Here is a 57671-nt window from a genome sequence, read left to right as displayed (position 1 = left end):
AGCGCAGCCCGGGCCCCTCGGTGATCGACAGGTCGATGTCCCGGACCGTCGCCTCGCCGCTCGCGACCATGTGCAGCGCCTCGCGCCACAGGGCCTCCTGGAGGCGGTTCGCGATGAAGCCCGGCACCTCGTTGTCCATCGTGATGACGGACTTGCCCGCGGCCTCGTAGAAGCGGGCGGCCCAGGCGACCGCCTGCGCGTCGGTGCGCTCGCCGCCGACGACCTCGACGAGCGGGATGAGGTAGGGCGGGTTGAAGGGGTGGCCGACGACCAGGCGCGAGGGGTCCGCGGCCGTCGTCTGCATGTCGGTCATCGGATAGCCGGAGGTGGAGGAGGCGATGACGACGCCGGGCGGTGTCGCCGCGTCCAGCCGGGCCAGCAGATCGCGCTTGAGGTCGAGCTTCTCGGGCGCGCTCTCCTGGACGAACTCGGCGTCGACCACGGCCTGTTCGAGGGTGTCGGTCACGGTGAGCCGGTCGGCCGACGCGCCCTCGGCGAGGCCGAGCGAGGTGAGTGCGGGCCAGGCCGCGTCGACCAGGCGGCGCAGCTTCTGCCCGGCGTCGGGCGCGGGGTCCCAGGCGGTCACGTCGTAGCCGCGTGCCAGGAAGTGGGCGACCCAGCCGCCGCCGATGACTCCGGCGCCGACACAGGCGACACGGCGGACGTTCTCGGGTGAGGTCATGAGGGGGTTCCTTCGTCGTCGCGGCGGGTTACTTGCGCGGCTTGAGACCGAGAGTGGCGCGGGCCTCGTCCGGTGTCGCGACGCGTGCGCCGATCGACTCGGTCAGGGTCACGGCCCGCTCGACGAGCTGGGCGTTGGTCGCCTTGTTGCCCTTGCCGAGGTACAGGTTGTCCTCCAGGCCCACCCGCACGTGGCCGCCGAGCAGGATCGACTGCGCGACCCACGGCATCTGCATCCGGCCGAGCGCGAAGCTCGCCCAACGCGCGCCCTCGGGGAGCATGTTGACCATCGACTGGAGCACTCCCGGGTCCGCGGGCGCGCCCCACGGGATGCCCATGCACAGCTGGAACACCGTCGGGTCGTCGAGCAGGCCCTCCGCGAGCAACTGCTTGGCGAACCAGAGCTGGCCCGTGTCGAAGATCTCCAGCTCGGGCCGCACACCCAGTTCCTGAATGCGCCGCGCGCCCGCACGCAGCATGTCGGGCGTCGAGACGTAGAGGTTCGAGCCGTCGCCGAAATTGAGCGAGCCGCAGTCCAGTGTGCAGATGTCGGGAAGCAGGTCCTCGACGTGCGGAAGCCGCTCCAGACCGCTGACGAGGTCGGTGCCGGGGAGGTGGGTGAGCGGGTCGTCCGGGTCGATGACCAGATCGCCGCCCATGCCGGCGGTGAGGTTGATGACGACGTCGGTGCCGGTCTCCTTGATGCGCTCGACGACCTCCCGGTACAGCTTCGGGTCGCGGGACGGATCGCCGGTCTCCGGGTCGCGTACGTGGATGTGGACGACGGCCGCTCCGGCGGCGGCCGCCTCGACGGCGTTCCTGGCTATCTGCTCCGGGGTGACGGGGACATGGGGGCTCTTGCGGACGGTGTCGCCGGCGCCTGTGAGCGCGCAGGTGATGATGACGTTCTCGGTCATGGGCATGCGGGAACTCCCGGGATCGGGGCTTCGGGCTTCGGGGCTTCGGGCTTTGGGGCTTCGGGCTTTGGTGGCTTCTGGCTTCTGGCTTCTGGCTTCTGGCTACGGAGCCAGGATCGTGTCGGTGACGTGGGTGGTCAGTGCCGCGTGCATCGCGTCCGCGGCCGCGGCGGACGACGGCCCGCTCACCGAGAGGACGTGCGTCGCCAGGCCGTCGATCAGGGCGGTGAGCGTCAGTGCCGCCGCCTGCGGATCGAGCCCGGCGCGGAACACGCCCTGTCCGACACCTCGCCGTACGACGTCGGCGACGGTCTCCCGCCACTGCCGGTAGTACTCGGAGTGCAGTCGGCCCACCGCAGTGGAGCGCGCGGCCTCCGCCCACAGGTCGAGCCACACCGCCCACTGGCGGCGCTGCTGCGCGGTGCGCGGCGTCTGCAGCGCGATGAGCTGGCGCAGCTCCGCCGCCGCGTCGTCCGCTTCGGCGAGACGGGTGGCACGGCGCGCGGTGTCCTCGTCCATGCACCAGCGCACGGCCGCCTCCAGAAGGTCGGCACGGCCGGGGAAGTGGTAGTGGATCGCGGCGCTGCTGGTGGCGCAGGCGCGCGCGATGTCGGCGACCCGCACCGCGTGGAAGCCGTGCTCGGCGATCAGCCGGACCGTCTCGCGGACGATCTGCAGCGGTCGTCCGCCCTCGACCTCGGCCGCCGGCGCCGGGGCCTTCTCGCGGGACCGGGTGCCGAGCAGCCAGCCCGCGTCCACCCGCCCCTCGTCGGCGATCCGCGCCAGCTCCGCGGCCGTGAAGCGGCGGGTGCCGCTCAGCGAACGCGAGAGCTTGGACGGATCCATGACGACACGGCGCGCGAACTCGCGCTGGCTGACACCCGCGGCCGCGATGACCTCGCGGACGCGGGCGGCGGTGTCGGCGGTCGGTGTGCCGTCGAGGACGTCGTCGGTTTCCACGGCCCCGACCCTAGGCAAGCGTTGCGGAAAACTCAACACAGGATCGCGAGAAAAATGCTCTTACGCAGCTTATTGAGCTCCTGACTGGTGTGCCAGTCAGGAACGCAACAACCTGAGGGTCCGATGCGGAGGCAGCCGCCGGCCTGTTCCGTCACGGTTGAGTACCGAGGCCGGAACTATGGCTTCCATCACAGCTGACGTGATCATGGCCTGATGAGATCGCCGGATGCTCGGTTTCCTCGTCCGTCTCCTGCCCTTCTGGGTCCGCGAACCCCTCCTCGTCGTGGTCGGGTCCGTCGTCGGCGTACGCCTCGTGTATCTCGCCCTCCACGACGGCGAGTGGGCCCCGGCCGGGATCGGCGCGGTGTTCCTGGTGTTCACCGCGGTACGCGTCCACACGGTGGTGCAGGCCCTGCGCGCCCGCCGGAACCCGGGCCCGGCAGCCTCCACGGACGGGACGGCGCCCGACGCCGCCGTTCAGCCGCAGCCACAGCCGCAGCCGCAGCCGCAGGCTCAAGCTCCGGCGCGGCAGCGCCCCGCCCCGGCCGTTGCGGAGAAGGAACCCAACGCGTGGGGCCAGGCGTTCGCGGCCGTCGCCGTGTTCGCGGCACTCGGGGCCGCGGCGTGGCTGGGACCGGAGCTGCTGCCCTCCGAGGCCCACGGCACGCCGCAGGCCGTGTCCTGTCCGGGCGGGCAGGAAACGGAGCTGCCGAGCGCCTACAAGACGTCCCGGACGGTGACCGGCGCCGAGCTGTGCGAGGCGCTCGACACGCCCGATCTGGCCCGGCTCCTCGGAACGCCGGCGGAGACCGCGACCGGGGCGTCCGCCTCCAACGACACCGCCCCCCTGACCGACGGAAAGGTCGCCCAGCCGGAGGCCGAGGTCCGGTTCGACACCTACACCGTGCACGTCTCGGCCACCTACAACCACCTGTCGATCGCCCAGTACGTGAAACTGATGGAGTTCGGGGACGAGATCGACGTCAAGAAGCTCCAGGTCCTCGGCCGGCCCGCGGTCTTCTCCTCCGACCACACCATGCAGTTCGAGATCGATCTCGGCAGCGGCGGATCCGGCGGACCCGTCGAGCAGGGCCCCCTGGCCAGAACGCTGGCCGTGGCCCTCGACGCGAAGGACCACGGTGGCTACTACGAGATCACCGTGTGGAGCACGTCCGGAGCCTTCCCGGACGACGCCGCCCTCCTCGACATCACTGAGAAGGTCCTCCCGGCCGTCCCCGAGCGGACTGTGTGACAAGACGCTCGCCGGTACGCCCTCGCGGTCGTTCGGCGTGTCCCGGAACCCGTAAGGGGCACTGGGGGAACGATGCATGTTCCCGGGCAGTGCGGAGCCGGGCCGGAGCGGAGGACACACGTGGAGCAGCGGGGCGCGGCCGAGCGGTACGGCGAGAGCGTGGCGGGGGATGCGAACGGCGCCGTCGGGTCCGCCGAACAGGCGCACGCCGTGCCGGACGCACGCCGGCGTGTCCCACGCACCGACGCACTGCTGCGCGACCCCCGCCTCCTGGACGCGGCGGACCGGCTCGGTCCGGAACGGGTCAAGTCGGCGGTCCGCCGCGCACAGCAGCAGGCGAGGGAGGGCGCCGTACCGCCGGACGGGGTGGCGGACGCGGCGGTCGCCCTCCTGCCGCGCACGGCGTGCGGACTCCGGCCGGTGATCAACGCGACGGGGGTGCTGCTCCACACGAATCTCGGCAGGGCGCCGCTGTCCGCCGCCGCCCGGCAGGCGGTACAGGACGCCGCCGGACCCACCGACGTCGAACTGGACCTGGAGACCGGCGTACGAGCCCGACGTGGCCGTACCGCACTGGCCGCTCTGCGGGCCCGGGTGCCGTCCGCCGCCGCGGTGCACGTCGTCAACAACGGAGCCGCCGCCCTGGTACTCGCCGCCACCGCGCTGGCCGCCGGCAAGGAGATCGTGGTCAGCCGCGGGGAGATGGTGGAGATCGGGGACGGCTTCCGGCTGCCGGACCTGCTGGTGTCCACCGGGGCCCGGCTGCGCGAGGTGGGCACGACCAATCGCACGACCGCGCAGGACTACGCCAGGGCGATCGGCCCCGAGACGGCCTTCGTCCTGAAGGTGCACCCCTCGAACTTCCGCATCACCGGATTCACCCGCGCCGCCGACATCTGCGAACTGGCGCCCCTCGGTGCCCCGGTGGTCGCCGACATCGGGTCGGGTCTGCCGGCCCCGCATCCGCGCCTGCCGGAGGAACCGGACGCCCGGAGCCAACTGGAGGCCGGAGCCGCCCTCGTCACCGCCAGCGGGGACAAACTGCTGGGCGGGCCCCAGTGCGGACTGGTCCTCGGACGGGAGGACCTGGTCCGCACCATGGCCCGGCATCCGCTCGCCCGGGCGCTGCGGGTCGACAAACTGACCCTCGCCGCGCTGGAGGCCACGTTGACCGGCCCGCGGACGCCCACCGAACAGGCGCTGGGCGCCGATCCCGAGCAGCTGTTCCGCCGTGCCGAGCGGCTGGCCACCGCGTTGCGGACGGACGGCGTCGACGCGCGGGCGGTCGGCAGCCTGGCCACCGTGGGCGGCGGCGGGGCGCCCGGCGTCACGCTGCCGAGCGCCGCGCTGTCCCTGCCCGAGCCGTACGCCACCGCTCTGCGCGTGGGACGCGTTCCCGTGGTCGGGCGCCTTGACGCAGGACGGTGCCTGCTGGACCTGGGGGCGGTGCCGGCCGAGGACGACCAGCGGCTGGCCGAGGCCGTGCGCTGCGCACGGGCGGCGGGGGAGAGGTAGGGGACATGCGGGTACTGGCCACCGCCGGGCACGTCGACCACGGCAAGTCCGCCCTGGTACGGGCGCTGACGGGTATGGAACCCGACCGTTACGAGGAGGAGCGGCGCCGCGGCCTGACGCTCGACCTCGGATTCGTCTGGACCCGGCTGGGGCCGGACTCACCGGGCGGTGCCGCCGGCGAGCACCTCGCCTTCGTCGACGTACCGGGCCACGAGCGGTTCGTCTCCACCATGCTGGCGGGCGTCGGCCCGGTGCCCGGCGTGCTCTTCGTGGTCGCCGCCGACCAGGGGTGGCAGCAGCAGTCCCAGGAGCACCTGGAGATCCTGGACGCGCTCGGCGTCCGGCACGCCGTGCTCGCCGTGACCCGCAGCGACCTGGCCGACCCCGGGCCGGTACGGGCGGACGCCGTCGAACGGCTGGCCGCCACCTCGCTGGGCACCGTACCGTCCGTCGCGGTCAGCGCGGTGACGGGCACGGGACTGGACGAACTGCGCGGCGAACTGGCCCGGCTGAGTGCCGCGTTGCCCGACTCGCCGGCCGACGCCGACGTACGGCTGTGGCTGGACCGCGCCTTCACCGTGCGCGGCCACGGCACGATCGTCACCGGCACCCTGGGGGCGGGCACCCTGCGCGTCGGCGACCGGCTCGTGACGGGTGACGGCACGAGCGCGCTGCGGGTGCGCGGACTGCAGTGCCTGCACGAGGAGCGGACGTCGGTCGGCGGCGTGGCACGGGTGGCCGTCAACGTCCACGGCGGCACCGAAGCCTCGCTCGGCCGGGGCGAGGTGCTGCTCACCCCCGACCGCTGGCTGCTCACCGCCGTGACCGACGTCCGGGTGCACGGAACGCCGGTGTCGGAGCTCCCGCGGACGGTCACCCTGCACATCGGGACCGCAGCGGTACCGGTCACCGTCCGGCCGCTGGGCGAGGACACCGCCAGGCTGACCCTGACCCGTGGGCTCCCGCTGCGGGTCGGCGACCGGGCCGTTCTGCGGGAACCGGGTGGACGGCGCGCCCCGTGCGGCCTGACCGTGCTGGACGTGTCACCGCCGCGGCTGACACGGCGCGGAGCGGCCCGGACCAGGGCGGCCGAGTTGACGGTCATGACCGGCCGCCCGGACGGTGCCGCCGAACTGCGGCGACGCCGGCTCGTCCGCCGGCCGGACCTGGAAGCCATGGGGATCGCCGCTCCCGGCCCGCCCGTCACCGGCGACTGGCTGGCCGACCCCGCGCACTGGGCCGCACTGCGCGACCGCCTGGCAGCGGAGGTGGCGCGACACGCCGACCGGCACCCGCTGGACCCCGGGCTGCCCACCGAGGCGGCCAGGCGCCTGCTCGGCCTGCCGGACCGCGCCCTCGTCCAGGCTCTCGTCGACACACCCGGCGGGGACGTACTGAACCACCGTCAGGGCCGCCTCCACGGGCCCGGCGACGCCCGTCCGTCGCTGCCGCCGTCGGTCCGCAGGGCCGTCGACGCCCTGGGGGAGGACCTGCGCCGGTCGCCGTTCCGCGCTCCCGAGGCCGGCCGGCTGGCCGAACTGGGGCTGGACCACAAGACCCTGGCAGCCGCCGTCGCGGCCGGCGCGCTGCTCCGGGTCGCCGAGGGCGTCGTGCTGCTGCCAGGTGCGGACGCGGACGCCGCCGCCGTACTGCGGTCGCTCCCCAGGCCGTTCACGCTGAGCGAGGCGCGCCGCGCCCTCGACACCACGCGCCGGGTGGCCGTGCCCCTGCTGGAGTTGCTGGACCGGCAGGGACACACCGAGCGCGTGGACGACCAGCACCGGCGCTGCCGGGAGGCCGCGGGGAGCGGAGGCGGACGGGAATCGAACCCGCCTGCCCGAGATCCTCGGACACCTCGGTTTTGAAGACCGGGAGGGCCACCAGGCACCCACACGCCTCCACCGCCCGCTCAGGCTACAGGAGCGCCGTATCCCCGCGACGACGACCGACCCACCGGAAGGACCAGGCATGACGACCATCCGCGAGACACCCGTACGGCTCACGCAGTTCGCCCACGGCGGCGGCTGCGCCTGCAAGATCCCGCCGGGTGAACTGGAGGACGTGCTCGGCGGCCTCACGTCCGCCGGGACGGCCCCGGCCGACACGTCCCTGCTCGTCGGGCTGGCCACCGGCGACGACGCCGCGGTGGTCACCCTGCCCGCGCCGGGCGGCGCCCCGGCCCAGGCGGTGGTCTCCACGGCGGACTTCTTCACGCCGGTCGTCGACGACGCCTACGACTGGGGCCGCATCGCCGCGGCCAACGCCCTGTCGGACGTCTACGCGATGGGCGGCCGGCCGCTCGTCGCCGTCAACCTGCTGGCCTGGCCCCGCGACGTGCTGCCGTTCGACCTCGCGCGCGAGGTGCTGCGCGGCGGGCTGGACATCGCCACCGAGGCCGGCTGCCACGTGGGCGGCGGACACAGCGTCGACGACCCGGAACCCAAGTACGGCATGGCCGTCACCGGCATCGCGGACCCGGAGCGGCTGCTGCGCAACGACACGGGCCGCCCCGGACTGCCGCTGTCGCTCACCAAGCCCCTCGGCCTCGGCGTCCTCAACAACCGGCACAAGGCCACCGGCGAGCGGTTCGAACAGGCCGTGGCGACCATGGTGGCGCTGAACCGGGACGCGTCCGCGGCGGCCCTGGAGGCCGGGGCGACCTGCGCCACCGACGTCACCGGCTTCGGTCTGCTGGGCCACCTGCACAAGCTCGCCCGTGCCTCGGAGGTCACCGCCGTGCTCGACACCGCCGCCGTGCCCTACCTCGACGGAGCCCGGGAGGCCGTCCGGGACGGGTACGTCAGCGGCGGCACCCGGCGCAACCTGGAGTGGGTGGACCCGTTCACCGACTTCGGCCATGCCGACGCCGACACCCGGCTGCTGCTGGCCGACGCGCAGACCTCCGGCGGGCTGCTGGTGGTGGGTGAGGTGCCGGGCGCTCCCGTCATCGGGGAACTGGTGCCGAAGGGGGCCCACTCCGTCGTCCTCAGGTGACCGGAAGAACCCGCGGCCGTCCTCGGGCGGCCGAAAGGTGACCGGAAGGCTCACGGTTCGGTGCCGGTGTCCTCGTCGATGCCGGCCCGTGCCCGGTAGCCCCGTACCAGCTCCAGTGCGGCCGGCCCCCTGGGGCGGCGGCCCGCCCTGATGTCGACGGCGAACGCCTTGGTCTCCTGGATGTGGCTGTTCGGGTCCAGGGACAGGTGCAGCAGTTCGTTCGCGGCGTCGCCGGTCGCGTAGCCGTTGGGACCCCAGTGGTAGGGCAGGCCGACCTGGTGCAGCCGTCGGCCCTGCACGGTGAGCGGTGCCATGCGGTCGGTGACCAGCACCCGCGCCTCGACCACGCCGCGGGCGCTGACGATCGTCGCCCAGCCGGTGTGCTCCAGCCCGCGCGAGGCGGCCAGTTCGGGGGAGACCTCGCAGAAGAACTCCGGCTGCAGCTCGGCGAGATAGGGCTGCCAGCGGGACATGCCGCCCGCGGTGTGGTGCTCGGTGAGCCGGTAGGTGGTGGCGACGTACGGGAACACCTCGGAACCGGGCTCGGTGCCGCTGGGCTGGTAGCGGTTGTCCGGGTGCGGCTTCAACAAGTGGCGCACCGGGTTGCGCTGTTGCGTGTACAGCAGGTTCGGGAACGGCGAGTCCTGCGGTTCGTAGTGCGTGGGCAGCGGGCCGTCGGTGAGACCGGACGGGACGTACAGCCACGCCTTGCCGTCCGCCTGCATGATGAACGGGTCGTTGCCGGCGAGTGCCGCCGGCCCCTTGGCGTCCGGCGGCGGCACGTGGTCGGGGGCCTTGTCGGGCTTGAAGTCGGGGACGTCGTGCCCGGTCCAGGAGCCCTCGTCCGCGTCCCACCACACCAGGGCCTTGCGCTCGCTCCACGGCCGGCCGTCCGGGTCCGCCGAGGCGCGGTTGTAGAGGATGCGGCGGTTGGCGGGCCAGGCCCAGCCCCACTCGCCGGCCACCCAGTCCTGCTCCTCGCCCGGCTTGCGGCGGGCCGCCTGGTTGACACCGTCCTTGTAGACCCCGCAGTAGATCCAGCAACCGCAGGCCGTCGACCCGTCGTCGTTCAACTCCTCGTACGAGGACAGGGGGTTGCCGTCGGCGTCGTACCCGTTGATCTCGGCGAGGACGGCCTCCGCCTCCGGCTCGGCGTACTCGCCCCTCGTGGGGTAGTCCCAGGTCAGGTCGAGCAGTGGCCGGTCCATCTCGTCGGTGGACGCGGCGAGTTTCTCCCGGATGATCCGGCCGAGGTGGTAGGTGAACCAGAGGTCGCTGCGGGCCTCGCCGGGCGGTTCGACGGCCTGGTGGTGCCATTGCAGCAGCCGCTGGGTGTTGGTGAAGCTGCCGTCCTTCTCGGTGTGGGCGGCGGCGGGCAGGAAGAACACCTCGGTGCCGATGTCCTCGGTGCGCATCTCGCCCGTCTCGATCTCCGGGCCGTCCTTCCACCAGCTGGCCGACTCGATGAGGGAGAAGTCCCGGACGACCAGCCAGTCCAGGTTGGCCATGCCGAGGCGCTGCATCTTGGCGTTGGCGGAGCCGACGGCGGGGTTCTCGCCCATGAGGAAGTAGCCCTTGCAGACGCCGTCCAGCTGGGCCATGACCGTCTCGTAGGTGGAGTGCGAGCCGGTCAGCCGCGGGAGGTAGTCGAAGCAGAAGTCGTTGTCGTCGGTGGCGGCCGGGCCCCAGTACGCCTTGAGGAGGCTGACGAGGTAGGAGCGCATGTTGCCCCAGTAGCCCTTGCGAGCCGCCTCGGCGCCGACGAAGGTGTCGAGGTTCTGCTGCTGGTGGGCGTGGGGCATGGGGATGTAGCCCGGCAGCAGGTTGAACAGGGTCGGGATGTCCGTGGAGCCCTGGATGGAGGCGTGGCCGCGCAGGGCGAGGATGCCGCCGCCCGGCCGGCCGATGTTGCCCAGCAGGCTCTGCAGGACGGAGGCGGCGCGGATGTACTGCACGCCGACCGTGTGCTGCGTCCAGCCGACCGCGTAGGCGAACGCCGTCGTCCGGTCCCGCCCCGAGTTCTCCGCCACCAGCTCGCACACCTGGCGGAAGAGGTCCTGCGGCACGCCGCAGACCTGCTCGACCACCTCGGGCGTGTAGCGGGCATAGTGCCGTTTGAGGACCTGGAAGACGCAGCGCGGGTGGGTCAGGGTCTCGTCCCGTTCCGGTTCGCCCTCACCGATGTCGGCGCCGCCCGAGCCGTGCGCCTCGCCGCGGGCGGCCTCCGTCACACTGCTGCCGCCCTTGGTCCGCTTGTCGTACTCCTGGTCACGCTCGCCCGACGCCGCCTGCATTTCCGTGCCCTCGTACTGCCAGCTGCCGTTGTCGTAGCTGCGGCTGTCGGGGTCGAGACCGGAGAAGACGCCGTCCAGGTCCTCCGTGTCGCGGAAGTCCTCCCGCAGGACGACCGGCCCGTTGGTGTAGGCGACCACGTAGTCACGGAAGTAGCCCTCGGTCCGCAGGACGTGGTTGATGATCCCGCCGAGGAAGGCGATGTCCGATCCGGCGCGCAGCGGCACGTGGACGTCGGCCAGGGCGCTGGTGCGGGTGAAACGCGNAGTTCGGGCGCGAAGGCCGGGTCGCGGACGACGGTGCGGTGGAAGGGGATGGCGGTGGCCATGCCCTCGACCTGGAATTCGTCCAGGGCGCGGGCGGCGCGCTGGAGTGCCTCGGCGCGGGTGCGGCCGGTGACGATCAGCTTGGCCAGCAGGGAGTCCCAGGCGGGGCCGATCACCGATCCGGATTCGACGCCGGCGTCCAGGCGGACGCCGGGGCCGGTGGGCGCGTCGAAGCGGGTGACGGTGCCGGGGGCGGGCAGGAAGCCGCGGCCGGGGTCCTCGCCGTTGATGCGGAACTCGAAGGAGTGCCCGCGCAGGACCGGGTCGTCGTAGCCGAGTTCCTCACCGTCGGCGATGCGGAACATCTCGCGGACCAGGTCGATGCCGGCGACTTCCTCGGTGACCGGGTGCTCGACCTGCAGGCGGGTGTTGACCTCCAGGAAGGAGATCGTGCCGTCCATGCCGACGAGGAACTCCACCGATGCGGAACATCTCGCGGACCAGGTCGATGCCGGCGACTTCCTCGGTGACCGGGTGCTCGACCTGCAGGCGGGTGTTGACCTCCAGGAAGGAGATCGTGCCGTCCATGCCGACGAGGAACTCCACCGTGCCGGCGCCGACGTAGCCGGCCTCCTTCAGGATCGCCTTGGAGGACGAGTACAGCTCGGCCAGCTGCGCGTCGGACAGGAAGGGGGCCGGGGCCTCCTCGACCAGCTTCTGGTGGCGGCGCTGCAGCGAGCAGTCGCGGGTGGAGACGACGACCACGTTGCCGTGCTGGTCGGCCAGGCACTGGGTCTCCACGTGGCGGGGCTTGTCGAGGTAGCGCTCGACGAAGCACTCCCCGCGGCCGAACGCGGCCACGGCCTCGCGGACGGCGGAGTCGTACAGCTCGGGGACCTCTTCGAGGGTGCGGGCGACCTTCAGGCCGCGGCCGCCGCCGCCGAAGGCGGCCTTGATCGCGATCGGCAGGCCGTGCTCCTTCGCGAAGGCGACGACCTCGTCCGCGCCGGAGACCGGGTCGGGCGTCCNTCGAGGGTGCGGGCGACCTTCAGGCCGCGGCCGCCGCCGCCGAAGGCGGCCTTGATCGCGATCGGCAGGCCGTGCTCCTTCGCGAAGGCGACGACCTCGTCCGCGCCGGAGACCGGGTCGGGCGTCCCGGCGACCAGCGGGGCGCCGGCGCGCTGGGCGATGTGGCGGGCGGCGACCTTGTCGCCCAGGTCGCGGATGGCGTGCGGGGGCGGGCCGATCCAGATCAGCCCGGCGTCCAGGACCGCCTGCGCGAACTCGGCGTTCTCCGAGAGGAATCCGTAGCCGGGGTGGATGGCGTCCGCGCCCGACTCACGCGCGGCTTTGAGGACCTTGGCGATGTCCAGATAGCTGGTCGCGGGGGTGTCACCACCCAGGGCGAACGCCTCATCAGCGGCGCGGACATGCAATGCGTCCCGGTCCGGGTCCGCGTAGACGGCCACGCTCGCGATCCCGGCGTCCCGGCAGGCCCGGGCCACGCGGACAGCGATTTCGCCACGATTGGCGATGAGCACCTTCGATGCGGAACATCTCGCGGACCAGGTCGATGCCGGCGACTTCCTCGGTGACCGGGTGCTCGACCTGCAGGCGGGTGTTGACCTCCAGGAAGGAGATCGTGCCGTCCATGCCGACGAGGAACTCCACGGTGCCGGCGCCGACGTAGCCGGCCTCCTTCAGGATCGCCTTGGAGGAGGAGTACAGCTCGGCCAGCTGGGCGTCGGAGAGGAAGGGCGCGGGGGCCTCTTCGACCAGTTTCTGGTGGCGGCGCTGCAGCGAGCAGTCGCGGGTGGAGACGACGACCACGTTGCCGTGGGTGTCGGCCAGGCACTGGGTCTCCACGTGGCGGGGCTTGTCGAGGTAGCGCTCGACGAAGCACTCCCCGCGGCCGAAGGCGGCCACGGCCTCGCGGACGGCGGAGTCGTACAGCTCGGGGACCTCGTCGAGGGTGCGGGCGACCTTCAGGCCGCGGCCGCCGCCGCCGAAGGCGGCCTTGATCGCGATCGGCAGGCCGTGCTCCTTCGCGAAGGCGACGACCTCGTCCGCGCCGGAGACCGGGTCGGGCGTCCNGCGGCTTGCGCTGCTCGATGAAGGCCACGTGCCGCCAGGTGTCCGCGCCGAGCCCCTGGGTGTTGTCGTAGGACATGCCGGTCAGCTCCAGGCCGTCCTCGGGGATCGCGTTCCACTCCTTGCACGCGACCTCGCACGCCTTGCAGCCGATGCACACGGACGTGTCCGTGAAGAAGCCCATACGCGGCGGGGCATCGGGGTAGCCGGCGGCGCGCGCCACCTCCGGCTGCGGTCCGGACAGCTGGTTCACACCCGGTCCGGTGGCCGGGGTCTCGGTGTCCTCCGTCATGTCCGGGCCTCCTCGCCCATGCGTCGCCCTCCTGCCGCCCGGCCTTGCCGACCGCCCGCCGTCTCCGTCCGCCGACTCGTCGAGGGCGTGGCATGGGTGCCCCTGGGGCGCCCGGTCCAAACGGCCATGGATGCCACCGCGAGGGGCGTCGCCTTCGTTTCGGCTCCACAGGGCAGGTAACTCCGATCAGAGGCCGGGACCCCAGGACTGGACGAACTCGTTGTCGGCAAGCCACGGAGGGAGCATCCGATGAAGGCCGTTGTCTGGAAGGGACTCGGAAACATCGATCTCGAGGATGTGCCCGAGCCACAGATCAAAGACCGGTACGACGCGATCGTGCGCATCACGACCTCCGCCATCTGCGGTACCGACCTTCATTTCGTCCGCGGCACCATGCCCGGCATGCAGGAGGGCCGCATCCTCGGCCACGAGGCGGTCGGCGTGGTGGAGGAGGTGGGGCCCGGGGTGCGCAACCTGCGCCCCGGCGACCGCGTGGTGGTGCCCTCCACCGTCGCGTGCGGTGTGTGCAGCTACTGCCGTGCGGGCTACTACGCCCAGTGCGACAACGCCAATCCGGGGGGACGGCTGGCGGGCACCGTCTTCTTCGGCGGGCCGCAGGCCGCGGGCGGGCTGGACGGACTGCAGGCCGAGTACGCCCGGGTGCCCTTCGCCCACGTCGGGCTGGTGCCGCTGCCGGACACCGTGGACGACACGCAGGCGATCCTGCTGTCGGACATCTACCCCACCTCCTGGTTCGGAGCCAGGCTGGCCGAGGTCGGCGACGGCGACACCGTCGCGATCGTCGGGGCCGGCCCCGTCGGGCAGGCCGCCATCGCCTGCGCCCGCCTCCAGGGGGCCGGGCGGATCATCGTCGTCGACGGCGTCGGCGACCGGCTGGACATGGCCCGTAGCCAGCATGCGGAAACCGTCGACTTCAACTCCGAGGACCCGGTCGAGGCGGTCCGTGAACTGACCGGCGGCATCGGCGTGGACCGGGTGATCGAGGCCGTGGGCGTGGACGCCCAGAAGCCGTCCCACGGGCCCGCCGCGGACGCCGCCGACCAGCAGGCCGAGGAGTTCGGCCACGAGCGGTCCGAGGCCGCGCCGGAGCAGAACCCGGACGGCGAGACGTGGGTGCCGGGTGACGCCCCGACGCTGGCGGCGCGCTGGGCGGTGCAGATGGTGGCGAAGGCCGGCACGGTCGGCACCATCGGTGTGTATCCGCCACAGGTGCAGCACTATCCCTTCGGTGAGGCGTTCATGAAGAACCTGACGCTGAAGATGGGCAACTGCAACCACCGGCGCTACGTACCCCGTCTGGTCTCGCTGGTCGCCTCGGGAAGCCTCGACCCGACCCCGCTGGTCACCCGCTGGGGCGGCACGGAGAACGCCGTCGAGGCCTACCGCCGCTTCGACCGGCGGGAGGCGGGCTGGACCAAGGTGGTCCTCGGCGTCTCGGACGACGGAACGGTCGCTCCGGGCCTCGGCGAAGCGGCGGGCACCGGCGCCGCCACCACGGCCGGCTCGCCGGGGCCCACGGCGGCCGAGGCGACACAGGAAGCCGGAAAGTGAGGCGGAGCCCCGCCCCACCGTGGAGCCAGGCCCCGAAGTGATGACAGGTCTCGGAGGGTGATAGCCCTTCAGGGCCTGTAAGGAGGAGAGGCGTCATGCGATTCCACAATCGCCGGACAGCGGGCCAGGAGCTCGGTCTGCGGCTCATGGAGTGGGCATCCGACGGCGAGCTGCCCCACCCCGTCGTCCTCGCGCTGCCCCGCGGCGGCGTGCCGGTGGCCGCCGAAGTCGCCCAGGCCCTCAGCGCGCCTCTGGACGTGCTGGTGGCACGGAAGGTCGGTCTTCCCGGCCGGCCGGAGACAGGCATCGGCGCGGTCGTGGACGACGACCCGCCTTTGTTCGACCAACGGGCCCTCGAGATGGCCGGTCTGAGTGAAGACCGGCTCGTCCAGGACGTGGCCCGGGAACGTGAGGAACTGAAACGCCGAGCCATGCTCTACCGGGGTGACCGTTCCGCACCTGACGTCAAGAACCGCACCGTTGTCCTCGTCGACGACGGCCTGGCCACCGGCGCCACCGCACGCGCCGCCCTCCGTCGTCTTCGGCGGTTGGAGCCCGCCCGGCTGATCCTCGCCGTTCCCGTCGGCGCTCCTGAGACCGTCGCCGAGATGCGCTCGGAAGCGGACGCCGTCGTGTGCCTCCAGCAGCCGCCGGACTTTCGGGCGGTCGGCCTCTGGTACGACGACTTCGACCAGGTCGGCGACGACCAAGTCATCGAGATCCTGAACGGTTACCGGACCCCGCGTTCCACGGCCTGAGGCGCCCGCCGATCGGCAGGGATCCCGTACTGGACGGACGCGGCGTCGGCGGTCTTTCCGGTGTCCCTGCGCGTGGTGCGGCGCGTGTCCCTGCGCGTGTCGCTGCGCGTGGTGCGGCGCGCCGTGGGCTCACATCCTTTCCTTCCAGCCGATCCGCACCAGCCAGGCGTTGACCGGCCAGGCGGTGAAGAAGCCGAGAACCATGGACAGTTGCATCATCATCCAGTAGGCAGCGCTCGTCTTCGGCAGGCCGGGGGAGAAGATGACCTCCTGATAGAGCCACATGCCGATGAAGAGGCCGATCTGGAAGGCGATGATGGACAGGGTGTCGGCCTTCACGGCTGCCCAGACGCCCTTGAGCCGGCCGATGTTGCGCATGGGGACGATGGTGAAGTACTGGAAGACGACGCCCAGGACCCAGGCGAAGGCGAAGTCCAGGGCGAAGTCGGCGTAGAGGGCCTTGCCGGCGAGCGTGAGTGAGGCCGCGTACACGAGCCACTCGGCGCCGATGTCTCCGAGGGTGCACCCGGCCCCGCAGTGGCTGATCGCCTTCGACTGCACGTCCCACTCGGGCAGCTGGTCGGAGTCGGGCATGCCCTGTTCCTCGATCACCGGCTTCGAGTTGCGCCGGCCGCGCGTGAAGTAGAACCACAGGGCGACCGGCCCCCAGTACAGGGCGGTGACCGGATACACCAGATTCATGATCCACATCTTCTGGCGACGGCCGGCGAGAACGATGTCGGCCAGGATGACGAGCGCGCCGGCGAAGGCCACAGCCAGACTGAACCAGCCCACCGCCTCGATCCAGCCGGCCGGCTGCGCGTGCCTCTCCATACGTTCACCTGCCTGCTCGTCCAGGTAGCCGATGATCCAGGTAGCCGATGATCAGGTGGACAAGTACCCCGGAGCGGGCCGGTCAGCGCACAGACGCTCGCTCGGTTCCCCCCGCCGGCTCGCCGCCTGTGTCAGCCTCCAGTTCCGTGTCCGACAGCCGGTGCAGAGTGCTCAGGAGATGGCGCGGGGCGGCCTCGTCGAGGGTGGTGCGTGCCGACCGGGCCCCCGACTCCTGGGACGCGGCGATCACGGCGATCATCGCGCTTCGGCTGACGGACGACTCCGCACCGGCTACGCGGAGTCCGGCCAGGCGGATGGCCCCGTCGACGCGTTCGCGAAGGTGGCGCTCGTTTCCGACGCCTCGATCGCGCCTCAGAACCGGTCGGCCAAGTCCTCGTCGAGGGCGTGCACCGCCGCCTCCAGTGTGGCGACCAGCGACTGCAGACGCTTCGGGTCGTAGCGCACGCTGGGCATCGACACCGACAGGCCGGCCAGCGCGGTGCCGTCCCGGTCACGCACCGGGACGCCGACGGCGATCAGACCCCGCTCGGAGCGTTCCTTGTTGACGGCGAACCCGTTGCGCCGCAGCCGCCGCAGCTCGGTCCGCAGCCGGGCGAGATCCGGCCGCTCGGCCGGACGGTCGCGGTAGCGCTCCGGCGCGTACACCTCGTCCAGCTCCTCGTCGGTGAGGTCCGCGAGCAGCAGCAGCCCCGCCGTCGTGCGGTGGGCCGGGAACACCATGCCCTCACGGGAACCGACTCTGAGCGCCTGCCGGCACTCGACGCTGGCGATGAACCGGGCGGTGTCCCCGGTACGCACGATCAGGTTCGTCGTCTCGTCCAGGAGGTCCACGACCCGGTGCAGATGCGGCAGTGCCGCCACGCGCAGCCGCGACACCAGGGACTGGGAGTGCGCGGCCAGCTCCAGCACCGGCCCGGCACGGTAGACGCGGTCCTCGCCCTGCACGGCGAAATCCCGGTACACGAGCATCGCCAGCACCCGGTGGGCGGTCGACCTGGCGACGCCGAGGCGCTCGGCGATCTGCGACACAGTCGCGCCGCCCTCCATCTGCAGCATGGTCGCCGCCCGCAGCGCGTGGTCCACGCTCGCGATCGGGTAGGGCGGCGGCGTCTTGAGCGGCTTGTCCATGGCGGCCTCCGGATTCTGTCCTCCAGAATCTACCTGTTCTTCCACCAGACGCGATGCATGCTGTGGCCGTGACTGAGTCCTCCATTGCCCACGACACCGCTCCGGGTTCCCCCGTCCGGCTCCAGGCCGTCTCCGCGGAGGGACAGCCGGAGGTCACCCCGGCCCTCGAACAGCTCTACCGAGGTTTCGAACAGGAACTCCTCGTCCCACTGTGGACCGAGATCGGCGACCTCATGCCCGCCCACCCGCGCTCCCGCGCCGTGCCGCACCTGTGGCGCTGGGAGCGGCTGCGCGAGCTGGCCGCGCAGGCCGGCGACATCGTGCCCGTCGGCCGCGGCGGCGAACGCCGGGCCATCGCCCTGGCCAACCCCTCCCTCGGCGGACGGCCCTTCGCCACCCCGACCCTGTGGGCGGCCATCCAGTACCTGATGCCCGGCGAGGACGCCCCCGAGCACCGCCACACCCAGCACGCCTTCCGCTTCGTCGTCGAGGGCTCGGGCGTGTGGACGGTCGTCGGCGGCGACCCCGTGCCGATGAACCGCGGCGACTTCCTCCCGCAGGCCGGCTGGAACTGGCACGCCCACCACAACGCCACCTCCGAGCCGATGGCCTGGATCGACGGCCTGGACATCCCCTTCCAGTACGTCACCGAGGCCCAGTTCTTCGAGTTCGGCCGCGACGAGATCAGCGACGCCGAGCGGATCACCCCCGAGCGCTCGCGCTCCGAGCGCCTGTGGGCCCACCCCGGCCTGCGCCCGCTGTCGGCCGCGCCCGCCACACCGGGCAGCCCGCTGCTGGCCTACAAGTGGGAGTACACCAACGCCGCCCTCAGCGACCAGCTGCTGCTGGAGAAGGAGGGGTACGGCGGCACCGTCGAGCCCGGCCACGCCGCGGTCCGCTACTCCAACCCGCACGACGGCTCCGACGTCCTGCCGACCGTCCGCGCCGAGTTCCACCGCATCGCCCGCGGCGCCGAGACCGCGCCCGTGCGCGAGACCGGCTCCTCCGTCTACCAGGTCTTCGACGGCTCCGGCGTGGTGAGCGTCGGCGACAGGTCCTGGACGGTCAGCCGCGGCGACCTGTTCGTCGTCCCGTCCTGGGAGCCGTTCTCCGCCCGCTCGGAGGCCGGCGCCACCGACTCCGACGAGGGTGCCCTCGACCTGTTCCGCTTCAGTGACGCGCCCGTCTTCGAGGCGCTCAAGCTCGACCGCACCCAGAAGGACGCCTGACATGAAGCTCGCCACCCTCCGCACCACCGACGGCACCCGCGCGGTCCGCCTCGACGGCGACGTCCTCGTCGACCTCGGACACGCCGACCTGGGCGAGCTGTTCGCCGAGGACGGCTGGCGCGAACGGGCCGCCGCCGCGACCGGCACCACGTACCCCCTCGACGGCGCCGACTTCGCGCCGGTCGTCCCGAACCCCTCCAAGGTCGTCTGCGTCGGCCACAACTACACCAACCACATCAAGGAGATGGGCCGGGACCTGCCGAACCACCCGACCCTCTTCCCGAAGTTCGCCGACACCCTGATCGGCGCGCACGACGACATCGTCAGGCCCGCCGAGACCGAGGCGTTCGACTGGGAGGTCGAACTGGCCGTCGTCATCGGCAAGCGGGTGCGGCGCGCCGACGAACGGCAGGCCGCCGAGGCCATCGCCGGCTTCACCGTCATGAACGACATCTCCGTGCGCGACTGGCAGTTCCGCACCATCGAGTGGACCCAGGGCAAGATCTGGGAGGCGACCACCCCCGTCGGCCCCTACGTCGTCACCCCCGACGAGGTGGGCGGCGTCCGCCCCGCGCTCGAAGTGAAGACGACCGTCGACGGCGAGGTCATGCAGCGCGACGACACCGGCACGCTGCTGTTCGACCCGGTCTTCCTCGTCCGGTACATCTCCACCGTCATCACCCTGCGCCCCGGCGACATCATCGCCACCGGTACCCCGGCCGGCGTGGGCAACGCACGCGACCCCAAGGTCTTCCTGGTCCCCGGCCAGACCGTGGTCACCGAGATCACCGGCCTGGGCGCCTGCGTCAACAAGGTGGTCGGGGCGTGAGCGGCGGCACGCGGACGCCCGCCGACGCCCGCGCCTGGGCCGACATCGGCACCCGACTGCTGCTCGACGCCGTCGCCGACCTGGACGAGGCCGCCTTCGCCGCCCCCAGCGCGCTGCCGGACTGGACCCGCAAGCACCTCGTCGCGCACGTCGCCGCCAACGCCGACGCGCTCGGCAACCTGGTGCACTGGGCGGCCACCGGCGAACCCACGCCGATGTACGCCTCGCCCGGGGAACGCGCCGCCGGCATCGCCAGGGGCCCCTCCCTGTCGGCCGGCGAGCTGCGCTCCTGGTTGACCGGCTCCGCCGAGCAGCTCGCCGCGGCCCTGGGCCGGCTCACCGGCGAGCAGTGGCAGCACGAGGTCGTCACCGCCCAGGGCCGCACCGTCCCCGCCACCGAACTGGCCTGGATGCGCGCCCGCGAGGTCTGCGTGCACGCCGTCGACCTCTCCACCGGCCTCACCTTCGCCGACCTGCCGGACGGCTTCCTCGCCGCCCTGGCCGACGAGATCCGCGACCGGCGCCGACTGACCGAGCTGCCCGACGGACCCCTGCCCGAGGTCACCGCCTGGCTGGCCGGCCGCCCCCACTCGCTCGCCGACGCCCCCCGGCTCGGCCCGTGGCTCTGAGGAGTGCCGCATGTCCCACCCTGATGTGATCGTCGTCGGCGGCGGCATCGGCGGCCTCGGCGCGGCGTACTCGCTGACCCGCCAGGGCCTGAGCGTCCGCCTGCTGGAACGCGCCCCCGCCTTCGGCGAGGTCGGCGCCGGCATCCAGCTCGCCCCCAACTGCACCCGCATCCTCGACCACTACGGCCTGCTGGAGGAGGCCAAGAGCCTCGGCGTGGTCCCCGACGCGATGGTCATGCGCGACGCCGTCGACGGCGACGAGCTCACCCGGCTCGACCTGCGCGACCTGGAGAAGCGCTACGGCTACCCGTACCTGGTCATCCACCGCAGCGACCTGCACGGCCTGCTGCTGCGCGCCTGCGAGCGCGTCGGCGTCGAGCTGATCACCGACGCCCAGGTGGACGCGTACGAGAACACCGGGGGCGGCGCCCGCGTGACCCTCGCGTCCGGCGCCACCCACGAGGCCGGGCTCGTGATCGCGGCCGACGGCCTGCACTCCGCCGCCCGCAAGCTGCTCGTCGACGACGAACCGGTCTCCTCCGCGTACGTCGCCTACCGCGGCACCGTCCCCGCCGAGTCACCCCGCGTGGCCTCCGTCGACCTCGGCGAGGTCGCCGTGTACGTCGGCCCCGGCTGCCACTTCGTCCACTACGGCCTGCGCGGCGGGAAACTGCTCAACCAGGTCGCGGTCTTCGAGTCCCCCAAGGCCCTGGCCGGACAGGAGGACTGGGGCACGCCCGACGAGCTCGACGCCGCCTTCGCCGGGACCTGCGACTTCGTCCGGGACGGGCTGCCGTTCATGTGGCGGGACAAGTGGTGGCGGATGTTCGACCGCGACCCGATCATGACCTGGGTCGACGACCGGATCGTGCTCCTCGGCGACTCCGCGCACCCGCCGCTGCAGTACATCGCCCAGGGCGCGATCATGGCCATCGAGGACGGCTGGGTGCTGGGCGAGCACGTCGCCCGCCACCGCGCCGGGGACGGCACGGTCGACTGGAGCGGTGCCCTCGCCGCCTACGAGGCCGTCCGCCCCGAGCACTGCCGGCGCGTGCTGACCACGTCCCGCAAGTGGGGCGAGCTGTGGCACCTCGACGGTCTCGCCCGAGAGCAGCGCAACGCCTTGCTGCGCGTCCGCGACACCTACGACTACGCGTTCGTGGACTGGCTGTACGGCCCGACCGCCCTGACGCCGGACCAGGAACCGGAGATGTTCACGCCGGTCCCGCTCTCCTCGGCGGCCGTCGGGGAAGCGGAGCTCACGGGCGGCTCGGCATGAGCAACGCCTGCCCCTAGCGGCGGCCCGCACCCCGTTCGGCCGGTCCGGGCGGGGTGCGGGCCGACGTAATCGCCGCCCGCGCCGCCCGCGCCGCCCGCGCCGCCCGCGTCGTCCTCGGCCTCACGGCGCACGCCCTGCGGGCTGCGGCGACCCCTACCGCGCCGCCATCACGGTCGCCGGCAAAAGACGCGGGTCGGAGGCGACGAGGTGACTGAGAACGAGCCGCTCCGCATCGGCCGATTCGGGCATGTGGTTGCGCAGGGCGGGTGGGAGGTCGGCCCGTCCGCGTCGACAACGGACGGGTCGCGACCGACGAGTCTCTCCTCGAGGCCGCCAGTGCTTGTGACCGCCTGCCCGCCGAAAGCCGGTGCCCGGCCGGACTGTGGTCCGGCCGGGCATGGATCGTTCACGTCGCTTCGGGGCCTCGTGGGAGCCGCAGCGGCATCAGTAGTACGTGATGTCCCAGTGGTTCGCCCAGCGCTCGTCGGCGTAGTCGACGACCGTCTTGCCGCCGGACGTCACGCGCCACACCCAGGCTCCGTCGCCGCGCTTGTGGTGCTTCTTGGCGTGGCCCTGGATGTAGTTGGTGACGCACGAGGTCCGGCTGATGTCGACCTTGTAGCCGTTCCAGTGGCTGTACGTACCTCCGGAGTGGCCGGTTTCCGTGCCGCCGGTGACGGTGACCTTGCAGCCGCTCTTCTTCTTCAGGGAGATGACGCCGTTGACGGTACCGACACGGATGCCCTGCAGGCTGGTGCAGTTCTTGCGGTTGCGGTCGGTGCAGTTCCCGCTGGAGACGCGGCTGATACCGGCTGCCTTCAGCTTGGCCGTCGCCTGGGCGTCGCTGAGCTTTCCACCGCCTCCGGGCTTGCCGCCCCCGCCACCGCTGCTCCCACCGCGGACCAGGGCGGCCCAGGTGTTGGGGCCGGCGATGCCGTCCGCGGTGAGGCGGTGTGTCTTCTGGAAGGCCTTGACCTTGGTGGTGGTCGCGGGGCCGTAGACGCCGTCGGTGTTGACGGTGTGGCCGTTGGTGGTGAGCTGGTGTTGGAGGGCCTTGACGGCGGTGCCCTTGGCGCCGGCCTTGAGGGTGGTGACGAGTCGGGTCCAGGTGGCGCGGCCGACGATGCCGTCGGCGGTCAGGTGCTGTGTCTTCTGAAAGGCTTTGACCTTCGCCGTGGTGTCGGATCCGAAGACGCCGTCCGCCTTGGTCGCGTGGCCGCGGGCGGTGAGCAGGAGCTGAACGGTGGTCACGTCGACACCGCGCTGGCCCGGCTTCACCGTGGGCCAGGAGGCCTGAGCAGCGGCTGCGGGCGCCGCTGCCGCCGCGGACATGGCTACTGGAGCGGGAGCCGGCGCGTGGGGCGCGGCCGTCGCCGCGGCACCGGTCGAGAGGGCGGTGGCGAGCATGGCCGCGGAGGCGACGAGACGGAGCCTGTGTGCTGCGGTACGCATGGTGCGGTTCCTTACGTTGTGGATGAGGTTGTTCCGGGCACTTGCGGGCGAGGGGTTCATCGGGACACCAGGGCGGCCCAGGTGTTGGGGCCGGCGATGCCGTCGGCGGTGAGGCGGTGTGTCTTCTGGAAGGCCTTGACCTTGGTGGTGGTCGCGGGGCCGTAGACGCCGTCGGCGTTGACGGTGTGGCCGTTGGTGGTGAGCTGGTGTTGGAGGGCCTTGACGGCGGTGCCCTTGGCGCCGGCCTTGAGGGTGGTGACGAGACGGGTCCAGGTGGCGCGGCCGACGATGCCGTCGGCGGTCAGGTGCTGTGCCTTCTGAAAGGCTTTGACCTTCGCCGTGGTGTCGGATCCGAAGACGCCGTCCGCCTTGGTCGCGTGGCCGCGGGCGGTGAGCAGGAGCTGAACGGTGGTCACGTCGACACCGCGCTGGCCCGGCTTCACCGTCGGCCAGGACGCCCCGGGCCGAGGGGGAGTCGGCGTGCCGCCGAGGTTGGCCATGGCACGCAGCTCGGCGAGGGTGCCGCGGTAGACGTTCCGGTCGGCGGTGCCGACGGTGTTCTTGGCGCCGGGCACGCCGGGGACGCGCTCGCTCTCGGTGTACTGCCAGAACGTCCAGGGACCGGCACCCGGAACGGACTGCGGTTCACGGGAGCCGCTGCCGTAGCGGGCGAGCCACAGCGGATAGTCCTTGAAGACCTGTCCCTTGCCTGCCATGCAGTCGTTCACGAAGGAGGCGCGGGTGTAGACGATGGGCGTCACCTTGAACGCCGCCTTCACCCGCTTCAGGAAGATGTCGAGCTGGCCGGCGCGCAGGGCCTTGGGGCACACCTCCTTCCCGTTCACCCACACGCTCTCGACGTCGAGCACCGGGGGCAGCTCTCCCGGCTTCGTCCCGCTGTATCCGGCAGCGCGCGCGGTGCGGATGAAGTGGTCGGCCTGGGCGGCACCGTCCCGGGTGCTCTTCGGGTCGAAGAAGTGGTAGGGGGCCCTCAGCAGCGACGTCGCCGAGGCGGCCTTGAAGTCGCGTGCGAACCAGGGGTCCTCGTAGCGGGAGCCCTGCGTCGCCTTCAGGAAGGTGAATGCGTTCTTCTGAGCGACACGTTTCCAGTCAATGGGCCGGCCGGTCGCGTCATGGTTGTGGTGGCTGGTGTCGACACCCTTGACGGTGTACGAACTCGGCGGCGCGGCGGCGCTCTGGGGCGCGGTGGCCAGCAGTGCACCGCCCGTGAGCGAGGCGGTGGCGACACCGAGCGCTGCCAGGCGCAGGGTGTGCGAGCGGCGCATGGACATGACGGATCTCCTTCGAAAGGGCCATGGAGGCGTGGAAAGAAGCGGTCGAGCGACCGAGTGGGGGGATGGCTCAACCCTGCCCCGACTTCCGGGGTGGCTCCTACACTTCCGGCGGGTCGGCTGATTCATTCACGGGTGACGCCCTATGCACGCCGCTGACCTGCGGCTATGCACGGGCAGGTAAGGGATGGTGCATCAATGGGCGTTGAGCGTGACCAGCAGGCGAACGCGGCGCGGCACGAACTCGCCCACCTGTTGCGAACGTGGTGGAAGGACGACCCGAAGAAGATCACGCAGGAGTCGCTGGCCCGTCAGATCACCGAGCGCGGCGTGAAGATCAGCCAGGAGATGCTGTCGCGCTATCTGAAGCAGTCCCGGCCCGCGCTCGCCCGACCCGACGTGATCACGGCGATGCACCAGGTACTGGGCCGCCCGCCGGAGGAACTCACCGCCGCGCTGGGTCTGCACGCGCGGGCGAACGCGCGAGCGGTGCTCCCGGCGGAGTCCTCTCCGGAGGGGCCGCCGTCCCCGAAGGACGCGCCGGCAGCAGCGCAGGCCACCTCCTTGACGGACCGGCCACGGCTCACGACGGACACCGCGGCCCCCGCCCAGGGCGCGGCCCCCGCCCAGGGCGGGGCCCCCGTGCCGGGCGGGGCACCCGTGCAGGAGCCGGTGAACGCACCGGTGAACGCACCGGTGGAGGCACCAGCGGACAGGCGCAGGAGATGGCCCTGGGCGGCCGCCGCGCTCGCCGCCGTCGTCGCCGGGATCGTCGTACTCACCGCCGCCATGACGGACCGGGACGACGACGCCTCGGCCAAGGGCGGGCCTCCCTCGCCCACGGCCTCCCCGTTCTTCCCCGGCCCTCCCTCGCCCTCGCCCTCGACGGTGAAGTGCTGGAAGAAGTCCTGCTACGGCGTCGACCCCAAGTACGCCACCTGCCGCGAGGACGCCGCCACGTACTACACCGGCAACGGACACGGAGTCCTCGTCGAACTGCGGTTCAGCCCGTCGTGCCAGGCGGCCTGGGCGAAGATGACCGGCACCACGCAGGGAGACGTCGTCCGGATCACCAACAACGCCGGGGACACCCGTCACTACACCCAGCAGTGGGGCCACGACGCCCACTCCTCGATGGTCGAGGCGCTCAACCCCGACACCGCCAAGGCCTGCGCCAGCACCTCCCGCGGCCGAGTCTGCGCCACTACACCGGCCGACCCCACTCCCACACCCACTCCCGCCCCCAGCGGCAGCTGAACCAGGGCGCCTCCGCTTCCGCGAGGAGAAGGGGAAGCCACGGAAGTCGGGGCCTGCTTCGTCGCCCGTGGGCGACCTCGAGCCGTGTTCCCTTCTCTCTCTTCCGGTCCGTGTGGTTCTGCGCTCCGCCGGTCATCCACAGGTCGCGGCCGTCGTTGAGCCGAAGTGGGACCCTCGCGGAAAGCCGCAGCCGCCGCACCGGCAGAGCTGCGGCGAGGCCGGCAGGAGGAACACAACGATGACGCAGCCAACCATCACCGGCCTTGCCGCAGCTCTGGACGACGCCGGCCGGGTCGAGGTCGTGCTCGGCGCCGCCTGGGACGCCTTCGACGTCGTTGGCCGGTTGGCGGACGCGCTCGCCCTCGACGAGGGCGGTGACGAGAGGCAGGCCATGCTGGTCGGCATCAAGTGTGCCGACGGCCGCCGCATGCTGCCTCCGCCCGAGCACGGTCGGCCGTTGGAAACGGGGTCCCGGGCCCCGGCAGAGCCGGACTCGAGCCGTACGCGGCGCTGCTGCGTCACGTCGACGTGGCAGCGCGCCGACTGGCCTCCGCACCGGAATGCGCGGACGACGCCGAGCAGCTCGTCCTCGTGGCCGGCCACGCGGCAGCCGCAGCGGATCTCCTCATGACCGTACGGCAGGACGGCGGCCGGGCCTCATGACCGTCACGCTCGGCGAGCTTTACGACATCGTCCATGACCGCCTCGAACGGGCCGCGTCCGTGAGCCTGCCCGGAGACGATCCCTTCGCACACGCCCTCGCGCTCGCTCAGGCCGGCACTCTGGTCGGGCACGTGCACCTCCTGCTCGGCCGGCCGGGGGAGCGGGTCGACTCCGCGGCCGGCGACACCCTCCGCCACCTCCACCACGCCCGCGCCCACATTCCGGGGACCGCAGTGACCACGAGCGGGGCGGGGCCGATCACGGTGAGGTCGTCGCGCTCCGCGCGACCTGGCGCGGGCCATTACCAGGGTCAGGCAGGGCGCAAGGACGACCGTGTGCCGGCCACTGCCGCAGTCCCCGCTGACGGCCGGCCTTCCTGCCACCCACGTCCTCGTACGCGCCTACGGGTACACACTGCCTCACGGTGGACGCCACGCGCGAGGTCTGCTCCCCACACCCGCGGGGATGGTCCCGTCACCGACTTCACGTACACCTAGTGCTGTGACCGTACGTTCACCGGGTTGGGGATCCGCGACGCCAGGAGCTGAGGTGCTGTCGGAGAGGGCTTGTACTCTGCACTCATTCAACGATCGGACGATCAGGGAACCCGGGCGTGCAGGCACGGGGCGGGCGTCCAGGGGCGGGAGCGCGGGGATTTCGATGAGTGACGCACATCCGATACGAAGCCGCAGACCGGGCCTCTCGGTCGGTGCGCTGATCATCGCCGGGGCCGTCCTCGCCGCGATCGGGGTCGTCGGCGCCTGGCACCAGCACGACGCTCCGGGCCGGAGTGCGGAGCCGCGTACGGAATTCACCGCGAACAACCCGCCCGCCGGTCTGCCCACCGCGCTCACCACCGGCCAGCACCTCCACTGGTCCCGCTGCACCTCGCCGTCCACCGCGCGCACGGGCTACGACTGCGCCACCATGAAAACCCCCCTCGACTACCGGAAACCAGACGGCAGGACGATCGACGTCGCCCTGATCCGCCGCAAGGCCACCGGCCCGAACGCCCGGCGCATCGGCTCGCTCGTCCTCAACTTCGGCGGCCCCGGCGTGTCCGGCGTGAGCGGACTGCCCGAATATGTCAACCAGTACAAGCCGCTCCTCGACCGCTACGACCTGGTCTCCTTCGACCCGCGCGGCGTTGGCGCGACCATCCCCGTGCGCTGCGGGAAGACCGCGGACGACACCGGTTACGACGGGGACGACGCCTGCGCCGAGCACTCCGGGGCGCTCCTCCCGTACATCGGCACCTCGCACACCGCGCGCGACCTCGACCTGATGCGCTACCTCCTCGGCGACGAGCGGCTGCACTACTTCGGTGTCTCGTACGGAACGGCGCTCGGCGCGGCCTACGCCCACCTGTACCCGTCGCACGTCGGACGGCTCGTCCTCGAAGCGTCCGTCGATCCGACCGAGGACCTCATCGAGAAGCAGCTGTCGCAGGTCAAGGCGGTCCAGGCGGCGTTCGACCGGTTCGCTGAGCACTGCGCGGTCCGTATCCGCCACTGCCCGACCGGCGATGGGCCCGAGGAGGCCGCGCGACGCATGGCGAGCCTGGCCGACCGCCTGGAGAAGAAGCCCGCCCCGGCCGGCGGCGGAAGGGACCTTGACGCCGACGACCTCGCGCACACCGTCAGCGACCATCTCGACCTCGGCACAGACGGCTGGTCGCCGCTCGCCAAGGCCCTCACCGCGCTGATCGACCACAACGACGGCGGCCCGCTGAGCAAGGGCGCGGACGACATCGGCTCCGCCGACCGCGCGGCGACCCCGCGCGACAGCAGCCGCGCCGCCCAAATCGCGATCACTTGCGCGGACTCCAGCCTGCGCCCTGGCTTCGAACGTCTCGACAGGGAGGAGGCCCGCATCAAAGCCGCCTCACCCGTCTTCGGCGCGGCCTGGTCCACCGGCGTCTACCTCTGCTACGACTGGCCGTTCGACGGCGAGCGCGCCACGCCCCAGGTGAACGCCGAAGGCGCGGCCCCCGTCCTGGTGGTCGGCGGCACCGGCGACCCGACTACCCCGTATTCCGGTGCCCGCCACATGGCCCGCGCCCTGGGCGACGGTGTCGGCGTGCTCCTGACGGCCGAGGAGGAGGGCCACGGCACATACCCGCAGAACCGCTGCGTCACGGAGTCGGTCGACAAATACCTCCGCACCGGCCGCACCCCGGCCGTGGGGACGGTGTGCCGGGGCAGCATGTCCTGAGGCCCGTACGGATCCGCCGGGCGGCCGTCATGTCCGCGACGAGGACCTGGCCCGCCTCTCTCCGTTCGTACGCCACCACATCAACATGCTGGGCCGCTACTCCTTCTCCCTGCCGGATCTCCCCGGGGGCTGGGGCCGTTGCGTGCCCTGGACGCGGTGGAGGTGTAGCGGGACGGGTGGAGGGCGTGTCCTACGCGCCTGCCACCCGGGCACCAGGGGTGCGGTCAGCTGTCCCGTTTCCACGTCGTCAGTTGGTCCACGACGGGAAGACCACGCTTCTGCGGCTCGGGGAGCCCGCCTCGCCCGTCCCCGCACCAGTGGCAGCCCTGCTGCTGGCATCATCGCGGACCGCGACAACATGAACACCGCCACCGGCCCGGCATCGCGTTGGCTCTTCCCCCCGGCCGCCGGGCCGGACGGCCGGCCCGTCCCGACCACCTGTCGGCACGCCTGGGCAAGATCGGCATTCCGGTCGCAGCCGCCCGCGGCGCCGCCATCCGGCTGTCACGCTCAGTAGGAGTGCCGGCGACAGGCGGGTCAACTCGCGACGGTTGAATACGCGAGCCCACCAGTACCGAGGCCGTGATACCTCGGCCCACAGGCTGGCCGTCGGGGCGGAGCCGAACGGTGGTGAACCTACAGGGTCAACATCACGCTGAGCTACATGTCACTTGGTTTGCCGTTCGTTAACGGCGCCCCAACAGTGAAAGCCCAAATGTCTCGTGAGAACTGAACGTGAAGAACGCGCCTTCGGCACGCACCTCGGCAGGGGTTTGAGCGTCAAGCAGGCCGCGACCACCACCCGGCAGACCACTGAAGGCATCAAGTCCGCCGAGGCGGTCCCCGCACTGGCCGACGCCCATGACGTCGAGATGCCGATCGCGGAGCTCCTTCAGCGTTGCCGCACCAGCGCGAGGACGGCGGCGGCGGTTTGACCTCATTCGATCAGGGATGCACCGGAACCTGTGGAAGATGGGCCAGAACTTCAGCTGTACCAGGCCGCGTACAACTGGTGCACGGCCGCGGACAGTGCCCGGTTGCTGGGTTGCTGGGTTGGTGCGAGCTCGCGGCGCGGCAGGCGTCTGAAGGGTGTCGCCACCCACGAGCTGGCTCCCATACAAGCCCGGTCAACAATCGAACTCCGTTTCCGGCTGCTCGCCGACTCGCCTGAGAGGGGGTAAGCAAGGTGAGCAACTGGGTATGAGAGAGATCAATAGCAGAGGTCGACGTCCACCCGTTTTACTCAACTGGCCGACGCGGGTGGGCTGGTGGCATACAGAACCCCGCCGAATGTAGAGACACCGTCACGAACACTGCCCGCCCAGACGGGGGCCAAGCTGTTCCTGGAGGAGTGCGCACTTCACTTACTGGAGGCGGCGACGGCCTTGGCCCACTCCTGTGTCAGCGCACGCGTGCCCGGCGTCGGTTCCGAGGGGGCCGCCACCGGCGCTGCGCCCCCGCCGAACGTCCGTGGTAGCCCACCCGCGGGTAGCCGGGCAGGGCGATCAGCCCGTCCACGCCCTCGTGCGTGGTGGCCACGTCCAGGCGCCCGGCACGGGCCGGGCCGTCGGACTCCGGGTCGATGCCGACCAGGGCGTCCATCTCCAGGTGCCCGGGCGGTACGCAGCACCTTGATCACGAGGTCGGTACTGATGTTGCCCGAGCCGATGATCGCGACCTTGGTGCGCGACGGGCCGTCAGCGTGCCGGGTCGTACCGTTCCTTCCCGATGGAGATGGTGACCGTGTCCAGCCCGCCGATCGCCGCGGTGACCTGTGCGCCCGGTGCGAGCGGGCTCATCGGCCCGAGTGCACCGGAGAGCACCACATGGCCGGCCCGCAGCGGATCGCCCAGACAGTCCGCGCCGGTGCCCTCGGACACGGTCCGGCCGTCGACGGACATCTCCATCACGGCCGTCCGCGGTTCGAACTCGGCGAGGCCGCGGCGCTGCCGGCCGAGCACGAAGGCGCCCGCGGAGGCGTTGTCGGCGACCGTGTCGGACAGGGTGATGTCCCAGCCCGCGATACGGCTGCCGCAGATCTCCAGGGCGGCCACGGCGTGATCGACCGCGGCCCGCACCCGGGCCAGGTCCAGCGGGCCCTCGGCCAGGTCCTCGCCCAGCACGAACGCGATCTCGGCCTCGACGCGGGGCTGGAGCACGGACGCGTACGGCACGGTGTCGCCGTCCGCGTATCCCATGTCGTCCAGCAGCACTCTGGAGTCCGGCTGATCGACACCGAGTTGGCGTTGCACGGCGGACGAGGTCAGACCGATCTTGTGGCCCACGACGCGTGCGCCGCGTTCCGGGCGCGCCGCCGTGACCCGCTGCTGCACGGCGTACGCGGCACCGGTGTCGCCGGTGCCGATCAGGTCCCGTACCGGTGCGCACGGAACACGAGTGGCGGCGGCCTCCAGCAGTCGAGCGGCCGCCTCGGCGACCCCGTGCGGCGCCTGCCGGGCGCCGCCCTCCCGCGGTCCGTCCTGGGCGGCGGCCACCCGCGGGTCGTCCCGGGCAGCGGCCGCCCGCCGCACCTGCCTCGTGTCATTCGTCGCCGGGATTCCCCCGGACGAAGTCGATGACCAGTCGGTTGAACTCCTCGGCGTGCTCGATCATCGCCCAGTGCCCGCAGCGGTTGAGCAGGACCAGCCGGGAGTCGGGGATGTTCGCCAGCAGGAACAGGGAGCTCTCGAAGGAGACCACCCGGTCGTCGCGGCCGTGGACGAGCAGGGTGGGCACCGCTATGTCGCGCAGCCGGGCCGGGTCCACCCAGCGCGGCAGCGGCGCCCCGTGCGGCAGACCGGCCACGTAGTTGGCCAGGTGCTCGGGCCGGGCGAGGGCCGCCTGCGAACGGGCCTCGCACAGCTCCGGCGTCGCGAAGCGCGCCTTGTCGTAGCACATGATCTCGACCAGCCGGCGCATGTTCCGGGGGCTCGGGTCCTGGTAGGCCTCGATGAGGACCTTCAGTCCTTCGGACGGCCCGTCACCGGCCCCGAACAGGCTCGGCATGCGGCCCACCGGTGGTCCCATGGTCACCAGATGGCTGATCCGCCCGGGGTGCTCGGTGGCCAGCCGGAGCGAGGTCTGGCCGCCCATCGAGTTCCCCACGAACGCGGCCCGCGGAATGTCCAGTGCGTCGAGAAACTGGATCGCGGCGTCGACGTGGTCCAGCTGGTCGACCGTGGCCGGGTCCGACTCTCCCCAGCCGGGCATGTCGACGGCGTACACGTGGAAGTGCTGGGCGAGCGCCTCGATGTTGCCGCTGAAGTTGCTCCAGCCCGTCGCTCCCGGGCCGCTGCCGTGCAGCAGCACCAGCGGATGGCCGGAGCCGGCCTCGTAGTAGCGCAACGACCAGTCGCGCGTCCTGACCGTACGCGCGGTCTGTTCCTTGTCGAGTGCCATCAGCGCTCTCCTCCTTCGGTTCCTTCGGTCTCCCGCGGGGACGGTGCCGCGGCCAGCAACCCGGCCACCACGCCCGGGGCGCGGTGGCCCCAGCTGTGCAGCCGGTCGAGGGTGCGCACCTGCCAGGTGGCGTCGTCGATGATGAGCCCGCCCCAGCCGTACTCGACGGAGAAGCCGGAGGGGGTGAAGACGTAGAAGCTGTACATCTCGTCGTTGGGGTGCATCCCCAGCGTCATCTCGAACGGCTGCTTGGCGTCCATGCAGCGGTCGTAGGCCAGGCCCACGTCCCGGATGTCGGTGACCTCGATCATGAAGTGGTGGGTGCGCTTGGGCGACGGCATGTCGCCGAACGCGACGGAGTGGTGGCGACCGTTGCAGTGCAGGAAGATCAGATCCGCGACGATGCCGGGGGACAGCTCTTCGACGATGATGTCGCTGATCCTGAAGCCGAGCAGGTCGCGGTAGAAGCCGAGGTACTCCTCACGGCTCACCCCGTGGGCCAGCAGCACCTGGTGTCCGGCACCGCCGGCCCCGGTGACGAACTCGCCGAGCAACGCCTCGGAGACGAACGGGGTGCCGGCGTCGGCCAGCCCGGTGACCAGCTCGACGCGGTTGCCCATGGGGTCGGTGGTGGCGAAGATCCGCTGCACCCGGCGGTCGGCGGCGAGCGCCGCGTCCCCCTCGTCGACCCGGAGGCCGGCGGCGCGCAACCGCTCGACGAGCGCGTCGAGTTCGGCGTCGTCGTCGACCTCGTACCCGCTGACGACCAGGTCGTCGGCCGGTCCCCGGGTGACGATCCAGCGGTGCGCCTTCTCGTCCAGGCGCAGGGTGAACCGGTCCTCGCCCCGCTCACCGAGCTGCATACCGAGCAACTCGACGCCGAAGCGCTCCCAGTCGGCGAGATCGCCGACCTCGTAGACGACGTACGCGAGTTCCTTGACTCCGCTCATGGAAGATCTCTCCTTCTTCGACAGATGGGTGGGCGAGGGATCAGGCGGGGACGGCGAGCCCGCTGGTGTCGGCGGCGGCCACGAAGCGATCGGGGCGCATCGCCACCGCGCGCACTCCGTACCGGCGCAGCCAGGAGCCGAGCACACCGTCCAGGTCGACGAGTTCGCCGGGACCCTGGGTGTAGGCGTTCTGCGGGCGGATCGCGAGGTAGCGGGTGCCGAGCGCGTCCCACTGCCGGCGCTCTTCCTCGGTCAGCAGCGTCGAGGGGTCGACGTCGTCGCCCAGCAGCACGAAGGTGTCGCCGAGCAGCTCGTCCAGTCGCGCCATCCGGCCGACCGTGTCACCGACCACCGGCTGCGGCACCATCCGGCCGACGACCGAGGCGTCGCCGAGCGGGCCGCGCAGCCAGCCCGCCTCCAGTCTCGGCGGCGCGATCAGCGGCGGCTCGAAGGGGGTGACGAGTCCTTCGGGCGGCGGCGCGGACAGGGCGGCCCGCTCCTCGTCGGAGATCTCCTGCCTGATCACCCGGCCGAGCTGCACCGCGAGCCCGGTGTAGAAGGCGGCGTTCGGACGGCGCTCGGCCTCGTAGGTGTCGAGCCAGGACTCGGGCAGCCGTCCGGCCAGCACCCGGCCGAGCTTCCAGCCCAGGTCGTGCGCGTCGCGCATCCCGGTCTGCATCCCGGCGCCCGCCCACGGCGGCATCAGATGCGCGGCGTCGCCGGCCAGGAAGACGCGGCCGGAGCGCCAGGTCCGCGCCATCCGGACATGGTGCCGGTAGAAGGCGTGCTGATGGATCTCGACGTCGTCCTCGCTCACACCCAGCGCCTTGAGCAGAGGCCACACCTCGGTCGCGGTGGGGAAGTCGGCCTCGGTCTCGTGCGGCTTGAGCGGGATCTCCCAGCGGTGGTTGCCGGCCGACAGCGCGATGTCGACGACCGGCCGCTCCTTGTCCGTCCAGAAGGTGAGGAAGTCGCGGTCGGGCCACCAGCGCTTGACCCGGCAGTCGATGACGACCCAGGTGACCTCGTTGGTGTCGCCCAGCAGCTGGATGCCCAGCCGCTGCCGGGTCCTGCTGCTGCCGCCGTCCGCGGCGATCGCGTACCGGGTCCGGTACCGGCGGACCTCGCCGGTGGCCGTGTCGGTGGTGGTGACCGTGACCCCGGAGTCGTCCTGCTCGATCTCCGTCACCTCGGCGCCGTAGCGCACCGATATCAGGTCCCCCTGGTCCTGTGCGCAGGCCCGCAACTCGGCTTCCAAGGTCGGCTGGTAGATGTTGTAGAAGCGTGCCCGCGTCCCGAGTGCCGACGGCGGATGCTCGATGCGCATCACCTCGTGCCCGTCGTACGTGACCCAGCGCAGCGCGCGCTGCGGGTCGATCACCTTCTCGATGCGCTCGCCGATGCCCAGGCTCTGGAAGATCCGCACGGTCCAGTCGTTGACCGTGACCGCCCGTGCCCGGGAATAGATCTCTTTGTCCCGTTCGAAGGCGATCACTCGCGCACCCTGCTGAGCGAGGGTGAGAGCACCGACGACGCCCGTAGGGCCGTAGCCGATGACGGCGACATCCGCGTCGAAATCCTGGGACATGGCGGCCTCCTTGCCGGTCGTCCTCCAGTTTTGGACCGGTCGTTCAGTCCAATAGTGGGGACTGTCACATGGCCGAGAAGGTCGGTCAAGGGGGGTGGATCACGGATTCCGCACAGCAGAATTCCCACCCGTATCGCCGTCGGCCGCCTAAGATCCGGCCTGGTGAGCGTGGGTATGCTGCAGCGCGTGGAGACCAGAGGCGACAACACCGGCAACCGCAGGGGGCGACGCTCCCGTGAGGAGATCCTGGAGACCGCCTCGCGTCTGATGGCGGAACGGGGATTCGCGGCGACCACGCTGTCGGACCTCAGCCGTGAGTCGGGGTTGCCCAGGAGCGCGGTCTACCACCACTTCCGTTCCAAGGCCGGGCTGCTCTCCGCCGTCATGGAGCACGGTGCCCACGCCTTCTTCCAGCACATGGCGCGGGCACAAGCGAACCCTCCGCGCGAGGGCGGTGCACGGGAGCGGCTGCGCTGGTACCTCCAGCGCACCGGTGACGTCTTCCTCGCCCACCCGGACTTCCTGCGGCTGCACCTGATCCTGGTGATGAACGCCGAGGTGGTGGACGCGGCGGAGGCCGCCGAGGTGAACCGCATCATCGAACGGGTGCGGCGGGACGGCCGCGCGCACATGAACCACATGATCGCCGACTCGTTCGCCGAGTACGGCCCCGAGGCCGCGCGGACCGTGGCCGACCGGCTGGACTACTTCGCCATCGCGGGCTTCGACGGCGCCTTCGTCGCCTGGCAGGCCGACCCTTCCCGCTCGATGGCCGAGGCAATGGACCTGCTCACCGATGCGGTGGCGGCCCTCGGGGAGTCCATCGCCGTGCGCCCGCGCTCCTGACGGCGGGCAGCCCGGCCCGGCTGCAAGGGGCATGGGTGCCGGCACAGCGGCGAGCCGCCCCCAGTGACTGACACGTGACCGCGTCGTTCCTCCGCGATGCGCCGATTCCTCGGGCCGTGGGAGTTCGCTTCGGCTCCACCAGGGCGGGGATCGGCAGACCAACGCCGCCCCGCACCGCATCGTGTTTCACCCGGCTGCACCACGACCCGCGCACCCAGGCGTCTACGCGTCCCCCGGTCGATCCCCTGGCTCTTCGGATCCCGCCGCCCGACCGTCCGCCATGAACGGAACGCAAGGGCGGTCACTTTCTCGCCTTTCTCGGGCTTGTTCGCCCGGTTGGACATCAGCCGTCGGAGACGGAGCGGACCCCCATGGCTTCCAGCATCGCCACGAAGATCGACTCCACGAACGGATCGGGCACCGCGGCGAGAGCCTCCGCCAACCGGCTCTCGGACGGATCGGAACCCGCGTCCCTCGCCCAGTCCAACGCTGCCGGCACGGACTCGTCGGCCGACGGGAACCATTCCTCGACCGTCTCACCGCTCGCGGCCATGTAGGCAGCTATCGATTCCCTTCCCAGGCACGTCCGCCAGAATCCGGTCCGGACACCGAGGGCTTCGATCACAGCACAGTCACTGTCCATGACATAGGCACAGAGAGCAGGGGCCTTGGATCGTTCGACCATCATGGACAGTTCGTTCTCGGAGATCGGGTCCTCTCGGTCGATGGCCCACACTCGCCACCCCCCTTCAGCGTCCAGAAAGACGGACTCGTGCGACTCCGTGACTTCGGGCAGCTGCGCGCTCACCTGGTCGTCGGACTTCACAACGAGCAAAGATCCCCAGAAACCCATTTATCGCTCCTGCTTTCGTCTTCATGAACGTCGGACTCTCATCACGCGCCGTGCGGGCGCCGTCACACGCACAACGACGGCCGCACAGTATCCGCCTGAATAAGCACCCGCGCGGCGGGCGCTGTAACAAGATGAACCACCAACGGCGGCAACGCCGTACGCGGTGCCCTTGGCCACCTGGCCGAGGGCACCGGTGTCCACCGTCAGCCCACCGAATCCGCTACCACCCGCGGGCTCGGGATATCCGCCGGGCGGCGGAGGAACCGGTACCGGAGCCGGACCCGGCGCGGGAGCAGGGGCGGGGGCGGGGGCAGGGGCGGGGGCGGGAGCAGTGACCGGCTCGGGCACCGGCACCTCAGGAACCGGGCGATCCCATTTCCGAGCCGTGTAGACCACAACGCCCTTGTCCGTCGGGTGAGAATCGGCGATGACCATCTCCCTGGTCTCGCCCACATAACTCGAGGCAGGCGCAGCCATGTTGAACGACCCCGGCACCGGCTTCAAGGCCACCCGCGCCCGCAAGCTCACACCCGCCGAGAAGGAGGCCAACCGAGTGCTCGCCGCCGGACGCGCCCCCTCGAACGCGGCGTCGCCCACCTGAAGAACCGGCGGATCCCCACCAAACCGCGCACCGACCCCGCCCGCGCCACCCACCTGCTTCGCGCGCTGCTCGTCCTGGCGAACATCGAGTCCACTACCGGCAGATGATCTCTACCGCAGGCAGCCCGCGACCAGTACAAGCACCCGGAACAGCGTCACTGCGCCGGGATCGGCTGGGTGAGGTTCACCGGGTTGCCGTCGGGGTCCTGGATGTGGGCGACGCGCTGTCCCCACGGCATGTCGTTGGGGCCGCCGCGGACCGAGCCGCCCAGCGCCTCCACCCGGCCGAGCGTCTCATCGACGTCGTCGACACCGATGCTGAGTAGGATCCGCGACGCCTCCCGGTCTCCCGGGTTCGCCTTGGCCACCAGCCCGAGGTCGGTGTCGCCGATGCGCAAGCCGAGGTAGAAGACCGGGCCTTCCTCCGGCACCCGGAAGATCTCCTCGGCGCCGAACAGTTTCGTATAGAAGCCGAGCAGGACGTCGTGGTCGGCAGTCAAGATCACTGGCTGGATGGTGGACATGGCACTCCTGTCGAGAACGGTCGTGTCGCTGGGTAGACCGTTCGAGGACGGTGAACTCATCGGCAAAACCACCCTGCCGGACGATCTACCCCCCCCGGACTGCCGCCCACGACCAGCACGAGCACCCCGAAAAGGGGTCACGCCACCCCGCTGACCAGCCGCTTCGAGATGGCGGAGCTTCCATGTGCCCAGCGAGGTGCACATTCCGCTGAAGGCCCGCAAGGCGGAGCGCGAAGGCGGTTGTTCAGCCGTGGAACCCCTCAGAGGTGGGTGCCTTCGTCGCTGCCATGAAGGAGGATCGCCTGAACGCGCCGCTGCTGCTGACCCTGACGGGGCTCCGTCCGGCGGAGGTCTGCGGCCTGAGGTGGTCGGACATCGACCTGCACACGGACACGCTCAGTATCGCTGACACGCGGACCATGACGCTGTCCGATGGACGGGACTGCCTCTGAGGGGGCTCCGTGGGCGACGTCTTCCTGAACCGTGTTCGTTGCCTGATTCCGGCAGTGAACAAGGGGCCAATCTGCAGCACTTCGTACATGGACCAGTCTGAGGGAGTCCGGCAGCATCAAACGGTCAGGTACTACGGGGGAACGGCGGGTGATCTCCCAGTCTCACACGACTACCGGCGCGCTGACAGGGGGGTCACACGGTGCTCGGACACGGGCAGAGAAGGAATCGGGCGGTGACTGACGGCCGCACCCGGAGTGCCGGGGGAGAGTCCCGAACCGGGAGTGAACCCTGGGCATGTCCAGCGCCCCCAGGCGCGGATGGTGGCAGGGCTGCCCCGATCGTCATTCACACTCCCACTTTCCTGGAAGGTCGCGCCATGTCCGTGCAGGGCAAAGTCGTCGGCGTGGCACACGATGTCCAGGATGTCGTCCTGCTGGCACGCAGGCATGGTGTGGAGCTGGATGTTCAAGAACTGAACCGCACTCCGCTCATCGAGTGGCGGGGAGGCGGCTGCGCGGCGTGGGGGTTGTCCGAGGCCACGGGTCCTGGTCCCGAAACGGCAGTGGTCCAGCTGCCGGACACGCGCTGAACGAACGGGCCAGGAGTCGGGCCAGCCGTTCGGGGATCCGAAGGGGGACGGAGCGGCAAGCTGCCACTTGTCCCAGGCTGGTGGCGGCGTCGGAGAGCCTCCTGCTTGTGGTCACTTTCAGCTGAGGTCTGCGAAGGTCTCCACGGCTCGCGTCTTCCCCGTGACGACGATGACGTCATCTGCCTGGACGACGGTGTCGGCGGTGGCGTAGGTGAAGTCCTCGCCGGGGCGTTTGATGCCGACCACGGTGACGCCGTATGTGCTGCGGATCTGACTCAGCAGCAGGCGCCGATGAGCGCGAGGCAGCGGTGACCGCAAGCGACGACACCCGGCAAGGCTAGACCGTGTCTCACCATGATCGTGTTACGAGCTCTTTGCAATTGCGCTCGGCTGGGCGTGCTTCAGGGCGAGTCCCCAACGTCTCTCGAAAGGAGCAGGCGTTCACGAGTGGTACCGCGGTGTCGCGGGCCGGTCGGAAGCGATCACAGGGACCATCGGCCTTCCTCGGTGGACCGGTAGCCACTGATCGGCACGTTCCCGCCGCAGCAGGATCAGTCACAGATCGACTCGCCTGCTGAAACGGCCGGAACCAGGAGCGCTGCCATGCCTTCGACCTCTAGAGAACCTGAATCCCCGGATGGGACAGGTACGGATTGCCGTCCCAGTGCGAAATCCTCGCTCGGCCTGCCGGCAGCCACCGCCCTGGTGATCGGCAGCATCATCGGAACCGGGGTTTTCGCGCTTCCGTCCGCACTCGCGCCGTACGGGCCGATCGCCCTCGTGGCGTTCGTGGCGGTCACGCTCGGCGCCCTGGCGCTGGCGATGACGTTCGGAGCGCTGTCCAGGCGCACCTCGTCCAGTGGCGGACCTTACGTCTACGCCCGGGAAGCATTCGGGGAATTCGCCGGGTTCCTCAACGCCTGGTCGTACTGGATCACCGCGTGGGCCGGAAACGCGGCGATCGTGGTGGCATGGGTCGGGTACGTCGAAGTGTTCGTCAACACCAGCCATCGGGTGAGCGGTTCGGTGCTGATCGCCCTGGTAGGACTGTGGATCCCCGCAGCCATCAACCTCACCGGCGTGCGGAACACCGGCGCCTTCCAGGTGATCACGACGGTGGTGAAGTTCGTACCGCTGATCTTCATGGCGACCATCGGGCTGCTGTTCGTCGACCCGGACAACTTCGGTCCCTTCAATGCCAGCGGGCAGTCCACGCTGGGGGCGATCTCGGCGGCCGCGGCCATCGCACTCTTCAGCTACCTCGGGCTGGAAGCAGCTTCGGTGGTCACAGGGCGGGTACGGGAGCCCGGGCGCAACGTGCCCCGTGCCACCGTCTACGGAACGTTGGCCTGCGCGGTCATCTACATCCTGGGCACGCTCGCCGTCTTCGGCACCGTCTCGCACGGCGCGCTGGGCTCGTCCACCGCACCGTTCACGGACGCCGCCAACAGCATCTTCGGCGGCACGTGGGCGGGTAACACCGTGGCCGTGGCTGCCATTGTCTCCGGCATCGGCGCACTCAACGGCTGGACGATGCTCTGCGCGGAGATGCCGTACGCGGCCGCCCGCGACGGACTCTTCCCCGGTGCCTTCGCCAGGACGCGAGGCACCAGCGGAGTACCGGTCTTCGGCATCGTCGTCTCGACCGCGCTCGCCTCCCTGATCACGGTGTTCAGCTACACCCGCTTCGACGACGTCTTCACCAAGATCGTCCTGCTGAGTGTGCTCACCGCGGTGATCCCGTATCTGTTCTCCGCCGCCGCACAGTTGTACTGGGTCCTGGTCCGTGGCCGGGACGGCATCACTCTCGGCCGACTGGTCCGGGACGTCACCGTTGCCGCACTCGCCATGGCCTTCTCCTACTGGTCGATCCAGGGCAGCGGCTACCAGACGGTCTACTACGGCCTGTTCGTGCTGTTGCTCGGCCTTCCCGTGTACGTCTGGCTCAAGCGGGCCCGCCAAGAAGGTGAAGCGCCCGACGAACCCGCACCAGCGGCGTCCGACAGCTCGTCCGGCTCGGACGCGGCCATCCTTCCTGGCCCACGGGCACCGGAGACCACGCCCGCTCGCCTGCCCGGCCGCCGGACGACGGTCGTTCGCTTCCGCAGAAGCGCCGGGCGCGACCAGCACTGACCACTCGCCACCCCCTCCCTGGAGCTTGCGACCATGACCGTCTTCCACGTCGACTCCGAGGTCGGCCGACTTCGCCAGGTCATCCTGCACCGGCCCGGACTCGAACTCTCCCGCTTGACCCCTCGCAACGTCGACGCCCTGCTGTTCGACGACATCCTGTGGGCCAAGCGCGCCCGCGAAGAGCACGACGCCTTCGCCCAGGCCCTGCGGGACCAGGGCGTGCGCGTCCACTACTTCGCCGACCTGCTCGCCGAGGTCCTCGACATGACCCAGGCCCGCACCTGGCTCCTGGACCGGATCATCACGCCTGGCGCCGTCGGCCCCGCCCTCGCGGAGCCGATACGGCACCTGTGTGCCGACCTCGACGGTGAAACCCTCGCCGGCTACCTGATCGGCGGCCTGCTCAAGGACGACCTGCCGCTGACCACTGTGAACAGCCTGTTCTGGAGCACACTCGGTGAGGAGGACTTCGCCCTCACCCCGCTGCCCAACCACCTCTTCCCACGCGACAACTCGTGCTGGATCTACGACCGGCTCTCCGTCAGCCCCATGGCGAAACGCGCTCGGCGCCGGGAGAGCCTGCACGCCGCGGCCGTCTACCGCTTCCACCCGCTGTTCGCCGAGTCCGCCACCAGCCCGATCCTGGACGACTCCTCGGCGCCCGGCGGCCCGGGCACCCTGGAAGGCGGTGACGTCCACGTCCTCGGCAACGGCACGGTCATGGTCGGCATGGGTGAACGCACCACCTCCCAAGCCGTCGAGGCCCTCGCCACCCGCCTCTTCGCCGAGGGTACGGCCAAGCGCCTGCTGGCGGTCCAACTCCCCGCCACGCGGGCATACATGCACCTGGACACCGTCCTGACCATGGTCGACCGGGACGCGTTCGCCATCTATCCGGGCCTGGCCGACTCCCTGCGCTCCTGGTCCTTGACGCCCAGCACGGATCGTGCCTGCGGCTTCGACGTCATCGCCGAGTCCGACCTCGCCACTGCCCTGGCCGAGGCCCTCGACCTGGACAAGGTACGCATGCTGTCCGCACCGCAGGACGTACGCGCGGCCGAGCGCGAACAGTGGGACGACGGCAGCAACTTCCTCGCCGTGGCCCCCGGTGTCGTCGTCGGCTACGAGCGCAACGTGACCACCAACACCTACCTGCGCAAGCAGGGCATCGAAGTGATCACCATCGCCGGCGCCGAACTCGGCCGCGGCCGGGGCGGCCCCCGCTGCATGAGCTGCCCCATCGAACGCGACCCGGTCGTCTGACCGCCACCCACGAGGAACCGCCATGAGCATCGACCTACGAGGCCGCTCCTACCTGAGCGAGCTCGACTTCACCGCACCGGAGATCAGTCATCTCCTGGACCTCGCCGCCGACCTCAAGGCGGCCCGGCGCCTGGGCACCGAACAGCCGCGCCTGACCGGCCGGCACCTGGCCCTGATCTTCGAGAAGACCTCCACCCGTACCCGCTGCGCCTTCGAGGCCGCCGCAGCCGACCAGGGAGCCGCCACCACCTACCTCGGCCCCGGGGACACCCATCTCGGCGCGAAGGAGTCCGTCGCCGACACCGCCCGTGTCCTCGGCCGCATGTTCCACGGCATCGAGTACCGCGGCGCGGGCCAGTCGGTCGTCACCGACCTCGCCGAACACTCCGGCGTGCCGGTCTTCAACGGGCTGACCGACACCACCCACCCCACCCAAAGCCTCTGCGACGTCTTCACCATGCGCGAACAGAGTTCGAAGCCCTTGGCGGAGATCAGCTACTGCTATCTCGGGGACGCCCGCAACAACATGGGCAACTCCCTGCTGTCCATGGGCGCCCTGCTCGGTATGGACGTGAGAATCGCCGCCCCCAGAGCGCTGTGGCCCGAACCCGGTCTCGTCACCGCATGCCGTTCCCTCGCCACCGTCAGCGGGGCACGCATCACCCTGACCGAGGACGTGGAGGAAGCCGTCCACCGCGCCGACTTCCTGCACACCGACGTGTGGGTGTCCATGGGCGAACCGACAGAAACCTGGCGGGAGCGAGTCGAACTGCTGCTGCCCTACCGCGTCGACGACAAGACGATGGCGGCTACCGGCAACCCGGACACCAAGTTCATGCACTGCCTGCCGTCCCTGCACGACCGCAGCACCCGTCTGGGCAGGCAACTGTTCGACGCCTACGGGCTGGACGGACTCGAAGTCACCGACGGCGTCTTCTCCTCGGCCGCCTCCCTCGTCTTCGACCAGGCCGAGAACCGGCTGCACACCATCAAGGCGGTACTCGTCGCCACCCTGGAGGACTGAACCATGCGCATCGTCGTCGCCCTCGGCGGCAACGCACTTCTGCACCGGGGTGAACGCCCCGACGCCGCGGTGCAGCAGGCCAACATCGACAGGGCTGTCACCGCCCTCGCCGCCCTCGCCCGCGACAATGAACTCGTCATCACGCACGGCAACGGGCCCCAGATCGGCCTGCTGGCCGTCGAAAGCGCCGCCGACCCCGTCCTGACCACTCCCTACCCGCTGGACGTCCTGGGCGCTCAGACGCAAGGCATGATCGGATCTTTGCTCGCCCGGGCCCTGCGAGGTGCCCTCCCCGGACGGCAGGTCGCCGCCCTCGTCACCCACACCGTGGTCCGTGCGGGCGACACGGCCTTCGCGCGGCCCACCAAGTTCGTCGGCCAGGTCTACTCGCGGGAGGTGGCGCACGTCCTCGCCCGCAAGCGCGGCTGGCACATCGCCAAGGACACCACGGGATGGCGCCGCGTCGTCCCGTCCCCGGCGCCCGAGGCCATCGTGGAGACGGACACCGTCCGCGCCCTGCTGAGCAGCGGAACGCTGGTCGTCTGCGCCGGCGGCGGAGGCGTTCCCGTCACGGCCGATCGCGACACCGGAGAGCTGACCGGGGTCGAAGCCGTCGTCGACAAGGACCTCACCGCGGCCCTGCTGGCCGAGGAACTCAAGGCTGATCTTCTGCTCATCCTCACCGACGTCCCGAACGTGTACGTCGACTTCGGCACGCCTCGCCAGCAGCCCGTGCTCGACGTGACCCCCGCGCAGCTCCGGGACAGGGCCTTCCCCGAGGGCTCGATGAAGCCCAAGACGGAGGCCGCCGCCCGCTTCGTGGAACGGACCGGTGGCCTGGCCGCGATCGGAGCGCTCGATGCCGCGTACGCCATCGCCCACGGAACGTCGGGGACGCTCGTGCGACCCGAACTCGCTCTCGGATGACAGGCAGCAGACGGCGAACCGGAGAGCCGGATGCCGGGACGATCGGCTTCCGGCCAAGGACCAGTGGCCCCTGCTGTCACCGCCTGACGGGACCAAGACTTGAAGCAGCCTGAAGGAGGATCTCCATGACCCGCACCATCACCGTCGGACTGGACGGCTCGCCGGCGAGCCTGGCCGCCGCAGACTGGGCCGCACGCGAAGCACAGCTGAGGGACCTGCCCTTGAGGCTTGTGACCGCGTGGGAGTGGCAAGCCCCCGCCTTCGCACCGACGACCGGACTCGGTGTGCCGGTGCCGCCGAGTGACCTCCAGCGGGCTTCGGCACAGCGCCTGTTGGCCCGGGCGCGGTCCCGCGTCGGCGAAGCCCGTCCCGGGCTGCGGATCGACACGGACGAGATCCCCGGTCTGCCCGTCCCGGCTCTGCTGAAGGCCGCCGAGGACGCCGAGCTGCTGGCACTGGGTTCCCGCGGGCTGGGCAAGGCGGCGGGGTTCCTGTTGGGTTCCGTCTCCCATGCCGTCCTGGGCTCGTGCGAGCGGCCCGTCGTCCTGGTCCGCGCTGCCGAGTACGGTGAGGAGGAGGCGCTGCCGGAGACCTCGGCACGCAAAGCCTCAGCCGTCACCGGCCACCGTGACGTCGTCCTGGGCCTGGACCTGCACAAGCCCAACGACGCGGTGATCGACTTCGCGTTCGACGCGGCTTCACGGCGCGCCGCACGCCTACGGATCATTCATGGCTGGACGCTGCCGCCCTACTACTACGGCGGCGCCCTCATGCCCGACCTGAACGACGGCATGGTCAAGCAGGTACAGGGCGAACTGTCCGATGTCCTGCGACCGTGGCGGGGCAGGTACCCCGCCGTGGAGGTCGGCGCGCAGGCCACGATCGGTGGCGCGGGTCGCCACCTGGTCGACGCCTCGTACGGCGCCGCTCTCGTGGTGGTGGGCCGACAGAACCGTCGGGCGACGGTCGGTGCTCATATCGGTCCGGTGACCCAGGCGCTGCTGCATCATGCCGTCGCTCCTGTGGCGGTGATCTCGCACGATTGACCGAGAAAGGACTGCCTGGGACAGCGAACGCCACCAGGAAGGCTCCCCCTGCCCGATCCTCAGCCCATCTGTACGTGATCGGCGGGAACCGCCGCGTACAGGTGGGCTGTTCGCTCGTCGATGGTGGCTGAAGGTTCCTGTGGATGGGGGCTGTTGAGTCCCTGGGGTGTGGATCTTCGGCGTCGGGGGACAGCCAAGACCAGGTGCTCGCCGGGCTGAGGCCCGATGGCCCATGCACAGGAGCCCGTGGGACCCCCTCGATACGTCAGCCGGCACCGCCCGGCATGGCGAAGCCACCGCGCGGAAGCTGTCGGGATCCCGCACGGCGGCCTTCGGGACGGGGCCGGCTCAGCCGTGGTAGGCCGTACGCATGAGCTCCTGCATGTCGTCGAGCATCGGCATGCGAGGGTTGGCCGGCGCGCACTGGTCCTCGTAGGCGTTGAGGGCCTGCTGGGGCAGGGCGTCGAGGAAGGCGCGCTCGTCGACGCCGAGGGCCTGGAACGTCGGCTCTATGCCGACGGCGTCGCGCAGCCGCTCGACGGCCGCGGCGAGGGACTCCACGCTCTCGGCCGGAGTGGCCGCGGGCAGTCCGAGGGTGCGGGCGATGTCCTGGAGGCGTTCGGGGGCACGGTAGTTCTCGTACTTGGGCCAGCCGGTCAACTTCGTCGGGACGGTGCCGTTGTAGCGGATGACGTGCGGCAGCAGGACCGCGTTGGTGCGGCCGTGCGCGATGTGGAAGGTGGCGCCGAGGGTGTGCGACATGGCGTGCACGATGCCGAGGAAGGCGTTACCGAAGGCCATGCCCGCGATGGTGCCGGCGTTGTGCATCTTCTCCCGGGCCTCCGCGGCGTCCGCACGGTTGTTCACGGCCGTTTCGATGTTCCCGAAGATCAGGCGGATGGCGTGCAGGGCGAGGCCGTCGGTGAAGTCGTTGGCGTAGACGGACACGTACGCCTCGATGGCGTGGGTGAGGGCGTCGAAGCCGCTGTCGGCGGCGAGCGCCGGGGGCAACGCGGTCGTGAGGAGGGGGTCGATGATCGCGACGCTCGGGGTGAGGGCGTAGTCGGCGAGCGGGTACTTCTTGCCGGTCGCAGGGTCGGAGATGACGGCGAACGGGGTGACCTCCGCGCCGGTGCCGGAGGTGGTGGGCACGCAGACCAGGCGGGCCAGCCTGCCCAGGGTGGGGAAGCGGAAGGCGCGCTTGCGGATGTCGGAGAACTTCTGCCGCATGTCCGCGAAGTCGATGTCGGGCTGCTCGTACAGCAGCCACATGACCTTGGCGGCGTCCATGGGGGAGCCGCCGCCGAGCGCGATGATCGTGTCGGGGCGGAAGTCCCGCATGAGGTCGGCGCCGTGCTGGACGGAGTCGATGCTGGGTTCGGGCTGGACGTTGTCGATGATCTGGAGGGTGACCGGTTCGCGGCGCCGTTGCAGGACGCGGCTGATCCGGTCGACGAACCCGAGGCGGGTCATGGTGGCGTCGGTGACGATGGTGACGCGGTGGACGTCGGGCATGGATGTCAGGTAGCGGATGGCCTGCGGCTCGAAGTAGATCTTCGGTGGGACCTTGAACCACTGGAGGTTGTTGCGACGGGTGGAGACCCGCTTGACGTTGAGGAGCTGGGCGGCGGAGACGTTGTTGGACACCGAGGTACTGCCCCAGGAGCCGCAACCCAGCGTGAGCGAAGGCAGCAGACCGTTGTAGATGCCGCCGATCGCGCCCTGCGAGGACGGCGAGTTGACGATGATCCGTACGGTCTTCATCCGCATGCCGTACGCCTCCGCCACGGCAGGCTCCTCGGTGTGGATGACGGCGCTGTGGCCCTGGCCGTGGAAGGCGACCATGTCGGCGGCGAGGTCGAACCCGCGGCGCTCGTCCTCGGCGCGCAGTACGGCGAGGACCGGGCAGAGCTTCTCACGGGTCAACGGCTCGCCCGGGCCGACCCGTTCGGCCTCGACCAGGATGACCGAGGTGTCCGCCGGCACCGAGAATCCGGCCTGTTCGGCGATCCAGGCCGGGCTCTGCCCGACGGCGGCCGCGTTGACCTTGGGTTCGCAGCCGGCGCCCGAACCGCCGGTGGTGGGAAACAGGAAGGTCTCCAGCTTCGCCTTCTCCTCCGGGGTGGCCAGATGGGCGTGCAGGGCGCGGAACTCGGTGATCGCCGCGTCGTAGATCTCCGTCCGGCCCGGCTAGGCAGGGACCGTCGGCCCCGGCCCGAATGAGCCGCCGCACGGCAGCGTCCGCCGCTGCGGTCACGGGCTTCCGGTCCGGTGGGACGGGGTTGATGCCGCGCAGTCGTCGATGCGGAAATCCAGGCCGTTCACCACGCCGACCACGCCGTCGAGGCGCCAGACGGCGTGCACGAGCTCCGGCATCTGGCTACGCGCTTCCACCCGGCCGTCGAGGGTGACCACGCCGTCGCGGACGGAGACGCGGACAGCGTCGGACGGCAGGTTCAGCGCGGTGCCGACGATCTCCTCGGTCACCTGGCTGCGGATGTCGTCGTCCGCGCGCAGGAAGACCCGTAGCAGGTCACTACGGGTGGCGATGCCGATGAGGCGGTCGGCCTCGTCGACGACGGGCAGTCGCTCGACGCCGCGGCGCTCCATGAGCCGGGCGGCGTCCGGCACGGTCTGCTCGGGGTGCACGGTGATGGCGGGGCTCGACATCACGTCGCCCGCCGTCACGGAGGGCGACGGAGCGGGGCCGTCCCGGTGCGCCTGGTTGCGTACGAGGTCGCTGCTGGACAGGACGCCGAGCACCTTGTCGTCGGCGTCGACCACCGGGAGTCCGCTGATCCGGTGGTGGTCGAGCAACCGCACGACCTCCTTGAACGGTGTCGTCCGGCGGGCCTGGACGACGTCCCTGGTCATTACCTCGCCGACGATGTGAGCGGTCACGGCGGATCTCCTTGACGAGCGCGGGCGGGGGAGGGCCGGAGCCTGGGTCGGCTCCGGCTCCCCGCCAGGTCGGGCGGGCGCCGTGCGGCGCCTACTTCTGCGGGCCGCCGCGCCACGGGGGCGGCGCGGCCGCCCGGCGGGTGGTGCCGCCGCGGTGGGTGACGCGTTCGGTGGCGGAGCGCAGCCGGTCGTGGAGCCGGTCGGCGAGTTCGCGGGCGCTCGCCTCGCGGGCGTGGACGACGACGAGGTCGTTGCCGATCCGGATGTCGGTGCGGCCGGACCAGGGCAGTTCGACGTGGTGGGCCGATGCCCGCCGTACGCGCACCTCACCGTTCACGGGCGGCAGGCCGGGGCGGTCCAGAGCGGCGGCGACCTTCTCGTGGAGGTAGGCGAGAGATTCCCCGTCCACCTCGCCGTCGGCGCGGACCAGCACGGCGGCGGTGGTCTCACGGGCCCCGATGTCCTTGGCAGTCATGTGCTCCACTCCCTGTGATCGTTTCTGCGTCGCCTCAAGCCTGCTGCGTTGGTCGCTTCCGTCCCAGGGGCGACCGGCCCCCGAAGGGAGGAGCGGTCGGTCCCTGGCCAGAGGGCCGAGCGGCCCCACCGCGCGGTTCACCTGCTGTCGCTCCCCTCGGTCTCCTCCAGCGCCGCCCGCCCCGCCTCCAGTCGTGCCACCGGCACCCGGAACGGCGAGCAGGAGACGTAGTCCAGTCCGGCGGTGTGGAAGAAGTGCACCGAGTCGGGGTCGCCGCCGTGCTCACCGCACACCCCGATCTTGAGGTCCGGGCGGGTGGCGCGGCCCTCGGCGACGGCGATGCCCACCAGCCGGCCGACACCCTCGCGGTCGAGCGTCTCGAAGGGGGACGTGGAGAAGACGCCCTTGTCCAGGTAGGCGGAGAAGAACTCCGCCTCGACGTCGTCGCGGGAGAAGCCCCAGGTCGTCTGCGTCAGGTCATTGGTGCCGAAGGAGAAGAATTCGGCTTCCTCGGCGATCCGGCCCGCCGTCAGGGCGGCCCTGGGCAGCTCGATCATGGTGCCGACCGGGCAGTCGAGGGCGACCCCGGCCGCCCGTGAGACCTCGGCCAGCACCCGCCGCACCTCCTCGCGCACGAGGCGCAGTTCACGGACGTCACCGACGAGCGGGACCATGATCTCCGCCCTGGGCCGGCCACCGGCCAGCAGACGCTCGGCCACGGCCTCACCGATCGCCCGGACCTGCATGGCGACCAGGCCGGGAACGACCAGTCCCAGGCGTACACCGCGCAGCCCGAGCATCGGGTTCTCCTCGTGCATGCGGTTCACGGCGCCCAGCAACTCGACCTCGTGCGCATCGGGCTCCTCGCCACGGGCCTGGGCGGAGCCGATCCGCACCGCCAGTTCGGTGTGGTCGGGCAGGAACTCGTGCAGCGGTGGATCCAGCAGCCGGATGGTGACCGGCAGACCGTCCATGGCCTCCAGGATGCCGACGAAGTCCTGCCGCTGAAGGGGCAGGAGGTCCGCCAGGGCTCGCTCGCGCTCGGCGTCCGTGCCGGCCAGGATCATCTGCTCGACCAGCTCGCGGCGCTCACCGAGGAACATGTGCTCGGTGCGGCACAGACCGACGCCCTGCGCTCCGAACCGGCGGGCCCGTTCGGCGTCCTGCGGGGTGTCGGCGTTGGCCCGCACCTCCAGGCGCCGCACGGTGTCGGCGCGGGCCAGAGCCCGGGCCACCGCGTCGACCACGCCCTGCGCGCCACCGTCGCCCCGGCCGTCCTCCAGATACCGGATGACCGCCGAGTCCACCAACGGCACCGAACCCGCGTACACCGCTCCGGCGGAGCCGTCCACCGAGACGACGGTGCCCTCCTCGACCACGGTGCCGTCAGCGGCGGTGAAGCGCCGGGCCCCGGTGTCCACGGTGAGCTCCTCGGCGCCGCACACGCAGACTTTGCCCATGCCGCGGGCGACGACGGCCGCGTGGCTGGTCTTGCCGCCCCGGCTGGTGAGGACCGCCTGTGCGGCGATCATGCCGGGCAGGTCGTCGGGGGTGGTCTCCTGGCGGACGAGGACGACCTTCTCGCCGGTCGCGGCGCGGCGTACGGCCTGGGCGGAGTCGAAGACCACGGCCCCGACCGCCGCACCGGGAGAGGCGGGGACACCGTGGGCCAGCGCGGCACCGGTCGCGGAGGTGTCGAACCGCGGGAACATCAGCCGGGCCAGGCCCTCGCCGCTCACCCGGGCCAGCGCCTCGTCCGGGGTGATGAGCTCCTCGTCGGCCAGTGCGGCGGCGAGCACGAAGGCGGCCTCGGCGGTGCGCTTGCCGACGCGGGTCTGAAGCATCCACAGGGTGCCGCGTTCGATGGTGAACTCGATGTCGCACAGGTCCCGGTAGTGACGTTCCAGGGTGCGCATGTGCGTGCGCAGCCCGTCGTAGGACGTGGCGTCCAGGCACTTCAGCTCGGCCAGCGGCACGGTGTTGCGGATGCCGGCGACGACGTCCTCGCCCTGCGCGTCGGGCAGGTAGTCGCCGTACAGGCCGGGGCGGCCGGTGGCCGGGTCGCGGGTGAAGGCGACGCCGCTGCCGGAGTCGGAGCCGAGGTTGCCGAAGACCATGCGCTGCACGGTGACGGCGGTACCCAGGTCGTCGGCGATGTGTTCGCGGCGCCGGTACAGGCGTGCGCGTTCGCCGTTCCAGGACTCGAAGACGGCCAGGACCGCCCGGTGCAGCTGCTCGGCGGGGGACTGGGGGAAGGGGGCACCGGTCTCCAGGCGGATCAGGTTCTTGTAGGTCTCGACCAGCTCGGCCAGGTCGGATGCCGTCAGGTGCACGTCGTCCTGGACGCCGCGCAGGTCCTTGAGGAGGGCGAGGGACCGCTCGAACCGGGAGGAGTCGACGCCCATGACCGTGCTGCCGAACATCTGGACGAGGCGGCGGTAGGAGTCCCAGGCGAAACGATCACTGCCGGAGACCTTGGCCAGCCCGAGGACCGAGTCGTCGTTGAGGCCGATGTCGAGGATCGTCTCCATCATGCCGGGCATGGAGAACTTCGCGCCGGAGCGGACGGACAGCAGCAGCGGGTCGTCCGGCTGCCCCAGCGAACGGCCGGCGGAGGCTTCGAGGGCCGACAGGTGTGCGGAGACCTCCTCCCACAGGCCCGCGGGTTCGCTGCCCGTCTCCAGGAAGGCGCGGCACGCCTCGGTGGTGAGGGTGAATCCCGGCGGCACGGGGAGCCCGAGCCGGGTCATCTCCGCCAGGTTCGATCCCTTGCCGCCGAGGAGATCGGCCATGTCACGGCCGCCCTCGGTGAAGTCGTACACGTAACGGACCATGGCGCTGCGCTCCTCAGGCGTTGGGGCGTGATGATTCCAGCGTCGGACGGGGGCGGGCTCGGCGCGAGGTGCCGGCCGTCCCGCGTGAGGGACCGGTCGGCCCGGACTCGTGCCTGGCGTTGCGGAGGGACCACCGGCGCCCTGCCGGGGCTGTACGGCCCGTGGACCACCGGCACGGCCGGGACGAGGCTCGAAGCCATCGGAATTCAACGATCAGGGAGGGGACGCGTCATGCCGCAGGACATCGTGGTGGGGATCGACGGATCGACCGAAGGACTCGCCGCCGCGCACTGGGCGGCCCAGGAGGCTCAGCGGCGGGGAACCGGACTCGGCGTGATCCACGTCTGGCACCGCCACCCCCGCCCCGCGCCGTACGTGCCCATGGACAGCACCGAGCGCGACTGGGCCGAGCAACTCCTGCGCGAGGCCGTACGAAGTGTCCGCGCCGCCCACCCGGGACTACGGATCACCGAACGACTCGTGTGCGACGCGACGGTGGCGGGCCTGCTCAAGGCCACGGCCGACGCCGACCTGCTGGTCCTCGGTTCCCGTGGCCTCGGAGCGCTGGGCGGCTTCCTCACGGGCTCCGTCTCCCAGCGTGTCGTCGGCCGGTCCACCCGCCCGGTCGTACTGGTCCGCGCGGGACGGTCCGCCGCCGATGAGCACCTTCCGGCCACGGACGGCGTCGCCCCGGAGGAGATACCGGAGACGCCCTACCGCCAGGTGGTCCTCGGGCTGCGGACGGACCGCCCTTGCGACGAACTGATCGAGTTCGCCTTCGACGCCGCCCGCCGGCGTGGCACCGGCCTGCGAGTGGTCCGCGCTTTCCGGACCGCTTTCCGGTCCGAACCCGTTCCGTCCCTGCCCCTGGCGTCCGCCGCCCCGGAGGGCCCGCCCCCCGTCCCGCGGCCGCAGGCCCAGGCGCTGGCGGACGAGGAGCGCACCGTGGCGGCGGTGCTGCGGCCCTGGCGGGAGAAGTACCCGACCGTTCCCGTGACCGAGACGGTCAGCGAGGGCCGAGCCGCAGCCGTCCTGGTGCGGGCCGCGCAGGAGGCGGGCCTCCTGGTGGTGGGCCGCCGCGGCATCGATCAGCAGGTCGGTGTCCACACGGGGCCGGTCACGCACGCCGCACTGCACCACGTCGGATGCCCCGTCGCCGTGGTTCCACATGACTGACACCACGGCAGCAGGCCGGGGCCAATGGTCCCGGCCGACCGGGGCCGCACGGGACCGCCCGGTGCCCTGTCCGGCACTCCTCGCCACGCACCCGCACGACGAGCATCGACAGTGACAAGACCGTACGACGAGAGGACCTGTGATGACCGCGACGGTGACAGCCGGCCCCCGGACCACCGACGCCTGGCAGCAGTTCGCCGGGAGCGGGTGGCGTGAGCGCATCGACGTGCGCGACTTCATCCAGGCCAACTACACGCCCTACGAGGGCGACGCCTCCTTCCTGGCCGGCCCCACGCACCGCACCCGCGCGGTCTGGGAGAAGGTCAGCGCACTCTTCCCGGAGGAGCGGCGCAGGGGCGTCCTCGACGTGGACGCCGCCACCCCCTCCACCATCACCTCGCACGCCCCCGGCTTCATCGACCGCGACCTCGAGCTGATCGTCGGCCTGCAGACCGACGCTCCCCTCAAGCGCGCGATCATGCCCAACGGTGGCCTGCGCATGGTGGAGAACGGGCTGAAGGCGTACGGCTACGAGCCCGACCCGTTCGTGACGAAGGTGTTCGACACCTACCGCAAGACCCACAACTCGGGTGTCTTCGACGCCTACACCCCCGCTATGCGCGCCGCCCGCAAGGTCGGCATCATCACCGGCCTGCCGGACGCCTACGGCCGCGGCCGGATCATCGGCGACTACCGTCGCGTCGCCCTCTACGGCACCGACCGGCTCGTCGAGGCCAAGCGCGCCGAGCGCGCCCTGCTGGACACCCGGCCGTCCACCGCAGACGTCGTCCGCGACCGCGAGGAACTGGCCGAGCAGATCAGGGCGCTGGGCGAACTGGCCGAGATGGCCGCGTCCTACGGCTGCGACGTCACCCGGCCGGCGACCACCGCGCAGGAGGCCGTCCAGTGGCTCTACCTCGGCTTCCTCGCCGCGGTGAAGGAGCAGAACGGCGCGGCCATGTCCCTGGGCCGCACCTCCACCTTCCTGGACGTCTACCTCCAGCGCGACCTCGACGACGGGCTCCTCGACGAGAGGCGTGCCCAGGAGCTGATCGACGACTTCGTCATCAAGCTGCGCATCGTGCGCTTCCTGCGCACCCCCGAGTACGACGCCCTGTTCTCCGGCGACCCGACCTGTGTGACGGAGTCCATCGGCGGCATCGGCGCCGACGGCCGCCCGCTGGTCACCCGCACCTCCTTCCGCTTCCTGCAGACCCTCTACAACCTGGGCCCCGCCCCGGAACCGAACCTGACCGTCCTGTGGTCGCCCCGGCTCCCGGCCGGCTTCAAGGAGTTCTGCGCCCAGGTGTCCATCGACACCAGCGCCGTCCAGTACGAGTCCGACGACCTGATGCGCCCGCGCACCGGCGACGACACCGCCATAGCCTGCTGCGTCTCCGCGATGGCGGTGGGCAGGCAGATGCAGTTCTTCGGCGCCCGCGTCAACCTCGCCAAGGCGCTGCTGTACGCCGTCAACGGCGGCCGTGACGAGATGACCGGCGACCAGATCACCCCCGCCATGCCCCCGCTGACCGGCGAATATCTGGACTACGACGACCTGTCGGCCGCCTACGACCGCGTGCTGGACTGGCTGGCCCGGACCTACGTCGACGCGCTCAACGTCATCCACTACATGCACGACAAGTACGCCTACGAGCGCATCGAGATGGCCCTCCACGACCACCCCGTGCACCGCTTCATGGCCTGCGGAATCGCCGGACTCTCGGTCGCCGTCGACAGCCTCTCCGCCGTCAAGCACGCCCGGGTGAAGGTCATCCGCGACGCGACCGGACTCGCCGTGGACTTCCACACCGAGGGCGACTTCCCGGCGTACGGCAACAACGACGACCGCGCCGACGCCCTCGCCGTCGAGCTGGTGGAGTCGTTCATGGCGAAGGTCCGCGAACACCCCACCTACCGCGACGCCGAGCACACCCAGTCCGTGCTCACCATCACCTCCAACGTCGTGTACGGCAAACACACCGGCAACACCCCCGACGGCCGCCGCGCCGGCCGGCCCTTCGCCCCCGGCGCCAACCCGATGAACGGCCGCGACAAGCACGGCGTGGCCGCCTCCGCCCTCTCGGTGGCCAAGCTGCCCTACGAGGCGGCACGCGACGGCATCTCCCTGACCACCACCATCACCCCGGAAGGACTCGGCCACGTCCCCGATGAGCGGGCCGGTCACCTGGTCGGCATCCTCGACGCCTACGTGTCCGCGGGCGGCTTCCACATGAACGTCAACGTGCTGGACCGGGCCGTGCTGGAGGACGCGATGGAGTACCCGGAGAAGTACCCCGAGCTGACGATCAGGGTCTCCGGCTACGCCGTGAACTTCGTCCGCCTGACCCGCGAGCAGCAGCTCGACGTGATCAGCCGCACCTTCCACGGATCGCTGTGAGTACCGTGCCCCCGATCGTGGCACCGGGATCGGTCACCGGCCGGATCCACTCCTGGGACCTGTCCACCGGCGTGGACGGTCGCGGGACCCGGTTCGTCCTCTTCACCAGCGGCTGCCCCCTGCGCTGCCTGTACTGCGCGAACCCGGACACCTGGCACATGCGAGACGGCCGGGAGGCCACCGTCGACGAGGTGATGGCGGAGATCGACAGGTACCGGGGCTTCGTCAGCACGGCCGGCGGGGGCGTGACCCTCACCGGCGGCGAGCCCCTGCTCCAGCCGGCGTTCACCGGAGCGGTCCTGCGCCGCTGCCAGGAGGCCGGCCTGCACACCGCCCTCGACACCTCCGGCTTCCTCGGCGCCCGCGCCACGGACGGGCTCCTGGCCGACACCGACCTGGTGCTGCTGGACATCAAGTCCTTCGACGTCACGACCTACCGGAAGCTGACCGGTGGCGCCCTCGCCCCCACCCTGAACTTCGCCACCCGTCTCGACCGGCTGGGCAAGCGCGTGTGGATCAGGTACGTCCTGGTGCCCGGGTGGACCGACGACGAGGACGCCGTCGACGGACTCGCCGGATTCCTCTCCGGTCTGGGGTGCGTGGAGCGGGTCGACATCCTGCCGTTCCACAAGCTCGGCGCCGCCAAGTACGACGCCCTGGGCATCCCCTTCCCCCTGCGTGACGCCCCCGTTCCCGACAGGGCGCTGGTGGACCGGGTACGGGGCCAGTTCCGTGAGCGCGGCCTCATGGCCCACTGACGCGGGCGAAATGGGGGCCGACCGGCCCTGTTCCTCGGCCATCCTGGGAAGACAGGATTCCGACACAGGCCGAGGCATTGCGAGGAGCATTCGATGGCGCACAGCGAGCAGGGCGACAGCACGGGAAGCCCGATCAGGGTCTTCCTCCTGGACGACCATGAAGTGGTACGGCGTGGGGTGCACGACCTGCTGGACGACGAACCGGACATCACCGTGGTCGGAGAAGCGGCGACGGTGGAACAGGCGCTGGTCCGGGTCCCCGCCCTGCGCCCCGACGTGGCCGTCCTCGACGTGCGCCTGCCCGACGGAGACGGCGTGACCGTCTGCCGCGAGCTGCGCTCGAAGATGCCGGACCTGGCCTGCCTGATGCTGACCTCCTTCGACGACGAAGAGGCGCTGCTGGACTCGATCATGGCGGGCGCCGCCGGATACGTCCTGAAGCAGATCCAGGGCTCGGACCTGGTCTCGGCCGTGCGGACGGTGGCCCGCGGCCAGTCCCTGCTGGACGCCAGCGCCACGACCAAGCTGATGGCACGGCTGCGGGGCGGCGGGCAGCAGCCGGCCGAGGAGCCGGAGATGCTGCCGGGTCTCACCGACCGGGAACGCGAGATCCTGGAACTGATCGGCGAGGGGCTCACCAACCGGCAGATCGGTCAGCGGCTCTACCTGGCCGAGAAGACGGTCAAGAACCACATCTCCCGGCTGCTCGCCAAGCTCGGCGTGGAACGCCGTATCCAGGCCGCCGTCATCGCCACCCAGGCACGGGACCGGATGCGCACCGAAGGCCAGTAGCGGGCCGGCCCGCCGGTCGGCCCCGCACCCGGCCCCCCGTGGGGGCCGAAGGTCCCACGGTCCGCCCCCGCCCGGCCCATGCCCGGACGCACAACCGGGCGGCAGGCTGAGAGCGATCCGGGAACACCGCCGGGCATCGCCGCACCAAGGGGAGGACGGAAGACATGACCGTGCGAGTGGGCATCAACGGCTTCGGCCGCATCGGCCGGAACTACCTGCGCTGCGTCCTGGAACGCACCGGACCCGCGGCAGCGCCGCTGGAGGTGGTGGCGGTCAACGACGTCACCTCCCCGGCGGCGCTGGCGCACCTGCTGACCTACGACTCGACGTACGGGCGGCTGAACCGCCCCGTCGAGCACGACGAGACCTCGCTGACCGTGGACGGGCACCGCATCGCGGTGACCGCCGAGCGCGATCCGGCCGGGCTGGCCTGGGGAGACCTCGGCGTGGACGTGGTGATCGAGTCCACGGGCCGCTTCCGCACCCGCGAGCAGGCCGGCCTGCACCTGGCGGCCGGCGCGCGCAAAGTGCTTCTGTCCGTGCCCGGCAAGGACGTCGACGCCACGATCGTCATGGGCGTCAACGAAGGAACGTACGACCCGGAGCACCATCACGTGATCTCCAACGCCTCGTGCACCACCAACTGCGTGGCCCCCATGGTCAAGGTCCTCGACGACCACTTCGGCGTCGTCAAAGGACTGATGACCACGATCCACGGCTACACCAACGACCAGGTGGTCCTGGACGGCCCTCACAAGGACCTGCGCCGCGGCCGCTCGGCGGCGGTCAACATCATCCCCACCACGACCGGCGCCGCTCGCGCCGTGGGCCTGGTCCTGCCCGAGCTGGCGGGCACGCTGGACGGCAGCGCCGTGCGCGTCCCGGTCGAGGACGGCTCGCTGACCGACCTGACCGTGGTCCTCGAGCGGGCGGTGAGTGCTGATGAGATCAACGCCGCCTACCGGGAGGCCGCCGAGGGACCGCTCAAGGACGTCCTGCGGGTGTCCGACGCCCCGATCGTCTCCCGCGACGTGGTCGGCGACCCCGCCTCCTGCGTCCTGGACGCCCCGCTCACCCAGACCCACGGTGACCTGGTCAAGGTCTTCGGCTGGTACGACAACGAGTGGGGCTACACCAACCGCCTGCTCGACCTCACCTCGTACGTCGCGGCCCGACTGCCCCGGCGCTGACAGTTCCGGCCAGTCGGTCCCGCGGCGGCGCTGATCCCTTATCGTCTCCCTGTTCGAGCCGCTACCGTGGCAGGTGCACGGTAAGGCTGCCGACATGCGGTGAGGCGTTGGAGGAGCAGCGGTGGAGAACGCCGAGGAAGCCCGCGAGGCGCGGGTACGGCTGCCTCAGCTGCGGCTGGACGAGCTGCTGGAGGAGCTGCAGGCCCGTCTGGACGCGGCGCGCGGCACCCGGGACCGGGTCCACAGCCTCCTGGAAGCCGTGCTGTCGGTCGGCCGCGAGCTCGACCTGGAGCAGGCGCTGCGCAGCATCGTCGAGGCCGCGGCGGCCCTGGTCGACGCGGAGTACGCGGCGCTCGGCGTGATCGGCCCGGACGGCAAGCGGCTGTCGGCCTTCCACACGGTGGGCGTCGATGCGCAGCAGATCGCGCGGATCGGCCCCTACCCGGAGGGCCACGGCATCCTGGGGGAGTTGATCCGCCGTCCCGAGCCGCTGCGCCTGGCCAAGCTCTCCGAGCACTCCGCGTCCTACGGC

At 71.1% G+C, this 57671-nt stretch carries 46 protein-coding genes, 1 tRNA gene and 8 pseudogenes (2 of these 55 only partly in view); 29 read left to right on the top strand and 26 right to left on the bottom strand.

Annotated elements, in window-relative coordinates; genetic code table 11:
* From ABS735_RS25490 to ABS735_RS25480, 3 genes are all read right to left on the bottom strand, one after another.
* Positions 1–682 carry the 5' portion of a 3-hydroxyacyl-CoA dehydrogenase NAD-binding domain-containing protein gene (locus ABS735_RS25490; RefSeq protein WP_373903943.1) on the bottom strand. It extends 275 nt beyond the left edge of the window, so only the first 682 of its 957 coding nucleotides appear in the window; it begins with the start codon at positions 680–682; its stop codon lies beyond the left edge, outside the window.
* A 28-nt stretch (positions 683–710) separates the two neighbouring features.
* Positions 711–1604: a beta-keto acid cleavage family enzyme gene (locus tag ABS735_RS25485; protein WP_373903944.1), complete on the bottom strand. Its 894-nt coding sequence runs from the start codon at positions 1602–1604 to the stop codon at positions 711–713.
* Between the two features lie 96 nt (positions 1605–1700).
* On the bottom strand, positions 1701–2558 hold the full coding sequence (locus ABS735_RS25480; RefSeq protein WP_373903945.1) for a TetR/AcrR family transcriptional regulator: 858 nt from the start codon (positions 2556–2558) through the stop codon (positions 1701–1703).
* Positions 2559–2784: 226 nt separating this feature from the next.
* Here ABS735_RS25480 and ABS735_RS25475 point away from each other — a divergent pair, with 226 nt between their 5' ends.
* The 3 genes and pseudogenes from ABS735_RS25475 to ABS735_RS25465 form a co-directional block, all read left to right on the top strand.
* Positions 2785–3810: a DUF6215 domain-containing protein gene (locus tag ABS735_RS25475; protein ID WP_373903946.1), complete on the top strand. Its 1026-nt coding sequence runs from the start codon at positions 2785–2787 to the stop codon at positions 3808–3810.
* 159 nt (positions 3811–3969) lie between these two features.
* Positions 3970–5325: an L-seryl-tRNA(Sec) selenium transferase gene (gene selA, locus ABS735_RS25470; protein ID WP_373903958.1), complete on the top strand. Its 1356-nt coding sequence runs from the start codon at positions 3970–3972 to the stop codon at positions 5323–5325.
* A gap of 5 nt (positions 5326–5330) precedes the next feature.
* Positions 5331–7049, top strand: a pseudogene (locus tag ABS735_RS25465) (GTP-binding protein); the annotation flags it as partial.
* Between the two features lie 83 nt (positions 7050–7132).
* On the opposite strand, the gene ABS735_RS25460 reads toward ABS735_RS25465, so the two are convergent.
* Positions 7133–7225: transfer RNA gene (locus ABS735_RS25460), tRNA-Sec, on the bottom strand.
* Between the two features lie 68 nt (positions 7226–7293).
* On the opposite strand from ABS735_RS25460, the gene selD reads away from it, so the two are divergent.
* Positions 7294–8319 (top strand): selenide, water dikinase SelD, encoded by a 1026-nt coding sequence (gene selD, locus ABS735_RS25455; protein ID WP_373903947.1) that lies wholly within the window; start codon positions 7294–7296, stop codon positions 8317–8319.
* Positions 8320–8369: 50 nt separating this feature from the next.
* Here the strand turns inward: selD and fdh are convergent.
* From fdh to ABS735_RS25425, 6 pseudogenes are all read right to left on the bottom strand, one after another.
* Positions 8370–10874: pseudogene (fdh, locus tag ABS735_RS25450) on the bottom strand (formate dehydrogenase); the annotation flags it as partial.
* Positions 10859–11365: pseudogene (locus ABS735_RS25445) on the bottom strand (ATP-binding protein); the annotation flags it as partial. The pseudogenes ABS735_RS25445 and fdh, both read right to left, overlap by 16 nt.
* Before the next feature lie 4 nt (positions 11366–11369).
* Positions 11370–11852, bottom strand: a pseudogene (locus ABS735_RS25440) (ATP-binding protein); the annotation flags it as partial.
* A gap of 68 nt (positions 11853–11920) precedes the next feature.
* Positions 11921–12418 (bottom strand): annotated as a pseudogene (locus tag ABS735_RS25435) (biotin carboxylase N-terminal domain-containing protein); the annotation flags it as partial.
* Positions 12419–12968 (bottom strand): annotated as a pseudogene (locus ABS735_RS25430) (ATP-binding protein); the annotation flags it as partial.
* A gap of 4 nt (positions 12969–12972) precedes the next feature.
* Positions 12973–13260, bottom strand: a pseudogene (locus tag ABS735_RS25425) (4Fe-4S dicluster domain-containing protein); the annotation flags it as partial.
* A 249-nt stretch (positions 13261–13509) separates the two neighbouring features.
* Here ABS735_RS25425 and ABS735_RS25420 point away from each other — a divergent pair.
* Both ABS735_RS25420 and ABS735_RS25415 read left to right on the top strand, forming a co-directional pair.
* Positions 13510–14832 carry a zinc-dependent alcohol dehydrogenase gene (locus ABS735_RS25420; protein WP_373900237.1) on the top strand — a complete coding sequence of 441 codons (1323 nt, stop codon included), beginning with the start codon at positions 13510–13512 and terminating at the stop codon, positions 14830–14832.
* A gap of 95 nt (positions 14833–14927) precedes the next feature.
* Complete coding sequence (locus tag ABS735_RS25415) at positions 14928–15590, top strand: phosphoribosyltransferase (protein ID WP_373900238.1); 663 nt, start codon at positions 14928–14930, stop codon at positions 15588–15590.
* 129 nt (positions 15591–15719) lie between these two features.
* Here the strand turns inward: ABS735_RS25415 and ABS735_RS25410 are convergent, their stop codons facing one another.
* Together ABS735_RS25410 and ABS735_RS25405 are read right to left on the bottom strand one after the other, a co-directional pair.
* A complete protein-coding gene (locus tag ABS735_RS25410; protein WP_373900239.1) occupies positions 15720–16424 on the bottom strand; it encodes a DUF4396 domain-containing protein in 705 nt (234 codons plus the stop codon).
* Between the two features lie 372 nt (positions 16425–16796).
* Positions 16797–17573 carry an IclR family transcriptional regulator gene (locus ABS735_RS25405; protein WP_373900240.1) on the bottom strand — a complete coding sequence of 259 codons (777 nt, stop codon included), beginning with the start codon at positions 17571–17573 and terminating at the stop codon, positions 16797–16799.
* A gap of 68 nt (positions 17574–17641) precedes the next feature.
* Between ABS735_RS25405 and ABS735_RS25400 the strand changes: the two genes are divergently transcribed.
* Genes ABS735_RS25400 through ABS735_RS25385 form a run of 4 tightly spaced genes read left to right on the top strand, consistent with a single transcriptional unit; the run spans position 17642 to position 21539 of the window.
* Positions 17642–18802, top strand: coding sequence for a cupin domain-containing protein (locus ABS735_RS25400; RefSeq protein ID WP_373900241.1), 1161 nt, complete (start codon positions 17642–17644; stop codon positions 18800–18802).
* Position 18803: 1 nt separating this feature from the next.
* Positions 18804–19631, top strand: coding sequence for a fumarylacetoacetate hydrolase family protein (locus ABS735_RS25395; RefSeq protein WP_373900242.1), 828 nt, complete (start codon positions 18804–18806; stop codon positions 19629–19631).
* A complete protein-coding gene (locus tag ABS735_RS25390) occupies positions 19628–20260 on the top strand; it encodes a maleylpyruvate isomerase family mycothiol-dependent enzyme (protein ID WP_373900243.1) in 633 nt (210 codons plus the stop codon). The genes ABS735_RS25395 and ABS735_RS25390 overlap by 4 nt, the downstream gene beginning before the upstream one ends.
* A gap of 25 nt (positions 20261–20285) precedes the next feature.
* The gene (locus tag ABS735_RS25385) at positions 20286–21539 is read left to right on the top strand and encodes an FAD-dependent monooxygenase (protein WP_476755888.1); all 1254 of its coding nucleotides are present in this window, start codon (positions 20286–20288) and stop codon (positions 21537–21539) included.
* A gap of 444 nt (positions 21540–21983) precedes the next feature.
* On the opposite strand, the gene ABS735_RS25380 is transcribed toward ABS735_RS25385, so the two are convergent.
* Complete coding sequence (locus ABS735_RS25380) at positions 21984–22991, bottom strand: peptidoglycan-binding domain-containing protein (RefSeq protein WP_373900245.1); 1008 nt, start codon at positions 22989–22991, stop codon at positions 21984–21986.
* Positions 22992–23047: 56 nt separating this feature from the next.
* A complete protein-coding gene (locus ABS735_RS25375) occupies positions 23048–24283 on the bottom strand; it encodes a GH25 family lysozyme (RefSeq protein WP_373900246.1) in 1236 nt (411 codons plus the stop codon).
* Between the two features lie 198 nt (positions 24284–24481).
* On the opposite strand from ABS735_RS25375, the gene ABS735_RS25370 reads away from it, so the two are divergent.
* The 4 genes from ABS735_RS25370 (at position 24482) to ABS735_RS25355 (ending at position 29352) form a co-directional block, all read left to right on the top strand.
* Entirely contained in the window at positions 24482–25540 is a 1059-nt protein-coding gene (locus ABS735_RS25370) for a DUF2690 domain-containing protein (RefSeq protein ID WP_373900247.1), read from the top strand.
* Positions 25541–25778: 238 nt separating this feature from the next.
* On the top strand, positions 25779–26171 hold the full coding sequence (locus ABS735_RS25365; RefSeq protein ID WP_373900248.1) for a hypothetical protein: 393 nt from the start codon (positions 25779–25781) through the stop codon (positions 26169–26171).
* Between the two features lie 692 nt (positions 26172–26863).
* Positions 26864–28417: an alpha/beta hydrolase gene (locus ABS735_RS25360; protein WP_373900249.1), complete on the top strand. Its 1554-nt coding sequence runs from the start codon at positions 26864–26866 to the stop codon at positions 28415–28417.
* A 722-nt stretch (positions 28418–29139) separates the two neighbouring features.
* Positions 29140–29352 carry an NAD(P)H-dependent glycerol-3-phosphate dehydrogenase gene (locus ABS735_RS25355; RefSeq protein ID WP_373900250.1) on the top strand — a complete coding sequence of 71 codons (213 nt, stop codon included), beginning with the start codon at positions 29140–29142 and terminating at the stop codon, positions 29350–29352.
* A 511-nt stretch (positions 29353–29863) separates the two neighbouring features.
* Here ABS735_RS25355 and ABS735_RS25350 read toward each other — a convergent pair.
* The 5 genes and pseudogenes from ABS735_RS25350 to ABS735_RS25330 all read right to left on the bottom strand — a co-directional run.
* A pseudogene (locus ABS735_RS25350) lies at positions 29864–30089 on the bottom strand (acetaldehyde dehydrogenase (acetylating)); the annotation flags it as partial.
* Positions 30090–30114: 25 nt separating this feature from the next.
* Positions 30115–30912, bottom strand: a complete 798-nt coding sequence (locus tag ABS735_RS25345) for a 2-keto-4-pentenoate hydratase (protein ID WP_373900251.1) — start codon at positions 30910–30912, stop codon at positions 30115–30117.
* Between the two features lie 46 nt (positions 30913–30958).
* Entirely contained in the window at positions 30959–31816 is an 858-nt protein-coding gene (locus tag ABS735_RS25340) for an alpha/beta fold hydrolase (RefSeq protein ID WP_373900252.1), read from the bottom strand.
* Positions 31816–32766 (bottom strand): VOC family protein, encoded by a 951-nt coding sequence (locus tag ABS735_RS25335; protein ID WP_373900253.1) that lies wholly within the window; start codon positions 32764–32766, stop codon positions 31816–31818. Before ABS735_RS25335 ends, ABS735_RS25340 begins: the two co-directional genes overlap by 1 nt.
* Before the next feature lie 40 nt (positions 32767–32806).
* Complete coding sequence (locus ABS735_RS25330) at positions 32807–34354, bottom strand: bifunctional 3-(3-hydroxy-phenyl)propionate/3-hydroxycinnamic acid hydroxylase (protein WP_373900254.1); 1548 nt, start codon at positions 34352–34354, stop codon at positions 32807–32809.
* A gap of 186 nt (positions 34355–34540) precedes the next feature.
* Between ABS735_RS25330 and ABS735_RS25325 the strand changes: the two genes are divergently transcribed.
* Complete coding sequence (locus ABS735_RS25325) at positions 34541–35200, top strand: TetR/AcrR family transcriptional regulator (RefSeq protein WP_373900255.1); 660 nt, start codon at positions 34541–34543, stop codon at positions 35198–35200.
* A 343-nt stretch (positions 35201–35543) separates the two neighbouring features.
* On the opposite strand, the gene ABS735_RS25320 is transcribed toward ABS735_RS25325, so the two are convergent.
* Positions 35544–36053 (bottom strand): hypothetical protein, encoded by a 510-nt coding sequence (locus tag ABS735_RS25320; RefSeq protein WP_373900256.1) that lies wholly within the window; start codon positions 36051–36053, stop codon positions 35544–35546.
* A 475-nt stretch (positions 36054–36528) separates the two neighbouring features.
* Here ABS735_RS25320 and ABS735_RS25315 point away from each other — a divergent pair, with 475 nt between their 5' ends.
* Positions 36529–36654 carry a hypothetical protein gene (locus ABS735_RS25315; RefSeq protein ID WP_373900257.1) on the top strand — a complete coding sequence of 42 codons (126 nt, stop codon included), beginning with the start codon at positions 36529–36531 and terminating at the stop codon, positions 36652–36654.
* Positions 36655–36808: 154 nt separating this feature from the next.
* Here the strand turns inward: ABS735_RS25315 and ABS735_RS25310 are convergent, their stop codons facing one another.
* The gene (locus tag ABS735_RS25310) at positions 36809–37177 is read right to left on the bottom strand and encodes a VOC family protein (RefSeq protein ID WP_373900258.1); all 369 of its coding nucleotides are present in this window, start codon (positions 37175–37177) and stop codon (positions 36809–36811) included.
* A gap of 287 nt (positions 37178–37464) precedes the next feature.
* Between ABS735_RS25310 and ABS735_RS25305 the strand changes: the two genes are divergently transcribed.
* Positions 37465–37629 carry a site-specific integrase gene (locus tag ABS735_RS25305; RefSeq protein ID WP_373900259.1) on the top strand — a complete coding sequence of 55 codons (165 nt, stop codon included), beginning with the start codon at positions 37465–37467 and terminating at the stop codon, positions 37627–37629.
* A 377-nt stretch (positions 37630–38006) separates the two neighbouring features.
* Positions 38007–38219 (top strand): hypothetical protein, encoded by a 213-nt coding sequence (locus tag ABS735_RS25300; RefSeq protein ID WP_373900260.1) that lies wholly within the window; start codon positions 38007–38009, stop codon positions 38217–38219.
* A 117-nt stretch (positions 38220–38336) separates the two neighbouring features.
* On the opposite strand, the gene ABS735_RS25295 is transcribed toward ABS735_RS25300, so the two are convergent.
* A complete protein-coding gene (locus ABS735_RS25295) occupies positions 38337–38537 on the bottom strand; it encodes a cation:proton antiporter regulatory subunit (RefSeq protein WP_373900262.1) in 201 nt (66 codons plus the stop codon).
* A gap of 387 nt (positions 38538–38924) precedes the next feature.
* On the opposite strand from ABS735_RS25295, the gene ABS735_RS25290 reads away from it, so the two are divergent.
* The 5 genes from ABS735_RS25290 to ABS735_RS25270 all read left to right on the top strand — a co-directional run bounded on the left by ABS735_RS25290 (position 38925) and on the right by ABS735_RS25270 (position 44612).
* Entirely contained in the window at positions 38925–40352 is a 1428-nt protein-coding gene (locus ABS735_RS25290; RefSeq protein WP_373900264.1) for an APC family permease, read from the top strand.
* A 33-nt stretch (positions 40353–40385) separates the two neighbouring features.
* Complete coding sequence (locus ABS735_RS25285) at positions 40386–41615, top strand: arginine deiminase (protein WP_373900265.1); 1230 nt, start codon at positions 40386–40388, stop codon at positions 41613–41615.
* Between the two features lie 22 nt (positions 41616–41637).
* Positions 41638–42639, top strand: a complete 1002-nt coding sequence (gene argF / locus ABS735_RS25280) for an ornithine carbamoyltransferase (RefSeq protein WP_373900267.1) — start codon at positions 41638–41640, stop codon at positions 42637–42639.
* 3 nt (positions 42640–42642) lie between these two features.
* A complete protein-coding gene (locus ABS735_RS25275) occupies positions 42643–43566 on the top strand; it encodes a carbamate kinase (protein ID WP_373900268.1) in 924 nt (307 codons plus the stop codon).
* Positions 43567–43691: 125 nt separating this feature from the next.
* Positions 43692–44612: a universal stress protein gene (locus ABS735_RS25270; protein WP_373900269.1), complete on the top strand. Its 921-nt coding sequence runs from the start codon at positions 43692–43694 to the stop codon at positions 44610–44612.
* 348 nt (positions 44613–44960) lie between these two features.
* On the opposite strand, the gene ABS735_RS25265 is transcribed toward ABS735_RS25270, so the two are convergent.
* The 4 genes from ABS735_RS25265 to ppdK form a co-directional block, all read right to left on the bottom strand.
* Entirely contained in the window at positions 44961–46598 is a 1638-nt protein-coding gene (locus ABS735_RS25265) for an iron-containing alcohol dehydrogenase (protein ID WP_373900270.1), read from the bottom strand.
* 267 nt (positions 46599–46865) lie between these two features.
* Positions 46866–47486: a CBS domain-containing protein gene (locus tag ABS735_RS25260; protein WP_373900271.1), complete on the bottom strand. Its 621-nt coding sequence runs from the start codon at positions 47484–47486 to the stop codon at positions 46866–46868.
* 118 nt (positions 47487–47604) lie between these two features.
* Complete coding sequence (locus tag ABS735_RS25255; RefSeq protein ID WP_373900272.1) at positions 47605–47988, bottom strand: hypothetical protein; 384 nt, start codon at positions 47986–47988, stop codon at positions 47605–47607.
* Between the two features lie 137 nt (positions 47989–48125).
* Positions 48126–50822 (bottom strand): pyruvate, phosphate dikinase, encoded by a 2697-nt coding sequence (gene ppdK / locus ABS735_RS25250; protein WP_373900273.1) that lies wholly within the window; start codon positions 50820–50822, stop codon positions 48126–48128.
* A 231-nt stretch (positions 50823–51053) separates the two neighbouring features.
* On the opposite strand from ppdK, the gene ABS735_RS25245 reads away from it, so the two are divergent.
* The 6 genes from ABS735_RS25245 to ABS735_RS25220 form a co-directional block, all read left to right on the top strand.
* Entirely contained in the window at positions 51054–51998 is a 945-nt protein-coding gene (locus ABS735_RS25245; protein WP_373900274.1) for a universal stress protein, read from the top strand.
* 142 nt (positions 51999–52140) lie between these two features.
* Positions 52141–54399, top strand: a complete 2259-nt coding sequence (pflB, locus tag ABS735_RS25240) for a formate C-acetyltransferase (protein ID WP_373900275.1) — start codon at positions 52141–52143, stop codon at positions 54397–54399.
* A gap of 17 nt (positions 54400–54416) precedes the next feature.
* The gene (gene pflA / locus ABS735_RS25235) at positions 54417–55157 is read left to right on the top strand and encodes a pyruvate formate-lyase-activating protein (RefSeq protein ID WP_373900276.1); all 741 of its coding nucleotides are present in this window, start codon (positions 54417–54419) and stop codon (positions 55155–55157) included.
* Positions 55158–55250: 93 nt separating this feature from the next.
* The gene (locus ABS735_RS25230; RefSeq protein WP_373900277.1) at positions 55251–55949 is read left to right on the top strand and encodes a response regulator; all 699 of its coding nucleotides are present in this window, start codon (positions 55251–55253) and stop codon (positions 55947–55949) included.
* A 164-nt stretch (positions 55950–56113) separates the two neighbouring features.
* The gene (gene gap, locus ABS735_RS25225; RefSeq protein WP_373900278.1) at positions 56114–57139 is read left to right on the top strand and encodes a type I glyceraldehyde-3-phosphate dehydrogenase; all 1026 of its coding nucleotides are present in this window, start codon (positions 56114–56116) and stop codon (positions 57137–57139) included.
* 121 nt (positions 57140–57260) lie between these two features.
* Positions 57261–57671, top strand: partial view of a sensor histidine kinase gene (locus ABS735_RS25220; protein ID WP_373900279.1) — the beginning only. The gene runs 1347 nt beyond the window's last position; 411 of the gene's 1758 nt are visible here — the first part of the coding sequence; its start codon is at positions 57261–57263; the stop codon falls past the right edge of the window.

The sequence above is a fragment of the Streptomyces sp. MMCC 100 genome, from assembly GCF_041538145.2.
Classification (GTDB): domain Bacteria; phylum Actinomycetota; class Actinomycetes; order Streptomycetales; family Streptomycetaceae; genus Streptomyces.
Note: the sequence above shows the minus strand (reverse complement) of the source record. Positions and strands in the feature narration are given on the sequence as shown.

What these genes read in the sequence shown, in the direction of transcription:
- ABS735_RS25270 (WP_373900269.1), top strand. Translation starts at nt 43,692, where the DNA reads ATGACCCGCACCATCACCGTCGGACTGGACGGCTCGCCGGCGAGCCTG.
- ABS735_RS25300 (WP_373900260.1), top strand. Translation starts at nt 38,007, where the DNA reads ATGTCCGTGCAGGGCAAAGTCGTCGGCGTGGCACACGATGTCCAGGAT.
- argF (WP_373900267.1), top strand. Translation starts at nt 41,638, where the DNA reads ATGAGCATCGACCTACGAGGCCGCTCCTACCTGAGCGAGCTCGACTTC.
- ABS735_RS25275 (WP_373900268.1), top strand. Translation starts at nt 42,643, where the DNA reads ATGCGCATCGTCGTCGCCCTCGGCGGCAACGCACTTCTGCACCGGGGT.
- ABS735_RS25395 (WP_373900242.1), top strand. Translation starts at nt 18,804, where the DNA reads ATGAAGCTCGCCACCCTCCGCACCACCGACGGCACCCGCGCGGTCCGC.
- ABS735_RS25410 (WP_373900239.1), bottom strand. Translation starts at nt 16,424, where the DNA reads ATGGAGAGGCACGCGCAGCCGGCCGGCTGGATCGAGGCGGTGGGCTGG.
- ABS735_RS25285 (WP_373900265.1), top strand. Translation starts at nt 40,386, where the DNA reads ATGACCGTCTTCCACGTCGACTCCGAGGTCGGCCGACTTCGCCAGGTC.
- ABS735_RS25370 (WP_373900247.1), top strand. Translation starts at nt 24,482, where the DNA reads ATGGGCGTTGAGCGTGACCAGCAGGCGAACGCGGCGCGGCACGAACTC.
- pflB (WP_373900275.1), top strand. Translation starts at nt 52,141, where the DNA reads ATGACCGCGACGGTGACAGCCGGCCCCCGGACCACCGACGCCTGGCAG.
- ABS735_RS25230 (WP_373900277.1), top strand. Translation starts at nt 55,251, where the DNA reads ATGGCGCACAGCGAGCAGGGCGACAGCACGGGAAGCCCGATCAGGGTC.
- ABS735_RS25475 (WP_373903946.1), top strand. Translation starts at nt 2,785, where the DNA reads ATGCTCGGTTTCCTCGTCCGTCTCCTGCCCTTCTGGGTCCGCGAACCC.
- ABS735_RS25245 (WP_373900274.1), top strand. Translation starts at nt 51,054, where the DNA reads ATGCCGCAGGACATCGTGGTGGGGATCGACGGATCGACCGAAGGACTC.
- ABS735_RS25305 (WP_373900259.1), top strand. Translation starts at nt 37,465, where the DNA reads ATGAAGGAGGATCGCCTGAACGCGCCGCTGCTGCTGACCCTGACGGGG.
- ABS735_RS25315 (WP_373900257.1), top strand. Translation starts at nt 36,529, where the DNA reads ATGTTGAACGACCCCGGCACCGGCTTCAAGGCCACCCGCGCCCGCAAG.
- gap (WP_373900278.1), top strand. Translation starts at nt 56,114, where the DNA reads ATGACCGTGCGAGTGGGCATCAACGGCTTCGGCCGCATCGGCCGGAAC.
- ABS735_RS25415 (WP_373900238.1), top strand. Translation starts at nt 14,928, where the DNA reads ATGCGATTCCACAATCGCCGGACAGCGGGCCAGGAGCTCGGTCTGCGG.
- ABS735_RS25375 (WP_373900246.1), bottom strand. Translation starts at nt 24,283, where the DNA reads ATGTCCATGCGCCGCTCGCACACCCTGCGCCTGGCAGCGCTCGGTGTC.
- ABS735_RS25405 (WP_373900240.1), bottom strand. Translation starts at nt 17,573, where the DNA reads ATGGACAAGCCGCTCAAGACGCCGCCGCCCTACCCGATCGCGAGCGTG.
- ABS735_RS25365 (WP_373900248.1), top strand. Translation starts at nt 25,779, where the DNA reads ATGACGCAGCCAACCATCACCGGCCTTGCCGCAGCTCTGGACGACGCC.
- ABS735_RS25420 (WP_373900237.1), top strand. Translation starts at nt 13,510, where the DNA reads ATGAAGGCCGTTGTCTGGAAGGGACTCGGAAACATCGATCTCGAGGAT.
- ABS735_RS25255 (WP_373900272.1), bottom strand. Translation starts at nt 47,988, where the DNA reads ATGACTGCCAAGGACATCGGGGCCCGTGAGACCACCGCCGCCGTGCTG.
- ABS735_RS25330 (WP_373900254.1), bottom strand. Translation starts at nt 34,354, where the DNA reads ATGTCCCAGGATTTCGACGCGGATGTCGCCGTCATCGGCTACGGCCCT.
- ABS735_RS25360 (WP_373900249.1), top strand. Translation starts at nt 26,864, where the DNA reads ATGAGTGACGCACATCCGATACGAAGCCGCAGACCGGGCCTCTCGGTC.
- ABS735_RS25485 (WP_373903944.1), bottom strand. Translation starts at nt 1,604, where the DNA reads ATGCCCATGACCGAGAACGTCATCATCACCTGCGCGCTCACAGGCGCC.
- ABS735_RS25340 (WP_373900252.1), bottom strand. Translation starts at nt 31,816, where the DNA reads ATGGCACTCGACAAGGAACAGACCGCGCGTACGGTCAGGACGCGCGAC.
- ABS735_RS25260 (WP_373900271.1), bottom strand. Translation starts at nt 47,486, where the DNA reads ATGACCAGGGACGTCGTCCAGGCCCGCCGGACGACACCGTTCAAGGAG.
- selD (WP_373903947.1), top strand. Translation starts at nt 7,294, where the DNA reads ATGACGACCATCCGCGAGACACCCGTACGGCTCACGCAGTTCGCCCAC.
- ABS735_RS25320 (WP_373900256.1), bottom strand. Translation starts at nt 36,053, where the DNA reads ATGGGTTTCTGGGGATCTTTGCTCGTTGTGAAGTCCGACGACCAGGTG.
- ppdK (WP_373900273.1), bottom strand. Translation starts at nt 50,822, where the DNA reads ATGGTCCGTTACGTGTACGACTTCACCGAGGGCGGCCGTGACATGGCC.
- ABS735_RS25380 (WP_373900245.1), bottom strand. Translation starts at nt 22,991, where the DNA reads ATGCGTACCGCAGCACACAGGCTCCGTCTCGTCGCCTCCGCGGCCATG.
- ABS735_RS25310 (WP_373900258.1), bottom strand. Translation starts at nt 37,177, where the DNA reads ATGTCCACCATCCAGCCAGTGATCTTGACTGCCGACCACGACGTCCTG.
- ABS735_RS25335 (WP_373900253.1), bottom strand. Translation starts at nt 32,766, where the DNA reads ATGAGCGGAGTCAAGGAACTCGCGTACGTCGTCTACGAGGTCGGCGAT.